Origin of the sequence: Roseateles terrae (assembly GCF_014192155.1) — a bacterium.
Taxonomy (GTDB): domain Bacteria; phylum Pseudomonadota; class Gammaproteobacteria; order Burkholderiales; family Burkholderiaceae_C; genus Roseateles; species Roseateles terrae.
This window is the reverse complement of sequence record NZ_JACHXO010000007.1, coordinates 287,307-343,958: the sequence shown is the minus strand read 5'-3', so window position 1 is coordinate 343,958 and position 56,652 is coordinate 287,307. Positions and strand designations below refer to the sequence as shown.

Annotated in this window: 49 protein-coding genes and 1 tRNA gene (1 of these 50 cut by a window edge); 37 read left to right on the top strand and 13 right to left on the bottom strand. The window is 65.9% G+C overall.

Annotation, left to right across the window (positions count from 1 at the left end; genetic code table 11):
• Positions 1-1,439: 1,439 nt before the first annotated feature.
• From FHS28_RS19355 to FHS28_RS19330, 6 genes are all read right to left on the bottom strand, one after another.
• Entirely contained in the window at positions 1,440-2,000 is a 561-nt protein-coding gene (locus FHS28_RS19355) for a DUF2062 domain-containing protein (protein ID WP_184295223.1), read from the bottom strand.
• Positions 2,001-2,104: 104 nt separating this feature from the next.
• Positions 2,105-2,899: a peptidylprolyl isomerase gene (locus tag FHS28_RS19350; protein ID WP_088454657.1), complete on the bottom strand. Its 795-nt coding sequence runs from the start codon at positions 2,897-2,899 to the stop codon at positions 2,105-2,107.
• Between the two features lie 62 nt (positions 2,900-2,961).
• A complete protein-coding gene (locus FHS28_RS19345) occupies positions 2,962-3,291 on the bottom strand; it encodes a BolA family protein (RefSeq protein WP_088454656.1) in 330 nt (109 codons plus the stop codon).
• Between the two features lie 35 nt (positions 3,292-3,326).
• Positions 3,327-3,989: a septation protein A gene (locus FHS28_RS19340; protein ID WP_088454655.1), complete on the bottom strand. Its 663-nt coding sequence runs from the start codon at positions 3,987-3,989 to the stop codon at positions 3,327-3,329.
• Between the two features lie 21 nt (positions 3,990-4,010).
• The gene (gene msrB, locus FHS28_RS19335; protein WP_088454654.1) at positions 4,011-4,448 is read right to left on the bottom strand and encodes a peptide-methionine (R)-S-oxide reductase MsrB; all 438 of its coding nucleotides are present in this window, start codon (positions 4,446-4,448) and stop codon (positions 4,011-4,013) included.
• Entirely contained in the window at positions 4,445-5,989 is a 1,545-nt protein-coding gene (locus FHS28_RS19330; protein ID WP_246410366.1) for a protein adenylyltransferase SelO, read from the bottom strand. Before FHS28_RS19330 ends, msrB begins: the two co-directional genes overlap by 4 nt.
• Before the next feature lie 270 nt (positions 5,990-6,259).
• Between FHS28_RS19330 and FHS28_RS19325 the strand changes: the two genes are divergently transcribed.
• The 6 genes from FHS28_RS19325 (at position 6,260) to FHS28_RS19300 (ending at position 13,482) form a co-directional block, all read left to right on the top strand.
• Positions 6,260-7,921 (top strand): 3-(methylthio)propionyl-CoA ligase, encoded by a 1,662-nt coding sequence (locus FHS28_RS19325; protein ID WP_088454652.1) that lies wholly within the window; start codon positions 6,260-6,262, stop codon positions 7,919-7,921.
• 113 nt (positions 7,922-8,034) lie between these two features.
• Positions 8,035-9,297 carry a branched-chain amino acid ABC transporter substrate-binding protein gene (locus tag FHS28_RS19320; protein WP_088454651.1) on the top strand — a complete coding sequence of 421 codons (1,263 nt, stop codon included), beginning with the start codon at positions 8,035-8,037 and terminating at the stop codon, positions 9,295-9,297.
• 202 nt (positions 9,298-9,499) lie between these two features.
• On the top strand, positions 9,500-10,444 hold the full coding sequence (locus tag FHS28_RS19315; protein WP_221194092.1) for a branched-chain amino acid ABC transporter permease: 945 nt from the start codon (positions 9,500-9,502) through the stop codon (positions 10,442-10,444).
• 2 nt (positions 10,445-10,446) lie between these two features.
• On the top strand, positions 10,447-11,907 hold the full coding sequence (locus tag FHS28_RS19310; RefSeq protein ID WP_088454650.1) for a branched-chain amino acid ABC transporter permease: 1,461 nt from the start codon (positions 10,447-10,449) through the stop codon (positions 11,905-11,907).
• A gap of 16 nt (positions 11,908-11,923) precedes the next feature.
• Positions 11,924-12,721: an ABC transporter ATP-binding protein gene (locus tag FHS28_RS19305; protein ID WP_088454649.1), complete on the top strand. Its 798-nt coding sequence runs from the start codon at positions 11,924-11,926 to the stop codon at positions 12,719-12,721.
• Between the two features lie 59 nt (positions 12,722-12,780).
• On the top strand, positions 12,781-13,482 hold the full coding sequence (locus FHS28_RS19300) for an ABC transporter ATP-binding protein (protein ID WP_088454665.1): 702 nt from the start codon (positions 12,781-12,783) through the stop codon (positions 13,480-13,482).
• Positions 13,483-13,505: 23 nt separating this feature from the next.
• Here the strand turns inward: FHS28_RS19300 and FHS28_RS19295 are convergent, their stop codons facing one another.
• Complete coding sequence (locus FHS28_RS19295; protein ID WP_088454648.1) at positions 13,506-13,910, bottom strand: DUF1801 domain-containing protein; 405 nt, start codon at positions 13,908-13,910, stop codon at positions 13,506-13,508.
• 473 nt (positions 13,911-14,383) lie between these two features.
• On the opposite strand from FHS28_RS19295, the gene FHS28_RS19290 reads away from it, so the two are divergent.
• Positions 14,384-14,827, top strand: a complete 444-nt coding sequence (locus FHS28_RS19290; protein ID WP_184295220.1) for a hypothetical protein — start codon at positions 14,384-14,386, stop codon at positions 14,825-14,827.
• A 59-nt stretch (positions 14,828-14,886) separates the two neighbouring features.
• Here FHS28_RS19290 and FHS28_RS19285 read toward each other — a convergent pair whose 3' ends face one another.
• On the bottom strand, positions 14,887-16,263 hold the full coding sequence (locus FHS28_RS19285; RefSeq protein ID WP_088454646.1) for a hypothetical protein: 1,377 nt from the start codon (positions 16,261-16,263) through the stop codon (positions 14,887-14,889).
• Positions 16,264-16,469: 206 nt separating this feature from the next.
• Here FHS28_RS19285 and FHS28_RS19280 point away from each other — a divergent pair, with 206 nt between their 5' ends.
• The 5 genes from FHS28_RS19280 (at position 16,470) to FHS28_RS19260 (ending at position 22,927) form a co-directional block, all read left to right on the top strand.
• Complete coding sequence (locus tag FHS28_RS19280) at positions 16,470-18,566, top strand: 3-hydroxyacyl-CoA dehydrogenase NAD-binding domain-containing protein (protein ID WP_088454645.1); 2,097 nt, start codon at positions 16,470-16,472, stop codon at positions 18,564-18,566.
• Positions 18,567-18,582: 16 nt separating this feature from the next.
• Positions 18,583-19,758 carry an acetyl-CoA C-acyltransferase gene (locus tag FHS28_RS19275; protein ID WP_088454644.1) on the top strand — a complete coding sequence of 392 codons (1,176 nt, stop codon included), beginning with the start codon at positions 18,583-18,585 and terminating at the stop codon, positions 19,756-19,758.
• A 77-nt stretch (positions 19,759-19,835) separates the two neighbouring features.
• Positions 19,836-21,653, top strand: coding sequence for an acyl-CoA dehydrogenase (locus FHS28_RS19270; RefSeq protein ID WP_088454664.1), 1,818 nt, complete (start codon positions 19,836-19,838; stop codon positions 21,651-21,653).
• A 12-nt stretch (positions 21,654-21,665) separates the two neighbouring features.
• Positions 21,666-22,457 (top strand): SDR family oxidoreductase, encoded by a 792-nt coding sequence (locus FHS28_RS19265; RefSeq protein WP_088454643.1) that lies wholly within the window; start codon positions 21,666-21,668, stop codon positions 22,455-22,457.
• Between the two features lie 17 nt (positions 22,458-22,474).
• Positions 22,475-22,927, top strand: a complete 453-nt coding sequence (locus FHS28_RS19260; protein ID WP_088454642.1) for a PaaI family thioesterase — start codon at positions 22,475-22,477, stop codon at positions 22,925-22,927.
• On the opposite strand, the gene FHS28_RS19255 is transcribed toward FHS28_RS19260, so the two are convergent.
• Positions 22,843-24,084 (bottom strand): hypothetical protein, encoded by a 1,242-nt coding sequence (locus FHS28_RS19255; RefSeq protein ID WP_088454641.1) that lies wholly within the window; start codon positions 24,082-24,084, stop codon positions 22,843-22,845. The genes FHS28_RS19260 and FHS28_RS19255 overlap by 85 nt on opposite strands.
• A 287-nt stretch (positions 24,085-24,371) precedes the next feature.
• Between FHS28_RS19255 and FHS28_RS19250 the strand changes: the two genes are divergently transcribed.
• From FHS28_RS19250 to FHS28_RS19145, 22 genes are all read left to right on the top strand, one after another.
• Positions 24,372-25,391, top strand: a complete 1,020-nt coding sequence (locus tag FHS28_RS19250; RefSeq protein WP_088454640.1) for an NADP-dependent oxidoreductase — start codon at positions 24,372-24,374, stop codon at positions 25,389-25,391.
• Positions 25,391-25,939, top strand: a complete 549-nt coding sequence (locus tag FHS28_RS19245) for a GNAT family N-acetyltransferase (protein WP_088454639.1) — start codon at positions 25,391-25,393, stop codon at positions 25,937-25,939. The genes FHS28_RS19250 and FHS28_RS19245 overlap by 1 nt, the downstream gene beginning before the upstream one ends.
• A gap of 90 nt (positions 25,940-26,029) precedes the next feature.
• Complete coding sequence (locus FHS28_RS19240) at positions 26,030-26,965, top strand: glutathione S-transferase family protein (protein ID WP_088454638.1); 936 nt, start codon at positions 26,030-26,032, stop codon at positions 26,963-26,965.
• A complete protein-coding gene (locus FHS28_RS19235) occupies positions 26,962-27,858 on the top strand; it encodes an SDR family oxidoreductase (protein ID WP_088454637.1) in 897 nt (298 codons plus the stop codon). The genes FHS28_RS19240 and FHS28_RS19235 overlap by 4 nt, the downstream gene beginning before the upstream one ends.
• Before the next feature lie 335 nt (positions 27,859-28,193).
• Positions 28,194-29,492, top strand: a complete 1,299-nt coding sequence (locus tag FHS28_RS19230) for a BaiN/RdsA family NAD(P)/FAD-dependent oxidoreductase (protein WP_259373082.1) — start codon at positions 28,194-28,196, stop codon at positions 29,490-29,492.
• A 63-nt stretch (positions 29,493-29,555) separates the two neighbouring features.
• Positions 29,556-29,831, top strand: coding sequence for a hypothetical protein (locus FHS28_RS19225; protein ID WP_184295217.1), 276 nt, complete (start codon positions 29,556-29,558; stop codon positions 29,829-29,831).
• Positions 29,832-30,039: 208 nt separating this feature from the next.
• Complete coding sequence (locus FHS28_RS19220) at positions 30,040-32,400, top strand: Tex family protein (protein WP_088454634.1); 2,361 nt, start codon at positions 30,040-30,042, stop codon at positions 32,398-32,400.
• 305 nt (positions 32,401-32,705) lie between these two features.
• Positions 32,706-35,021 (top strand): TonB-dependent receptor plug domain-containing protein, encoded by a 2,316-nt coding sequence (locus tag FHS28_RS19215; protein WP_088454633.1) that lies wholly within the window; start codon positions 32,706-32,708, stop codon positions 35,019-35,021.
• Between the two features lie 21 nt (positions 35,022-35,042).
• Positions 35,043-36,125: a patatin-like phospholipase family protein gene (locus tag FHS28_RS19210; RefSeq protein WP_088454632.1), complete on the top strand. Its 1,083-nt coding sequence runs from the start codon at positions 35,043-35,045 to the stop codon at positions 36,123-36,125.
• Between the two features lie 283 nt (positions 36,126-36,408).
• Positions 36,409-38,328 carry a threonine--tRNA ligase gene (gene thrS / locus FHS28_RS19205; RefSeq protein WP_088454663.1) on the top strand — a complete coding sequence of 640 codons (1,920 nt, stop codon included), beginning with the start codon at positions 36,409-36,411 and terminating at the stop codon, positions 38,326-38,328.
• A 66-nt stretch (positions 38,329-38,394) separates the two neighbouring features.
• Positions 38,395-38,943 (top strand): translation initiation factor IF-3, encoded by a 549-nt coding sequence (infC, locus tag FHS28_RS19200; protein WP_310736823.1) that lies wholly within the window; start codon positions 38,395-38,397, stop codon positions 38,941-38,943.
• A gap of 139 nt (positions 38,944-39,082) precedes the next feature.
• Positions 39,083-39,286 (top strand): 50S ribosomal protein L35, encoded by a 204-nt coding sequence (gene rpmI / locus FHS28_RS19195; protein WP_029001830.1) that lies wholly within the window; start codon positions 39,083-39,085, stop codon positions 39,284-39,286.
• A 26-nt stretch (positions 39,287-39,312) separates the two neighbouring features.
• Positions 39,313-39,669 carry a 50S ribosomal protein L20 gene (gene rplT / locus FHS28_RS19190; protein WP_058934277.1) on the top strand — a complete coding sequence of 119 codons (357 nt, stop codon included), beginning with the start codon at positions 39,313-39,315 and terminating at the stop codon, positions 39,667-39,669.
• 128 nt (positions 39,670-39,797) lie between these two features.
• On the top strand, positions 39,798-40,835 hold the full coding sequence (pheS, locus tag FHS28_RS19185) for a phenylalanine--tRNA ligase subunit alpha (RefSeq protein ID WP_088454630.1): 1,038 nt from the start codon (positions 39,798-39,800) through the stop codon (positions 40,833-40,835).
• Positions 40,836-40,856: 21 nt separating this feature from the next.
• Positions 40,857-43,274 (top strand): phenylalanine--tRNA ligase subunit beta, encoded by a 2,418-nt coding sequence (gene pheT, locus FHS28_RS19180; protein WP_088454629.1) that lies wholly within the window; start codon positions 40,857-40,859, stop codon positions 43,272-43,274.
• Positions 43,275-43,378: 104 nt separating this feature from the next.
• Complete coding sequence (locus tag FHS28_RS19175) at positions 43,379-43,744, top strand: integration host factor subunit alpha (RefSeq protein WP_088454628.1); 366 nt, start codon at positions 43,379-43,381, stop codon at positions 43,742-43,744.
• Between the two features lie 40 nt (positions 43,745-43,784).
• The gene (locus tag FHS28_RS19170) at positions 43,785-44,324 is read left to right on the top strand and encodes a MerR family transcriptional regulator (protein WP_088454627.1); all 540 of its coding nucleotides are present in this window, start codon (positions 43,785-43,787) and stop codon (positions 44,322-44,324) included.
• A 34-nt stretch (positions 44,325-44,358) separates the two neighbouring features.
• Positions 44,359-44,435 (top strand) — tRNA-Pro (locus FHS28_RS19165).
• A 123-nt stretch (positions 44,436-44,558) separates the two neighbouring features.
• The gene (locus FHS28_RS19160; RefSeq protein ID WP_088454626.1) at positions 44,559-45,797 is read left to right on the top strand and encodes an ABC transporter permease; all 1,239 of its coding nucleotides are present in this window, start codon (positions 44,559-44,561) and stop codon (positions 45,795-45,797) included.
• Entirely contained in the window at positions 45,794-46,666 is an 873-nt protein-coding gene (locus FHS28_RS19155; RefSeq protein WP_246410362.1) for an ABC transporter ATP-binding protein, read from the top strand. The genes FHS28_RS19160 and FHS28_RS19155 overlap by 4 nt, the downstream gene beginning before the upstream one ends.
• Before the next feature lie 67 nt (positions 46,667-46,733).
• Positions 46,734-47,699 (top strand): MlaD family protein, encoded by a 966-nt coding sequence (locus FHS28_RS19150; protein ID WP_088454625.1) that lies wholly within the window; start codon positions 46,734-46,736, stop codon positions 47,697-47,699.
• A 145-nt stretch (positions 47,700-47,844) separates the two neighbouring features.
• Positions 47,845-48,516 carry an ABC-type transport auxiliary lipoprotein family protein gene (locus tag FHS28_RS19145; protein ID WP_184295213.1) on the top strand — a complete coding sequence of 224 codons (672 nt, stop codon included), beginning with the start codon at positions 47,845-47,847 and terminating at the stop codon, positions 48,514-48,516.
• 90 nt (positions 48,517-48,606) lie between these two features.
• On the opposite strand, the gene FHS28_RS19140 is transcribed toward FHS28_RS19145, so the two are convergent.
• Both FHS28_RS19140 and FHS28_RS19135 read right to left on the bottom strand, forming a co-directional pair.
• On the bottom strand, positions 48,607-49,464 hold the full coding sequence (locus FHS28_RS19140; RefSeq protein ID WP_088454623.1) for a J domain-containing protein: 858 nt from the start codon (positions 49,462-49,464) through the stop codon (positions 48,607-48,609).
• Between the two features lie 211 nt (positions 49,465-49,675).
• Entirely contained in the window at positions 49,676-51,898 is a 2,223-nt protein-coding gene (locus FHS28_RS19135; RefSeq protein ID WP_088454622.1) for a sodium-translocating pyrophosphatase, read from the bottom strand.
• 535 nt (positions 51,899-52,433) lie between these two features.
• Here FHS28_RS19135 and ppa point away from each other — a divergent pair.
• The 3 genes from ppa to FHS28_RS19120 all read left to right on the top strand — a co-directional run bounded on the left by ppa (position 52,434) and on the right by FHS28_RS19120 (position 56,285).
• On the top strand, positions 52,434-52,973 hold the full coding sequence (gene ppa / locus FHS28_RS19130; protein WP_088454621.1) for an inorganic diphosphatase: 540 nt from the start codon (positions 52,434-52,436) through the stop codon (positions 52,971-52,973).
• 245 nt (positions 52,974-53,218) lie between these two features.
• Complete coding sequence (locus tag FHS28_RS19125; RefSeq protein WP_088454620.1) at positions 53,219-55,981, top strand: metallophosphoesterase family protein; 2,763 nt, start codon at positions 53,219-53,221, stop codon at positions 55,979-55,981.
• A gap of 31 nt (positions 55,982-56,012) precedes the next feature.
• Positions 56,013-56,285 (top strand): hypothetical protein, encoded by a 273-nt coding sequence (locus FHS28_RS19120; protein ID WP_184295210.1) that lies wholly within the window; start codon positions 56,013-56,015, stop codon positions 56,283-56,285.
• 140 nt (positions 56,286-56,425) lie between these two features.
• Here FHS28_RS19120 and FHS28_RS19115 read toward each other — a convergent pair whose 3' ends face one another.
• Positions 56,426-56,647 carry a hypothetical protein gene (locus FHS28_RS19115; protein WP_184295207.1) on the bottom strand — a complete coding sequence of 74 codons (222 nt, stop codon included), beginning with the start codon at positions 56,645-56,647 and terminating at the stop codon, positions 56,426-56,428.
• Positions 56,622-56,652 carry the 3' end of a hypothetical protein gene (locus FHS28_RS19110; protein ID WP_184295204.1) on the bottom strand. 1,169 nt of this gene lie beyond the right edge of the window, so 31 of the gene's 1,200 nt are visible here — the last part of the coding sequence; its start codon lies off the right edge, out of view; it ends in the stop codon at positions 56,622-56,624. The genes FHS28_RS19115 and FHS28_RS19110 overlap by 26 nt, the downstream gene beginning before the upstream one ends.

Here is a 56,652-nt window from a genome sequence, read left to right as displayed (position 1 = left end):
GGTTTAACCACCATCGCCTGCTTGCGCCCATCGGCCACATCCCGCCCGCTGAGGCCGAGGCAAACTACTATCGGCAACTCGCCAGTCAGAACTCCCCCGTAATGGCCTGACTTAAACCAAACAGCCTCCGCGGAAACCGGGTTGATTCACTGCTGCCCGAAAGCTGTCTGTGATTGAGATGACAGGTGAGTGGCAGCGCCCACTGCAAAGCCGTCGCCACACTTGTTGCTCAACCCCGTCTCAAATCATCGCCCTGGCATAGACCCTGGCTGGCCAACTCCTGGAGGTCAATTCAGTCGTTGATGCATTCGAGCATTCTAGGCAGCGCTTTGCGGAGCAACATGACTTCGATGGCCGCCTACGTTTGGCAGCCTAAACGAGATGAAGCAAATCATCGAAGGCTGCTTTCAGCTAACCCCTGCGGTTGGCACGGTAAAGATCTCCAAAGTTTGAAAACCCGCCAGGTGGGCAGCGGACAGCGAATGTGAGTTTTTGGGGCAACTAGCATCCGCAAGCACCCTCAACAGGGATCGCACGACTGCGGAGCTTGCCATCGCGCACGAGGAGCTTGCCGCGCAGGACAACGCCCTCCGACTCTGCATATGAGCTGGCGGGCGTCTGGACTTCTCTACAGGCGAGGATTGCCGTCAGGTCCCGCGTCCCGAAAGTCCAGGTGGTGCCATGCTTGGTGCCCGTTTGACGCAGGAGCGGCAGCTCGCGCGTGTCGCCGCCGATCTGGATGAAAGCATGTGGCTGCTGCTCTGAGCGACTTGGCCCCAAGGCCCAACCAATCAACGAAGAACCCGCGCTTGAGCCCACACGATGGAATGTGCACGAACAGCCTTCAATCCGGCGATAAACGTCGTCAGGGAGCGCCTCTAATGAGATGACGTTTGCCCCTGCGCTTTGGATGAGCAACAGGGTGCAGGCTGCGATAGAGCGACGGACATTCATGAATGATCTTGAGATCTAGGCTCCGACCCTTGCCTGGACCAAACGCACCATCACGAGATACCCCCAAGTCGGAAACACAGGCAAGCGAAGCTGCTCGTCCGAGGTAGCTGGCCTAACAACGTCATACCCCCGCATGAGCATGCAATTCCGGCCCGGCTGTTCCGACAGGAATTCCCCCACCTCAATGCCATCCGCTTCGAGCGGCCGGTTGCCGAGAATCTCCCCGCCCGTCTCCCAGATGGATCGCAGATGAATCTGCCCCTGCGCACGGGTCGCGCAGCCCGCAAGACTGTCTACGCTTGGGGGTGAGGTACCCACCCAGTCCATCACCCCGGCCAGCAGCATGCTTCGCTGGCCCGGTCCCGCATCCGCCTTGATGGCGATGACCCGGCCGCAACCAAACTTGCCGTCTGCCAGCGGCAGTGCCCAAAAGTCCCCGGGCTGGAGCTTCGTGGTGGACGTCGGCCTGAACGGATACACCCGCATCAAATCCTCAGCGCCCGCTCCCGCAACCGCCGCCGCCGCTCCATCCGGATGACCATCCACCACCCGATGTAGACGATGACATACAGGCTCGCCCCCAGCACGATGCCCGCCAGCGGCAACCCGACCAGCAGCGGCGTCCCCAGCTCCGCGAACCACTGCGCCACCGCCGGCCACCAGCTCGACGGCTGTGACCAATCCAGCGCCAGTTCCTTCGGCGCCGAAATCGGCCCGTGAATGCCCAGCACCTGACGGCCCAGGAAAATCGCCAGCCCCCAGATCGGCACCAGCGTCAGCGGATTCGTCAGCCAGGTGGCCGCGATTGCGGCCGCCACATTGGCGCGGAAGGCGATGGCCGCCAGCGCCGCCAGCAGCATCTGGGTGGGCAGCGGAATCACCCCCACCGCCAGCCCCACCGCCGCGCCCAGCGCCACCCGCCGCCGGTGCGCCACCCACAACCACGGCCGCTCCCGCAGATATTCACCCAACCAGCCCAGCCCCCGCGTGCGAGACAAGAATTCAGGCGAGGGCAGCAGACGCCGGGCCAAACGGGAAGCCGTCATGAAACTCATCCATCCAGAAAAAAAGCCCGCGGCTGACGTTCAGCAACACGGGCTTGCATCATGACGGCGACACAGTCAGCCGTCGAGTGCTTTCAGCGGGGACCTCAGTTCGAGAACTTGTAGTCCGTCTTGGCCTTGGTGCGCAGCTCTTCCTGGAAGGCGGCAACCTTCTGCTGGCTGATGCGCTGAACGATCTGGGCCTTCACGTCATCAAAGGCGGGGAACTGCGCGTCACGCACTTCTTCCAGCTTGATGATGTGGAAACCGAACTGGGTCTTGACCGGGGTCTGGGTCATTTCGCCGCCCTTGAGCTGGCTCAGTGCCTGACCGAATTCCGGCACGTAGGTGTCCGGGGTGGACCAGCCCAGGTCGCCACCGTTCTTGGCCGATTCGGTGTCGATCGAGCTCTTGCCTGCCAGGTCGTCAAACTTGGCGCCGCCGTTCAGCTGCTTGATCAGCGCCTTGGCTTCGTCTTCGGTCTTCACCAGGATGTGACGGGCGTGGTATTCCTTGCTCGGGGCCTGGGCCTTGAACTTGTCGTACTCGGCCTTGGCTTCGGCGTCGGTCACCGGGTTCTTCTTGGCGTAGTCGGCGAACAGCTCGCGGATCAGCAGCGACTGGCGGGCCAGTTCCAGCTGAGCCTTGTAGTCGTTCGAAGCAGCCAGACCGCGCTTCTCGGCTTCCTGCATGAAGATTTCACGCAGCACCACTTCGTCCTTGACCTTGCTTTCCATTTCCGGGCTGCGAGGCTGGCCACTCTTGGCGATCTGCGAGATCAGCAGGTCAGCACGGGCCTTCGGAACGGCCTTGCCGTTCACGATTGCGATGTTCTGCGCCATGGCCGGCAGGGACAGGGCGCCAAGGGCCGCCACAGTGGCGGCAAGCACAAACTTCTTCATGGATAAAGGGCCTTTCAGAGACTCCCGGTGAGCGTCAATCACGCTCCAAAACAAAGCGCCGATCAACGGCGCTGCTCATGGACCTTGTTCTGCTGTTCGTCGGGCGCGCGCGCATCAATGGCCAGCGCGTGAATGCCCTTCTTCATCAGATCGGCGAGGGCATCATATACGAGCCGATGCCGCGCCACCCTGGGTAAACCGGCAAAGCGCGGACTCACGATTTCAAGGTAATAGTGCCCCCCTTCGCGGGCCCCCGCATGGCCGGCATGCAAGGCGCTGTCATCGCGTAGTTGCATTGAGTCAGGGGCCAGCGCGGCCTGGACGCGCGCTTCAATCTCCGCCGCCAAGCCGCCCGCCGCTGCCGGGGCTGCGCTCGCGAAGCCCGTATCCATCGGGGTTCCCGGACCTTGCGGGTGCTGGGTGCCGCTCATCGACGCTGCTCCTGGGGATCTTTCGGGGTGTCCGCAGCCTCGGAGGGCTCCGGCAGGTAGCGGCTCATGTAGATCCCCTGGGCGAGGGTGAACAGCACAATCAGGCCAGTCGATCCGAAGGCCTTGAAGTTGGCCCAGGCGGCGCTGCTGAACTCGTAAGCGACGTAAAGATTGGCAAACCCCATGGCTCCGAAGAACAGGGCCCAGGCCCAATTCAGCCGATTCCACACCACGTCCGGCAGCTGCAGCTCACCGCCCAGCATCTTGCGCAGCAGGTTGCGGCCCAGCACCAGATGGCTGAACAGGAAGGTCAGCGCAAAGGCCCAGTACAGCAGCGAGGGCTTCCACTTGATGAAGACTTCGCTGTGGAAATAGATGGTGGCACTGCCCATCACCGTGACCAGCACCAGGCTGATCCACAGCATCAGATCGACCTTGCGGCGGGTGAGCTTGAGAAAGAGCACCTGCGCCACCGTGGCGGCCATGACCACCACCGTGGCCAGCAGCACCGGGGCCACTTCGGCCGGCACCTGGCCGCCGGAGACAAGAAAACCGAGATGTTCGGTGGCGAAACTGGCTGCCCACTCCGGCTGCGCGTCCGCGTACTTGAACGTCGCGAAAAACAGCAGGAGCGGCAGGAAATCGAGCAACAACTTCATTCGAAAAACCGGAAACGGCGCTCAGCGCTGAGGCTTGAAGTCTATCGCGGCCGAGTTGATGCAGAACCGCTCGCCGGTCGGTTCCGGTCCGTCGGGAAAGACGTGGCCGAGGTGGGTGCCACATTTGTTGCACCGCACTTCCACCCGCACCATGCCGTGGCTCTCGTCCACCACCCGTTCCACCACCTCCGAATTGATCGGCTCGTAGTAGCTGGGCCAGCCGCAGCCGGCGTCAAACTTGGTGTCCGCCTGGAACAGCGGTGTGCCGCAGCCCACGCAGTTGTACTGGCCGGATTCCCAGTGATCCCAGTACTTGCCGGTGAAGGCCCGCTCGGTCGCGGCGTGGCGGGCCACCTGATACTGGATCGGGTCGAGCTGCTCGCGCCATTCGGCGTCGGTCTTCTTGACTTCGTAGTCGCTGTCGCGGTCGCGTTCTTGATGGTTCACAGGCTTGCTCATGATGAACAGGACACCTCCAGATGTTGCGCCCAGTCGGGCGGAAGGCCGGCGTCTGCGGGGTTGAGGGGATCGTCGTACGGGCGGCTGAGCACCTGCTGCAGCCGCTGCACTTCGGAGAAATCGCCCGCTTCGGCTCGCTCGATGGCGGTCTGTGCCAGATGGTTGCGCAGCACCACCGCCGGATTGACCGCATTCATGCGCGCAGAACGCGCTTCAGACGACATAGATGGGTCGGCCGCCGACTTCTTCAAGCGCTCGGCATACCGCAGCGCCCAGGCATCGAAGGCCTCGCGGTCCAGGAAGAGGTCGCGCAGCGGCGCATGCACCGGGGCGTCGGCGGGCTGGTCCGGGTCGAAAGCGGACAGGCGGCGGTGCGCCAGGGTGTAGTCGCTCTGGTGCTTGGCCAGCAGGCGCAGCCAGTCGTCGATCAGCAGGCCGTCGTCGTCCAGTGCGTCCTGCAGGCCCAGCTTGGCCCGCATGGCACCCAGCAGGGCCTGGCCGAAGCGCTCGCGGTAGACCTCCAGTGCCTCCTGCAGTTCCTCGGCAGCGGCATCGGCGTCGCTGTCGGCCGTGGGCATCAGCGGGAACAGCGCTTGCGCCAGCGCATGCAGGTTCCACAGGCCGATCTGAGGCTGGCGGGCGAAGGCATACCGGCCCTGATGGTCGGAATGGTTGCAGATGTGGGCCGGGTTGAAGCCGTCCATAAAGCCGAACGGGCCGTAGTCGATGGTCAGGCCCAGCATCGACATGTTGTCGGTGTTCATCACGCCATGCATGAAACCCACCGCCTGCCACTGCGCGATCAGCTCCGCGGTCTGCGCGCAGACCCGGGCCAGCACCGCAGGCACCGGATTGGGCGCATCCGCGCAGTCTGGTGCATAGGCCTGCAGGAAATAGTCAAACAACTCGCGCAACTGATCATGCTGACCGTGATGCGCGAAATGCTCGAAGTGGCCAAAGCGCAGGAAGCTGGGCGCGACGCGGGTGACCACGGCGGCGGTTTCCACCGCTTCCCGCTGCACCTTCAGGACCTGGGAGCCAACCAGACACAGCGCTCGCGTCGTCGGAATGCCCAGACCGGCCATCGCTTCGGAACAGAGATATTCACGGATGGACGAGCGCAGCACCGCGCGCCCGTCGCCGCGGCGGGAGTAGGGCGTCTGTCCGGCCCCCTTGAGCTGCAGCTCCAGCGGGCCGCCGGGCGCTTCGACTTCCCCCAGCCACAAGGCGCGACCGTCGCCGAGTTGTCCGGCCCACACCCCAAACTGGTGCCCGCTGTAGACGCTGGCCAGCGGCTGCATGCCGGGCAGGGGGGCGTTGCCGCTGAAGGCGGCGAGGGCGTCGGGACGCTCCCACCAGTCGGCCGGCCAGCCCAGCAGCTCGCTGCAGGACGGGCTCACCGCGATCCAGTGCGGGTCCGGCAGGCTCGACGCCTTCAGCTCGGTGAAGAACGCCGGTCCCAGCTGATGGAAGCGATTGGAAAACCGTGGTGGGAACGGTGACGACGAGGACTCCACCGCCGCCCCCGAGGGCGCAAACATCTCTGGCGCATTCATCCGGGCAGTGTACCGAGGGGGCCGCACCGTCATCGCCGTAGGGACAAGCCCGCAGTGGGCCGCCGCGCCTACCGCAGCCACGTGCTCCGCCACCCACCCCCGGTTCAGGCACCGTAAGTAAATATCCTTATGCCGTACGGTCGGTGGCGTCACTAGGGTGACGTTACCCGCACCGGGGCGGACATAGACTGATCCAAACACAGGACTGCCTACCCCTGATGAGTCAGGACAGTCCCGCAGATCAAGGAGACATGGATGGCACTGTTGGGCCAGATGATGTCGATGCCGTTGCTGATCTCTTCATTGATCCAGCATGCGGCCCGGCACGCCGGAGACACCGAGATCGTGAGCAAGCGCTGTGAAGGCGACTTGCACCGGAGCACCTGGGCGGAGGTGGAGCTGCGATCGCGCCAGCTCGCACAGGCGCTGGGGCGGCTGGGACTGTCCGCCGGAGAGCGGGTGGGCACGCTGGCGTGGAACGGTCATCGCCACCTGGAGATCTACTACGGCACCTCCGGTTCCGGTCTGGTCTGCCACACGATCAACCCGCGCCTGTTCCCCGAGCAGATCGCCTGGATTGCCAACGATGCGCAGGACAGCGCCCTGTGCTTTGATCTGACCTTCCTGCCGCTGGTGGAGAAGATCGCGCCGCAGCTGGTCACCGTGCGGCACTTCATCCTGATGACCGACCGGGCGCACATGCCGGCCGAGACGTCGATCCCGAACCTGTTGTGCTTTGACGATCTGGTCGCCGCGGAAGACGGCCACTACACCTGGCCGCTGCTGGATGAGGACACCGCCTCCACCATCTGCTACACCAGCGGCACGACCGGCCATCCCAAGGGTGCCGTCTACAGCCACCGCAGCACCGTGCTGCATGCCTTCGGCGCCGCCCTGCCGGACGCCATGGCCTGCACACGGCGCGACGTCATCCTGCCGGTGGTGCCGATGTTCCACGTCAATGCCTGGGGCCTGCCCTACAGCACCGCGCTGGTGGGCGCCAAGGTGGTGTTCCCCGGACCGCATCTGGACGGCAAGTCGCTCTACGAGCTCTTCGAAAAGGAGCAGGTCACCTTCAGCGCGGGGGTGCCCACCGTCTGGCTGGGCCTGATCAACTACGTGAGCAGCCAGGGGCTGAAGTTCAGCACCTTCAAGCGCACGGTGATCGGCGGTTCCGCCTGCCCGCCCGCCATGCTCGCCACGCTGATGGACGACTACGGGGTGGAGGTGGTGCACGCCTGGGGCATGACCGAGCTGTCGCCGCTGGGCACGCTCAGCCGCCTGAGCAGCAAGCATCTGGCCCTGCCGCCGGCCGAGCAGCGCCGCCTGCTGGAGAAGCAGGGCAAGGCGATCTACGGCATCGACATGACCATCATCGACGACGCCCGTCGCGAACTGCCGTGGGACGGCCGCAGTGCCGGCAACCTGGTGGTGCGCGGGTCCTGGGTGATCTCCAGCTACTACGGCCATGAAGACACCCCGCTGATCCCGGTGGCCGGCCGCGACGGACGCGAGGCCGGGCTGTGGTTCCCCACCGGCGATGTCGCCACCATCGATGAAGACGGCTTCATGCAGATCACCGACCGCAGCAAGGACGTGATCAAGTCCGGTGGGGAATGGATCAGCTCGATCGACCTGGAAAACATCGCCATGGCGCATCCGGCGGTGCATGAAGCGGCGGTGATCGCCGTGGCCCATCCGAAGTGGGATGAACGCCCGCTGCTGGTGGTGGTGACCAAGCCCGGGGCCAGCCTCACCCGGGACGACATGCTCAAGTTCTACGAGGGCAAGATTGCCAAATGGCAAGTCCCGGATGACGTCGTGTTCGTGAATGAAATTCCGCACACCGCCACCGGCAAGATGCTCAAGCTGAAGCTGCGCGAGCAGTTCCGCACTCACACGCTGCCCAGCGCGTGACGCTCAGGAGTTCCGTGCGTTCCCCCCACCCGATGGGCTTGGCCCCACCGGAGTAGGGAACCGCGTTTCGCTGTTCCCCGCCGTGCCTACAACCATATCAGGAGACAAATCCCATGAGCCAGCACAGCCACCAGCGTTCCCTCCGACTGATTGTCCAGCCCCTGGCTGCCGCCGCCCTTCTGGCCGTGGCCATGGGCAGCGCCTACGCGCAAAAGGGCGAGACGGTGAAGATCGCCTGGATCGACCCTTTGTCCGGCCTCATGGCCCCGGTGGGCCAGAACCAGGTCAAGAGCTTCCAGTTCTTCGCCGAGAAGTTCAACGCCACCAATCCGGCGGGCGTGAAGTTCGAGATCATCGCCATCGACAACAAGCTGAGCCCGGCGGAATCGCTCAATGCGCTGAAGTCCGCGATTGACCAGGGCGTGCGCTACGTCACCCAGGGCAACGGCTCCGGCGCGGCGCTGGCCATCATCGATGCGGTCAACAAGCACAACGAGCGCAATCCCGGCAAGGAAGTGGTCTACCTCAACCACTCGGCGGTGGACCCGGATCTGACCAACAGCAAGTGCAGCTACTGGCACTTCCGCTTTGATGCCGACACCTCGATGAAGATGGAGGCCATCACCACCTTCCTGAAGGAACAGCCGGAGGTGAAGAAGGTCTACCTGCTCAATCAGAACTATGCGCACGGTCAGCAGGTGGCCAAATATGCCAAGGAGATGCTGGCCAAGAAGCGCCCGGATGTGCAGGTGGTGGGCGAAGACCTGCATCCGCTGGCCCAGGTGCGGGACTTCGCGCCGTATGTGGCCAAGATCAAGGCCTCCGGTGCGGACACGGTGATCACCGGCAACTGGGGCTCGGACCTGGCGCTGCTGATCAAGGCCGCCAACGAAGCCGGCTACAACGGCAAGTTCTTCACCTACTACGCCGGCGTCAGCGGCACGCCGACGGCGATGGGCGCGAGCGGTGCCGGCCGGGTCTATCAGGTGGCCTACAACTACAACAACATGGGCGGCCAGATGGACCAGTGGGCCAATGAATACAAGGCCAAGTTCGGCGACGACTTCTACACCGGCTCCATCATTCACATCTACAACGCGCTGGGCAACGCCATGGCCAAGGCCAAGAGCACCGATCCGGTGAAGGTGGCCGCCGCGCTGGAAGGCCTGCGCTACAAGACCTTTAATGGCGATGTGGAGATCCGCAAGACCGACCACCAGCTGCAGCAGCCGCTCTACATCTCGGTGTGGCAGAAGGTCGATGCCAAGCATCCCTACAACGTGGAAAACACCGGCTTCAACTTCGCGCCAGTGAAGACGTATGACGCCTATGTCTCTTCCACGCCGACCTCCTGCCAGATGAAGCGGCCGAGCTGACGCCGGCCCCGCCGATGACGGGGTCACGGCGGTGACTCTGCTCGCACGGTCGGGCGGTCATCCGCCGCCGTCATGGGCGGTTTCTCGATAGGCTGCGGCCTGCGCATCGGGGCGGCCTGTCGTCCCGAAGGGATGGGTGTTTGCTGTGGAACAACTCTTGATCAATCTGCTGAACGGGCTGTCCTCCGGACTGCTGCTGTTCATGCTGAGCTCCGGCCTCACGCTGATTTTCAGCATGATGGGTGTGCTGAATTTCGCCCATGCCAGCTTCTACATGCTCGGCGCTTATGTGGCCTACAGCATGGCGGGCTGGCTCGGCTTCTGGCCGGCGCTGTTCCTGGCGCCGCTGGCGGTGGGGGCGATGGGCGCGCTGTTCGAGCGCGGGGCCCTGCGGCGTGTCCACAAGTTCGGCCATGTGGCGGAGTTGCTCATCACCTTCGGTCTGTCGTATGTGGTGCTGGAACTGGTGCAGCTGGTGTGGGGCCGCACGGCAGTGCCGTTTTCTCCGCCTGCCTCCTTGCAAGGCGCCGCCTTCACCCTGGTGCACGCGCCGGGGCAGGGGTTGCAGTGGGTCTGGGGGGAAGCCGCTCCGGCACTGTGTGCGGCAGCCTCTTGCTCCAAGTTTCCGCTTACCCGCGCCTTCATGATGCTGGTCGCGCTGGGCATGCTTGTCGCGTTGTGGCTGCTGCTGACCCGCACCCGCATCGGGCTGGTCATCCAGGCGGCGCTCACCCATCCGGAAATGGTGGAGTCCCTCGGGCACAACGTGCCGCGGGTATTCATGCTGGTGTTCGGCAGCGGCTGCGCCCTGGCGGCGCTGGCTGGCGTCATTGGCGGCATCACCTTCGTGACCGAGCCGGCCATGGCAGTGATCGTCGGCTCCATCATCTTTGTGGTGGTGGTCGTGGGCGGGGTCGGGTCGCTGGCGGGGGCGTTTGTGGCTTCCATCCTGATCGGGCTGTTGCAGACCCTGCCGCTGACGGTGGATGCCTCGCTGGCCAGCCTCTTCAAGGCCACGCCGGACACCTTCGGTTATCCGCTGCTCAAGCTCACGCTCGCCCAGGTGGCGCCCATCCTGCCGTATCTGCTGATGGTGCTGATCCTGATCTTCCGGCCCAAGGGCCTGCTCGGCAACCGGGAGGACTGACCATGTCAGCCGTGATGCCCTCCGCGCCCGCCACTTCGGCGGCTGCCGCTGCCTCGGTGGCCACCGGTGCCGCTGGCGCGCCCGTTGCGTCCGCGACGAACGCACCCAATAGCGCCAACAGCGCCAACAACGCGAACGACCCCAACGCGCGGCGGTCGGCCCGTGTGCCACGCGGCCAGAGCTACCACTTCAAGCCCTACAACGTCGGCCGCTGGCTGGTGTGGGGCGCGTATGCGCTGGCTCTGCTGGTGGCGCCGATGCTGTGGACCAGCAGCCTGGCGCAGACGATGCTCTCCCAGATCGGCATCGCCATCATTGCCTGCCTGTCCTATAACCTGCTGCTGGGGCAGGGCGGCATGCTCAGCTTCGGCCATGCGGTCTACAGCGGCCTGGGCGCTTACCTAGCCATTCACACGCTCAATGCGGTGTCCGGCGGTCAGATGGCCTGGCTGCCGGTAAGCCTGATCCCCATCGTGGGCGGCCTGGCCGGCCTGGCCTTCGCCGCGCTGTTCGGCTATGTCTCCACTAAGAAGTCCGGCACGCCGTTCGCGATGATCACGCTGGGGCTGGCCGAGCTGATCTGGTCGATGTCCCTGATGCTGCCGGAGTTCTTCGGGGGCGAGGGCGGCATCTCCGGCAACCGGGTTGTCGGGGCGCCGGTTCTGGGCATCAGCTTCGGGCCGCAGGTGCAGGTGTACTACCTCATCGCGCTGTACTGCTTCATCTGCACTGGGCTGATGTTTGCCTTCACCCGCACACCGCTGGGGCGCATGCTCAATGCGGTCCGGGACAATCCGGAGCGGGTTCAGTTCATCGGCTACGACACCCAGTGGGTGCGCTTCCTGGCCTTCATGATTGCCGGCTTCTTCGCCGGCGTGTCTGGCGGGCTGTCGGCGCTGAACTTCGAGATCGTCACGGCGGAGGTGGTGGGTGCGGCGCGCTCCGGTGCCTACCTGCTGTTCACCTTCCTCGGCGGCGCCACGTTCTTCTTCGGACCGATCATCGGCGCGGTGCTGATGGTGGTCGCGCTGGTGCTGCTGTCGGAGCTGACCAAGGCCTGGCTGCTCTATCTGGGCCTGATCTTCCTCTTCATGGTGATGTATGCGCCGGGCGGTTTTGCCTCGCTCATCATGATGAACCTGCGTCTGGCCGCCTTCGGCAAGCTGCGTTCGATCTGGACCGCCTACCTCGCCCTGGGGGCCACGGCCCTGATGGCGCTGCTGGGGGGCTCGGTGATGGTGGAGATGCTCTACCACCTGCAGCTCAACGAGGCGCTGGGCCCGGAGGTGCATGTGCTGGGCATGCAGCTCAATGCCAAGGGCCTGGATGCGTGGTTCGGCGCCGGCTTTGTGCTGGTGACGGGGCTCGCGCTGTTCGAGCTGACGCGCCGGGCGTTCCTGCAGGACTGGAATGCCGCGCAGGAAGAGATCGAAAAAGAGATCAAGCGCAGGGAAAGCCTGTGAACCCGGGGAGCATTGCATGAGCACATCCGTGAACAACCCGCCCTGGGCCCTGGAGCTGCGCAGCCTGCGCAAGAGCTTCGGACGCAGCGAGATCATCCGCGGCGCGGAACTGGCGGTGAAGCCGGGCGAGCGCGTGGCCATCATCGGTCCCAACGGCGCTGGCAAATCCACGTTGTTCAACCTGATCAGCGGCCGGTTTGCGCCGAGCAGCGGAGAGATCAAGCTGTTTGGTGAGCGCATCGACCAACTGGCGCCGCACCAGATCAACCGGCGCGGCCTGTCGCGGAGCTTCCAGGTGTCCAACCTGTTCACCCGGCTGTCGGTGTTCGAGAACATCCGCTGCGCGCTGCTGTGGTCGATGGGGCATCGCTACGCCTTCTGGAAGTTCCTGGCGGGCCTGGACGACCTCAACGACCGTGCCGACGAACTGCTGGAGATGCTGCATCTGGACAAGAAACGCGACGTGCCGGCGATGAACCTCACCTATGCCGAGGCCCGGGCGCTGGAGATCGGCATCACCATCGCCGGCGGCGCCAAGGTGATTCTTCTGGATGAGCCCACCGCCGGCATGAGCAAGAGCGAAACCAAGCGCTTCATTCAGCTCATCCGCCAGGTCACCGAAGGCCGCACGCTGCTGACGGTGGAACACGACATGGGGGTGGTGTTCGGCCTGGCCGACAAGATTGCGGTGCTGGTCTATGGGGAGGTCATCGCCTTCGACACACCGGACGCGGTGCGGGCCAACCCGCGGGTGCAGGAAGCGTATCTGGGCTCGGTGCTGGCGGAGTCCCAGGCACAGGGTGCGCACGCGTGAATCGGAGGGACAGCACGATGACCACAGCATTGAAGGACCCAGACATCCAGGTCGGCCGGCTGTTGAAGCTGGAGAACGTCCACGCGTTTTACGGCAAGAGCCACGTCCTGCACGGCGTGACGATGGAGGTGCGGCCCGGCGAGATCGTCAGCCTGCTGGGGCGCAACGGCTCCGGACGCTCCACCACCGTCAAGACCATCATGGGTCAGGTGGACGGCACCGGCTCGGTGTCATGGGGCGGGCGGGCGTTGCTGGGGCGCAAGGCCTATGAGATTGCCCATGAAGGCATCGGCTATGTGCCGGAGAACCGCGACATCTTCCCCAAGCTCACCGTCCACCAGAACCTGATGCTGGGGCAGAAGGGGGGGCGCGGCTCACGCCAGGCCCGCTGGGGCTTCAATGACATGTACCAGATGTTCCCGCGGCTCAAGGAGCGGCAGCACACCGAGGCCGGGGTGCTGTCCGGCGGCGAGCAGCAGATGCTGACACTGTGCCGCACCCTGATGGGCGACCCGGACCTGATCATGATCGACGAGCCCACCGAAGGCCTCGCGCCCAAGATCGTGGAGCTGGTGGCGGAGTACCTGAAAGAGCTGAAGCGGCGCGGCGTGTCGGTGCTGCTGGTGGAGCAGAAGCTGGCGATTGCGCTGGAAATCTCCGAACGCTGCTATGTGATGGGCCATGGCCGCATCGTGTTTGAAGGCACACCGGACGAGCTCAAGGCGAATGCGTATGTGCGCAAGGAGTGGCTGGAGGTCTGAGGCGGACCACACCCGGCATCAGGTCAGCTTCGATCACGATTGCGCGCCACGGCTGCACGCACGAGGGCCTGGAACGCGTCCTCGTCCAGCGGGTCGGATTCCTTCAGATCGATCGCGCGCCGCGTGCCGCCGTCCAGACTGGCATTGAACAGCTGATGCGGGTCGGGCAGGCTGGCACCGTAGGCGAAGGTGAGCTTGATCTTGTCCTTGTAGGTCTCACCGGTACAGATCAAGCCGTGGTCCGACCAGGTCGGCACACCCGCCGGGTTGGTGGGTTTCTTCCACTTGGCTTCCTCCGTCGCATCGGGTGCGGCCGCCTGGATCAGCGAGCGCAGATGATCCAACCGCTGGGCACGCCAGTCCGCCTTGGCAGCGGACGGCCCCGCTGCCTTGGCATGAGTGGAAGCAGCGCTTTTGGATACGGCCATGGACTCTCTCCTCAACAAGGCGGATGGAAGGAAGGCGCCCCCGGCAATGCGGATTCGCGCCCGGGCGGATCCAGAGGCTCGGGAATCAGACGATTCACCGGGGTGAGGGCACGTTAGCACGCAGCGCCTGCGCGGGCGCTGTTCCCGACCTCGTTCCGGCTTCGCTGTTCCCCTTCCGCCTCCCCTGCGCTCCTCCCTGCGCTACCCCCTTCCGCTTCGTATCTCTCTTCGCCTCCCCCTTCGGTGGGTGGGCCAGCGCACGCTCACTCGGTCAGCAAGGTGAAAACTTGTGTCGCGCGTCGCGAAACCCCGACCCGGGTCCCCTGTTCCGGGTGGGTCCGGCGCGTTACAGGCCCATGACACGGCACTACATTGGCTTGTCAAGGCACCCATCGAGGGCGCCGGACCCCGACTGGAGGCCCCTCGGCTGTCAGGCGCGGGTGATTCAGAAGTTCCAGAAGGAGCCAGACAACATGGAAATCGGGCAAGCGTGGAGCATCGTGGCGGGTGCAGTGGGTGGTGCGGCGGTCGTCGGCCTTGGCGCGAGCCTGTGGTGGCAGCGTCGGCTGGGCAAGGCCCGGAATCTGATCGAACAGCTGAAGGCCTCGCGGGACCTGCTGAACCAGCAGAACAGTCAGGCGCGGCGCCAGATTGAGCAGCTTCAGCTCGAAATGGGTGAACTTCGCCTGATCGCCGAGCGGGTGCGCCGCCGCGCGGCCAACACCGTCAGCCCACCGGATACCCTGGGTCCCCCGCTGGAGCCCCGTGTGGCCTCGCCGCTGGCCCCCCAGGCGATGGCGATGACGGCCCGTGTGGCGCAGGGCGGCGGCGCGGCTTTCCTGCCCACCCAGCATGAAGAGCTGGACGACAACAGCGGTTTTGCGCCGACGCAGATCGACCGCTCACGCGGGCGCTGACACCCGAGCCGGCACCGGCGCTGTCATCCCGGCGCTCGGACGCCGACCCAGGCGCATCCTCAGCGCCAGCCCCTTCCCGACCCGGCCGTCCCGGGCGGCCCAAGCGAGGCCACCAGTTCGGGGCCGCCCGATGACGTCATCGGCATGAACTGCGGCGGCGTCATGGGCGCATCCACCGGCGAAGTGACCGGTGAGCTCACCGGCGACACGACCGGCGACGTCACCTCGGACACCGGCGGAGACGCCAGGGTCTCGTCATCCCGCTCCGGGGAACTCCGGTTCAGCAGATGCGCGATCGCTTGCGGATCCCGCAGGCCGGCCAAGATGGCGGCCTGCACCACTCGCTCCCTCGTGCCGACGCTCTCCTCTGGCGTTTCATGGAGGCGCCAGACCCGAAGCGCTGCCAACTTATGAAGCTCCTCCGGGGGCCGCAGCTCAAAGCCCCTGGGCTCCCGCGGACGCACCACCGTGTCCCAACAGGCCTGAAGCGTTGGCCGCACGAAATTCTGGAACTCCTGGTAGTGGATGGTGTGCTGGCGGCGCACGAAGTCGAGCACGGCGGCATGGTTGCGCGCGGCGGCTCCCCACATCAGCTCCGGCGGTGAGGCTTCCATGAGCGACTCCATCGTCCGGCGCAGTCCCGGTCCGGGTTGCAGTCCTGAGCGCACTGCGCTCGCCGAGTCGAACAGCAGACTCCGAAGCAGCCGCTCCACCCGGGCAAACGCCTCCGGGGACAAGCGCGGAAGGGTGTCCGGATTCGCGATCCAGCCGCGAAGCCGGGACCGATCCGGCGGCACGGCCCACTCATCGGACACCACCAGCCGAGCGTCCAGACCGAGGCAGAGCCGGGACGGACCCGGCGGCGTCGTCTTGAATTCGCGCAGATCCAACGCCCTGGTGGCGGAGATCAGGGCACCGTCTTCATGGATGGCCAGGGCCGTGATCGCTCGCAGTTTGGGACAGGCACGCAGCCATTGGCGCACGGTGTCGGCGCTGCTGCCGGATGGCAGCGTCAGGCGCAGGCAATGGCGACCCAGGGCGGACCGCTGCTGGGGCGAAAGTTCGGCGACGCGGGCGACGGACCAGCCGGACAGATCCACCTCGGTCCGGGGCGCTTCGGTGGCCGATGAGGCGACGGACGGCGCGGCACTCGAGGTGGGTGTGGAACTGGACCGCACGCTGCGTCGCGCCAGTTCCTGGACCGTGGCAGCGGTGCGCGTGGCCGACGTCTGGCTTTCGCCCGAGGTGCTGCGGGACGACCGCTGCGAAGAACCCAGGCGGTGCAGAGGCGGCGGCGGTGGGTGGTGCGAACCTCCTGCGGGAGACGCGGGGGGCGCCAGATCGGCCTTCGACGGCGGCAGGCCCGCCGGAAGACGCAACCCGGCCAGCGGGGGCGTGCAGGCGTCGGGTTCGAAGTCGGCCGCTTCGATGTCCATCCTGGCGCGAGGGAAACAGCAACGCCACATGAAGAGGCCCTACGTCTGTGGTGATGCGGCGTGTGTCAACGAACGCCGCTCCCCGGTTCCCGCCCGGGACCCGATTGCGGGTTATCACTGGGGGCTGACGCTTTGTCGCCGCAGGGACATCACAGCGGCGAGCGCTCTGCCTAGAATCGAACGATCGTTCTTTTCAAGGAACACGCATGAGTGCCAACTACGAAGTCCGCGGCTCGGTCGCCGTGATCACGCTGAACAATCCGCCGGTGAACGGGCTGGGCCATGCCACGCGCAAGGCGACCGCCGAGGGCATCGAGCGGGCGGAGAACGACCCGGCCATCAAGGCGGTCGTGATCACCGGGGCCGGCAAGGCGTTTTCCGGGGGCGCGGACATCCGCGAATTCGGCTCGCCCAAGGCGCTGGCCGAACCCAATCTGCTGTCCCTGATTGCACGGGTCGAGTCCTGCAGCAAGCCGGTGGTGGCAGCCATTCACAGCGTCTGCATGGGCGGCGGCCTGGAGCTGGCGCTCGGGTGCCATTACCGGGTGGCGGCACCCGGCACCAAGGTGGCCCTGCCGGAAGTGAAGCTGGGCCTGCTGCCCGGCGCCGGTGGCACCCAGCGGCTGCCCCGCGCCCTGGGGGTGGAGCCGGCGCTCAACATGATCGTCAGCGGCGAGCCGGTGAACAGCGAGCTGCTGGCCCAGGTGCCCGGTCAGGTGCTGTTCCAGAAGATTCTGGACGGTGACCTGCTGGACGGTGCCGTCGCCTTCGCCATGGAAGTGGCCGACAAGCGCCCGCTGCCGCGGGTACGCGACCTGAAGGCCCAGCATCCGGAAGCCCAGGGCTTCTTCCAGTTCGCCCGCAACACGGTGCAGGCGATGAGCAAGCATTTCCCCGCGCCGCTGCAGTGCGTGGAGGCGGTGTCCGCCGCCGTCAGCCAGCGCTTCGAGGACGGCATGAAGGCCGAGCGCGAAGCCTTTGCCCAGCTGATGCTCACGCCGGAGTCCAAGGCGCTGCGCCACGCGTTCTTCGCCGAGCGCGCCGCCGCCAAAATTCCGGACGTGCCGGAAGACACGCCGCTGCGCGCCATCCAGAAGGTGGCCATCATCGGCGCCGGCACGATGGGCGGCGGCATTGCCATGAACTTCCTGAATGCCGGCATTCCGGTGACCTTGCTGGAAATGAAGATCGAAGCCCTGGACCGGGGCATCGAGACCATCCGCAAGAACTACGAAGCCCAGATCCGCAAGGGCAAGCTCAAGGAAGACAAATACGCGCAGCGCATGGCGCTGCTGCAGGGCACGCTGAGTTATGCCGAGATCGGGGACGCCGACCTCGTCATCGAGGCGGTGTTCGAGGACATCGGCGTCAAGGAACAGGTCTTCCGCCGTCTGGACGAAGTGATGAAGCCCGGCGCGATCCTGGCCTCCAACACCTCGACGCTGGACGTCAACAAGATTGCCTCCTTCACCAAGCGCCCGCAGGACGTGATCGGCACCCACTTCTTCAGCCCGGCCAACGTGATGAAGCTGCTGGAAGTGGTGCGCGGCGCCGCCACTGCCAAGGACGTGCTGGCCACGGTGATGGCGCTGGGCAAGAAGATCCGCAAGACCTGCGTCGTCTCCGGCGTGTGCGACGGCTTCATCGGCAACCGCATGATCGAGCAGTACAGCCGCCAGGCCGGTTTCCTGCTGGAAGAAGGCTGCACGCCGCAGCAGGTGGACAAGGCGATGGAGCGCTTCGGCTTCGCCATGGGTCCGTTCCGCATGGGTGACCTGGCCGGCAACGACGTGGGCTGGTACATCCGCAAGCGCCGCTACATCGAGAAACCGGACCTGCGTTATTCCAAGACCGCCGACCTGCTCTGCGAAATGGGCCGCTATGGCCAGAAGACCGGCGCGGGCTGGTACGACTACCAGCCGGGCAAGCGCGATGCGATTCCCTCCCGCACCGTGCTGGAGATGATCGACATGCACCGCTCGGCCCTGGGCATCACGCCGCGCAAGATCAGCGACGAAGAGATCGTGCAGCGCCTGGTGTTTGCACTGGTCAATGAAGGCGCGCGCATCCTGGAAGAAGGCATCGCGATGCGCGCCTCGGACATCGACATGGTCTACCTGACCGGCTACGGCTTCCCGCTGTGGCGCGGCGGCCCGATGTGCTATGCGGACACCGTGGGCCTGTACAACGTGGTTCAGACGATGAAGCGTTTTGCCCGCAACCCGCTGGACGACGGCAAGTTCTGGGAGCCGGCACCGCTGCTGGCGCGCCTGGCCGAGCAGGGCAAGGGCTTCACCGAATAAGACGAAGGAGCTGAGAATGAGCAATGCACTGATCGTGTCCACGGCCCGCACCCCGCTGGCCAAGAGCTGGAAAGGCTCCTTCAACATGACCCATGGCGCCACCCTGGGCGGCCATGTGGTGCGCGCCGCCGTGGAACGCGCCGGCCTGGAAGGCGGTGAGGTGGAAGACGTGCTGATGGGCTGTGCGACGCCGGAAGGCGCCACCGGCAGCAACATCGCGCGGCAGATCGCGCTGCGGGCGGGGCTGCCGGTGTCGGTGTCCGGCATGACCATCAACCGCTTCTGCTCCAGCGGCCTGCAGACCATCGCCACCGCCGCCCAGCGCATCATCGCGGGTGAGGGCGACGTGTATGTGGCCGGCGGCGTGGAGAGCATCTCCTGCGTCCAGAACGAAGCCAACCGGCACATGATCCATGAGAGCTGGCTGTCGCAGCACAAGCCGGAGATCTACTGGTCGATGCTGCAGACGGCGGAGAACGTGGCTCAGCGCTACAAGATCCCCAAGGAGCGGATGGACCAGTACGGCGCGGGCAGCCAGCAGAAAGCCTGCGCAGCGCAGGCGGAAGGGCTGTTCAATGCGGAGATCGTGCCCATCACCGTCACCCGCGGCGTGGCCGACAAGGTGCGCGGCATGATGACGCAGGAAGCCACCGTCAGCGTGGATGAAGGCCTGCGGGTGGGCACCACCTACGAGAGCATCAAGGACATCCGCACGGCGGTGCCCGGCGGCGTGGTGACGGCCGGCAATGCCAGCCAGTTCAGCGACGGGGCTGGTGCCTGCGCGGTGGTCAGCGAAGCCTATGCGCAGCGCAAGGGCCTGAAGCCGCTGGGCCGGTTCCTGGGCTTTGCGGTGGCCGGTTGTGAGCCCGATGAAATGGGCATCGGCCCGGTGTTCGCGGTGCCCAAGGTGCTCAAGCGCCTGGGCCTGACGGTGGCCGACATCGACCTGTGGGAGCTCAACGAAGCTTTTGCGGTGCAGGTGCTGTATTGCGCCGACCGGCTGGGCATTCCGATGGACCGCCTCAATGTGAACGGTGGCGCGATTGCGCTGGGTCACCCGTATGGCGTGTCCGGCCAGCGGCTCACCGGCCATGCGCTGATCGAGGGCAAGCGTCGCGGCGCCAAGCGGGTGTGCGTGACGATGTGCATCGGCGGCGGCATGGGCGCTGCGGGTGTGTTTGAAGTGCTCTGACCGCCGTGCTGCGATGGCAGCAGGTGGATGGCACTGAGACCGTGTGGCCGGGCCCGTCCCGGCGCGGAGAAGTTTTGATGCGCGACACCCTCGACTTCCTGCTGTATGACTGGCTCCAGGTCCAGTCGCTGCAGGACCGGCCCCGTTTTGCCGATCATTCCCGCGAAACCTTCGACGCGGTGCTCGACACCTGCGAACGCATTGCCCGCGAAAAGTTCGCCCCCTTCAACCGCGTGGCAGATCTCGAGGAGCCGCGCTTTGACGGCGAGCGGGTGCATCTGCCGGCGTCCACCCATGCAGCGCTGGCCGCCTATGTGGAGTCCGGCATGCTGGCCGCCGCGCAGGACCATGAGCAGGGCGGCATGCAGTTGCCGCTCACCGTGGAGATGGCAGCCAACGCCTTCTTCAGCAAGGCCAGCGTTGCCATGGGCGGCTATGCGATGCTCACCCAGGGCAACGCCAATCTGCTGATGGCGCACGGCACGCCGACGCAGCAGGCCGTCTTCGCGGCGAACGAATTCAGCGGGCGGTGGTTCGGCACCATGTGCCTGTCCGAGCCGCAGGCCGGTTCATCGCTCAGCGATGTGGCAACGCGTGCCGAGCCCGATGGGGAGACCTTCGACGCCGATCCCCTTGGCCCGCGGTACCGCCTGACCGGCCACAAGATGTGGATCTCCGGCGGCGAGCATGAGATCACCGAGAACATCGTGCATCTGGTGCTGGCGAAGATCCCGGGATCGGACGGCAAGGTCGTGCCCGGCGTGAAGGGCCTGTCGCTGTTCATCGTGCCCAAGCATCTGGTGGACCCGCAGGGCCAGCTGACCGGCGAGCGCAATGACGTGTCGCTGGCGGGGCTCAATCACAAGCTCGGGTATCGCGGCACCACCAACTGCCTGCTCAATTTCGGTGAAGGGCGGCATCGTCCGCTCGGCAAGGCAGGGGCGGTCGGTTACCGTGTCGGTCGGCCGGGGGACGGGCTGCGCTGCATGTTCCACATGATGAATGAGGCCCGCATCGGCGTGGGCCTGGGCGCGGTGATGCTCGGCTATGCCGGCTACGAAGCCAGCCTGGCCTATGCGCGCCAGCGGCCTCAGGGCCGTCCGCTCACGGCCGCCGGCAAGGACGCGGCCGCGCCGCAGCGGCTGATCATCGAGCATGCGGACATCAAGCGCATGCTCCTGGCGCAGAAGAGCTATGTGGAAGGCGGCCTCGCACTTGCGCTGTACTGCGCCCGCCTGGTGGACGAGCAGCACACCGGCAGCCCGGAGGCCGCAGTAGAGGCCCAGCTGATGCTGGAGGTGCTCACCCCGATCGCCAAGAGCTGGCCCAGCGAATGGTGTCTGGAGGCCAATTCGCTGGCCATTCAGGTGCTGGGCGGCTACGGCTACACCCGCGACTTCCCGGTGGAGCAGTACTGGCGGGACAACCGGCTGAACATGATCCATGAGGGCACGCATGGCATCCAGGCCCTGGACCTGCTGGGCCGCAAGGTGGTGATGGACGGCGGCAAGGCGCTGATGGCGCTGGCCGGCCGCATCAACCAGACGGTGCAGCGGGCGGGCCAGGTGGCCGGACTCGCCACCGCCGCCACCGCCCTGGCAGGCGCACTGGGTGCAGTGGGCGCGGCCACCAAAAAGGCGTGGGCCACGGGCGAACCGGAAGAGGCGCTGGCCAATGCCACGCCGTATCTCCAGGCCTTCGGGCACACGGTGATGGCCTGGATCTGGCTGGAACTGGCCCTGGCGGTGGAAGGCCGCAGCGACGACGCCGCGCAGGGCAAACGCGCGGCGCAGCGATATTTCTATGCGTACGAGCTGCCCCGGATTGCCGCCTGGCTGTCGGTGGTGGAGCGCCGCGAGCCGCTGGTCCGCGAGATGCAGGACGGCTGGTTTTAACGAGGAGACCCCATGAGCAGCAAAGTACAGGATTTGTTCGATCTGACCGGCCAGGTGGCCCTGGTGACCGGCGGCTCGCGCGGGCTGGGCCTGCAGATCGCCGAAGCGCTGGGTGAAGCCGGCGCCCGCATCGTGATCAGCTCCCGCAAGGCGGCCGATCTGGAAGAGGCGGTGGCCCACCTCCAGTCGCGCGGCATCGATGCCCAATACATCGCTGCCGACGCCGCCGATGAAGCCCAGGCCCGCGGCATCGTCAGCCAGACGATGGAGCGGCTCGGCCAGATCGACATCCTGGTGAACAACGCCGGCGCGACCTGGGGCGCTCCCGCCGAAGAGCATCCGGTGGAAGCGTGGGACAAGGTGATGGACCTGAACATCCGCAGCCTCTTCGTGATGAGCCAGGAAGCCGCGCGCCAGAGCATGATTCCGCGTCGCCAGGGACGCATCATCAACGTGGCCTCCATCGCCGGCCTGAGCGGCAACAGCGGCCTGATGAAGACCATCGCCTACAACACCAGCAAGGGCGCAGCGGTGAATTTCACCCGCGCGCTGGCGGGGGAGTGGGGCGCTTACGGCATCACCGTCAATGCTTTGGCGCCGGGCTTTTTCCCCAGCAAGATGACCAAGGGCCTGATGGCCAGCATCGGCGAGGAGAAGCTGGCGGCGCATGCGCCGCTGCGCCGCATCGGCGATGACGAAGACCTCAAGGGCGCCGCTTTGCTGTTTGCCAGCCGTGCCGGCAAGCACATCACCGGTCAGGTGCTGGCGGTGGATGGCGGCGTATCTGCCGTGCATGGCGGCTGAGCGGTATCCTCGCGGCCATGAGTACCCCCCTTGCATTTCCGGTCCACATTCCGTTTGTCCAGCAGCTGGGTTTTGAACTGACCCGCCTGGAGGACGGCGAGGCCGAACTGAGCCTCTCCGTGCGTGAACTGCACCTGAATTCCTGGGAAGTGGCCCATGGCGGCGTGCTGATGACGCTGCTGGATGTGGCCATGGCTCACGCGGCCCGCAGCATCCATCGGGACCAGCCGGACTTCGGGCCCGGCGTGGTGACGGTGGAGATGAAGACCAGCTTCATGCGGCCCGGCGAGGGCCAGCTCCGGGCCGTGGGCCGGCTGCTGCATCGCTCCACCACCATGGCCTTCTGTGAAGGGTCGGTGCTGGGGGAAGACGGCAAGCTGTGCGCTCACGCCACCGGGACATTCAAGTATCTGAAGGCCTTGCCGGGACGCGGCCGCAGCCTGAAGGCGCTGCAGCGGACGGTGGCCTGACTGGGCGGACCAGACCGGCGCGGCTGCCGGGTGCTGCCGCTGGAGGACACGGTGATCAGCGCCGAAGGCTGCGCGGTGATGAGCGCGCAGGCCTGGACCGTGAGGGTCGATGGCGACTGAGCCGGCAGTGACGGCGCCGAGGCCGCTGGGCGTGCTGCTGCGGGCGGGAAGGTCGGTGATGCCGGCTTCACTGCGTCCAGCGTATAGGACAGCAGTTGCTGATGGCGCAGCATCAGATCCCGCTCGACCCCCGCTTCGCGCTCGCGGCGCTCCGGCGCAGCCGCGGCACCAGTGATCCAGGCGTGCAGCAGCTGGAGCCACCGCAGGTCCGTGGGATCCGCAACGGACAGGCCCGCGGGCGAGGGCACGATGGCCGCGAGGCGCGCCTGGGTGATGGCGATGTGCAGCTGCCGGGCCTGGGACACGGTCAGCAAGGCGCCGGCCCCCTCGGTCAAGCGAGCCAGGGCCCGCTCGCATGCCAGCCGTCCGCGCACCGGCAGCAGGACGGTGGGAAACGAACGCAGCACACGGACGATGTGGGTGACTTCGTCGGCGGTCAGTGTGTGCGGCTCCAAGGCTTGCGCCGCGGCGGTTGGCGCGCCCATGAAGTGGGCCAGACTCCGGTCTACGATCGCTTGCGCCTGCATCCAGTCCTGGATCGTCACCGGCGCGGTGGCGGACAGCGGCGCCTGTCTGGACGTGTGAAGCGGCTGCCGGGCTCCCGGCTCACGCAGTTCCAGCAGTCGCGTGGAGCGCAGCATGTCATCGGCGGGCAGCAGGCCTTCATCGCCGTGAATGAGCACGAGGGAGGACGGCAGGTCCTGATCCCTCAGCGCGCGGTCCGGCACCACGCCATGCGCGGTCAGTGTCTGCAGGGCCAGCGAGCGCGTCCATCGGAGCACGGTGCTGACGGTGCAGCCGGGAGGCAGGATCAGATGATCGACATGGGCCTGAAGGGGGACGATGCTGGACTGCGGGAACTCTGCCAGCGTGGTCGCGTCGTGGCCGGATAGATCCACGCAGCGCAAGGCCTGTCCACAGGCGACATCGAGGTGCTGTTGCAGGCGTCGCAGGGCCGACGAGGCGCCCCACGGCGTACCGCCGATCCAGCGCTGAGGGCGAAACAGGGAAGGCAGGCGGCGGAGCAGGATGGACATGGCGGACCTCGATCAGGACGGGAGAGGAGGAAGAAGGGCCAGCGCATGAGCCAGCACAGATGGGTAGTCACCTGACAAATCCGAGGGTTCCTGGCCGCCGTGATCGCCGATCCAAACTTTGACCAAACCGTACTGCTCGCCGAGCGAACGGCCCCTTGTTTTTGTCACGCGAGCGACGTTGACCCTCGGCGCCAACGTGGTTCAATGATTCGGTTTTGCCGTTGCCCGAGGCTGGCTGCTTGCAGGCCGAACGCGGGTGAGGGCGTCTTCACACGAGGAGAATCCGCATGTCCCAGACCAATCGCCAGATCCAGCTCGCATCCCGTCCGACGGGTGAGCCCACCGCCGACAACTTCAAGCTGGTCGAGACGCCGGTGCCCGAGGTGGCGGACGGCCAAGTGCTGGTGCGCAACCACTACCTGAGCCTGGACCCGTACATGCGCGGCCGCATGAGCGAAAGCAAGAGCTATGCGGACCCGCAGCCGCTCAATCAGGTGATGATCGGCGGCACCGTTGGAGAAGTGGTGGCGTCGAAGAACAGCCACTTCAGCGTCGGCGACAAGGTGGTCGGCATGGGCGGCTGGCAGGAATACCAGCTGGTGGACGGCCAGCAGCGCGGCGTGCTGCAGAAGGTGGACACCACCCATGTGCCGCTGTCCGCCTACCTGGGCGCGGTGGGCATGCCCGGCGTGACCGGCTGGTATGGCCTGGTCAAGATCATCAATCCGAAGGCCGGTGAGACGGTGGTGGTGAGCGCCGCCAGCGGTGCGGTGGGCGGTGCCGTCGGCCAGCTGGCCAAGGTGCGCGGTGCGCGGGCCGTGGGCCTGGCCGGCGGCGCGGAGAAGTGCCGCTATGTGGTGGAAGAGCTGGGCTTTGATGCCTGCATCGACTACAAGCAGCACAAGGACGTGAGGTCGCTCGCGGCCGCGCTGAAGGCCGAATGCCCGAATGGCATCGACGGCTACTTCGAAAACGTCGGCGGCATGATCCTGGACGCGGTGATGCTGCGGGCCAATCCCTTCAGCCGCATTGCCATGTGCGGCATGATTGCCGGCTACAACGGCGAGCCGATTCCGATGACCGCGCCGCAGCTGATCCTGGTCAACCGCATGAAGATCGAAGGCTTCATCGTCTCCGAACACATGGACGTGTGGCCGGAAGCGCTGAAGGAGCTGGGCACGCTGGTGGCCACCGGCAAGCTGAAGTATCGCGAGACGGTGGCTGAAGGCCTGCAGAGCGCGCCGGAAGCGTTCCTGGGGCTGCTCAAGGGCCGCAACTTCGGCAAGCAGCTGGTCAAGCTGATCTGATGACGCCGCGTGAGTGGCGCTGCGAGGCGCTCGATGCCATGGGCCCTCGGGCGCTTTACCGCGTGCTGAAGCTGCGCTCGGAGGTGTTTGTGGTGGAGCAGCAGTGCATCTACCTGGACCCCGACGGACTCGATGAAGACGCGTGGCACCTGCAGGGGCTGGGTGAGGACGCGTCTGGGGGCGAGATCGTGCTGGCCTATGCGCGGCTGCTGGCGCCTGCGTTCTCGTCCCCGGGCCATGGGGTTCCCGGGACGCCTGGGGCGCACGCGTCACCGGCAACGGCACCGCCGCCGGCTTCGCAGCCCGCAGCGCGCATCGGGCGGGTGATCACCGCTCCGTCCGCGCGCGGCACCGGCCTGGGTCGCACGCTGATGCAGGAGGCGCTTGCCGCCTGCGCACGCCTGTGGCCGGACGTGCCGATCGAGCTCGGCGCTCAGGCCCATTTGCGTGACTTCTACGGCAGCTTCGGCTTCGTCGCCGTGTCGGACGTCTACGACGAAGACGGCATTCCTCACATCGACATGCGCCGCGAGAGCGCAGCGCGCTGATCGACGGACCGACGGACATCGCAGGGCCCACGGCGGCACCAGACCGCCGGCCCGTTCGAGCTGGTTCAAGCAAGCGTTCTGGAGACAACGATGAGCGACCTGATTCTTCACCACTACGGCAGCTCCCCCTTTGCCGAGAAAACCCGCCTCATCCTGGGCATGAAGGGCCTGAGCTGGCAGTCGGTGACCGTGCCGATGATGCTGCCCAAGCCGGATGTGGTGGCGCTGACCGGCGGCTACCGGCGCACGCCCTTCCTGCAGATCGGGGCCGACATCTACTGCGACACCGCCCTGATCGCAGACGTGCTGGAACAGCGCCAGCCCAGCCCCAGCCTCTATCCGGCGGGCGTCGGCGGACAGGCCCGGCTGCTGGCGCAATGGGCGGACACCGACCTGTTCTGGACCGCGCTGCCGCACGCGATGCAGCCGGAAGGCATCAAAGCCATCTTTGCTGGCGCACCGCCGGAGGTGTTCAAGGCCTTTGTGGCGGATCGGCGGGCGATGTCCGAGGGCACGCCGCGGGTCAGCGGCCCGGATGCCAGCGCCGCACTGACCTCGTATCTGACCTGGCTGTCCGACCTGCTCGCGGACGGGCGGGAATGGCTGATGGGGTCCGCGCCCAGCATCGCGGACCTGAGCGTCTATCACCCGCTGTGGTTCGTGGCGCGTGCGGGTGCCATGGCGGACATCCTGACGCCCCATGAGGCGCTCAAAGGCTGGATGTCGCGGGTGGCGGCCATCGGGCATGGCACGCGAGCCGGCAAGCTCGAAGGCGAAGAAGCCATCGCCCTGGCCCGCAGCGCCACGCCGGCCGCGGCCACTGTGGCGCCGGGCCTGGGCTTTGAAGCGGGCGAGCGCGTCAGTGTCACCCCGGGCGATTACGCCCGCGATGCGGTGAGGGGCGAGCTGGTCGGTCTGGACACGCGCAGCGTCACGCTGGCGCGGGAGGACGAACGAGCGGGCCGGGTGCATGTGCACTTCCCGCGCATCGGCTACATGCTCAAGAAAGAGGAGACACGCGCATGAAGGACTATCAAGGCAAGACGGCGGTCATCACCGGCGCGGGCTCGGGCTTCGGCCTGGAGGTGGCCCGCATTGCGGCATCCCGCGGCATGAAGCTGGTGCTGTGTGATGTTCAGCAGGACGCGCTGGACCGCGCCGCGCAGGAGTTCGCGGCTCATCCGGTGCTGGCGCGCCGGGTGGATGTGGCCAAGGCTGATCAGATGGAGGCGCTGGCCGCGGCGGTGAAGGAGCGCTTTGGAGCGCCGCATTTTGTTTTCAACAATGCTGGCGTGGGCTCCGGGGGCCTGATCTGGGAGAACAGCCTCAACGACTGGGACTGGGTGCTGGGCGTCAACCTGATGGGCGTGGTGCACGGCGTGCGGCTGTTCACGCCGATGATGCTGGAAGCGGCCCAGGCGGACCCGTCCTGGCAGGGGCACATCGTCAACACCTCGTCGATGGCCGGCATGCTGAACCCGCCCAACATGGGCGTCTACAACGTGTCCAAGCATGCGGTGGTGTCGCTGAGCGAGACGCTCTATCAGGATCTGTCGCTGGTGACGGATCAGGTGAAGTGCTCGGTGCTATGCCCGTTCTTCGTGCCGACCGGCATCACCCAGAGCCACCGCAACCGGCCGGACGATCTGCGCGGCAGCAAGCCCACGCGCAGCCAGCTGATTTCCCAGGCGCAGACCGACAAGGCGGTGTCCTCCGGCAAGCTCAGCGCGGCGAATGTGGCGCGCATGGTCTTTGACGCGATGGATGAAGACCGCTTCTACATCTTCAGCCACCCGCAGGCCTTGCAGGGCGTGCAGACGCGGCTGGAAGATGTGATGCAGGGGCGCAATCCGACGGACCCGTTCAAGGACCGGCCGGACATTGGCGCCGGACTGCGCAAGGCGTTGCGGGAGGCGTAAAGGCGCGTCCGACACCGGCGCTAGCGGGGCAGGCCGGGCTGGCAAGGCCGGCCGGGCTGGCATGACCCGTCGAGCAGGCAGCGTGACTGCTAGGTGGAGGGGGCGGGCGCAGGTGGGCGCGGTCTCGGTTGTCGCGGCGTCGGTTGCCGAGGCTCGTCGCCTGCAGCTTCGCGCTCTGGGACAATACGGGCCCGGCGCTCCGAAGTTGATGGAGTTTGACGCCGGGTCCCAACATGCCCGATCAAAACGCTTTCACTTCCCCGTCCTCCACTTCCGCCGCTCCCGGCCCCTCAGCCGCACCCGGCGCTCCAGCGTCCGGGGCGTCTGCTGAGTCCTTGCCAACCTCGGCAGGCGGTGGGGCAGGCGCTTCCGCCAACCGCCGAGTGCTGGTCATCGGCGGGGGCCCGGCTGGTCTCATGGCTGCCGAGCGCCTGGCGCTGGCCGGCGTTTCGGTGGACCTGTTCGACGCCATGGCCTCGGTGGGCCGCAAGTTCCTGCTGGCCGGCAAGGGCGGCCTCAACCTGACCCATTCCGAAGACCGCCCGCGATTTGATGAGCGCTACTTCGAGCGCCAGGCTGGCGTCGCCCCCTGGCTGGACCGGTTCGATGGCGAAGCGCTGCGGCGCTGGGCGGCCGACCTGGGTGTCGAGACCTTTGTCGGCACTTCCGGCCGTGTGTTCCCCAAGGACCTGAAAGCCGCGCCGCTGCTGCGCGCATGGCTGCACCGCCTGCGCGGGCAGGGCGTGCGGCTGCACATGCGTCATCGCTGGCTGGGCTGGACGGAGGAGGGCGGCTGCCGCTTCCAGGGTCCCGAAGGCGAAACGGTCTGGACGGGGCAGGCGGTGGTGCTGGCGCTGGGCGGCGCTTCCTGGCCGCAGCTCGGGTCGGATGGACGTTGGGTGCCGATGTTGGAAGCGGCCGGCGCCGAGGTTCGCGCGCTGCGCCCATCGAATTGCGGTTTTGATCTGGGCGTGCGGCGGGAGGGCGAGTCCGCCCCGGGCTGGACGCCGTTCTTTGTCGAGAAGTTTGCGGGCCAGCCGCTCAAGTCGGTGGCGCTGAGCGTGAAGGCGCCGGATGGTCGGCAGTTTTCGCGTCAAGGCGAGTTCGTGGTGACCGCCTCGGGCATTGAAGGTTCCCTGGTGTATGCCGCCTCGGCACTGATTCGTGAGGTGATCGAGGCGCAGGGTGAAGCGCTGGTACACCTGGACCTCTTCCCGGGCCGTGAGGCGAACTGGGTGGCGGAACAGGTGGCGTATCCGCGTGGATCGCGATCGATGTCTTCCCACCTGAAGAGCCGTTTGAACTTGGACGGCGTGAAGGCGGCGCTGCTGCACGAGGTGCTGGACAAGGCGCAGTACAGCGACGCGGCCACGCTCGCACGCACGCTCAAGGCCCTGCCGCTGCGCCTGGCGGCGCCGCGCCCGGTGGCCGAGGTCATCAGCACCGCGGGCGGTGTCCGCCTGGAATCGCTGGATGAGCACCTGATGCTCAAGAACCGACCAGGTGTCTTCGTCGCGGGCGAGATGCTCGACTGGGAAGCGCCGACGGGCGGCTACCTGCTGACAGCGTCGATGGCCAGCGGCCTGGTGGCGGGCGAGGGCGCAGCCGCCTGGAGCGCGAAGCGCGCCACCTGATAGCGGCCACTTGAACCCCTTCCGCAAAGACGCCACCAAGAGGTGGCGTTCAAGGGAGGGGCGATGGACTTTCAGATCTTTGTCAATTCGTGCGTGCTGGTGTACGTGATGGTCCGTTTTGCGGATGGGATGTACGGCTGGGCACGCGCTTGGAAGCTGGGGCTGTTTGCTGCTCTCGTATGGGCCATCAATGCCGCCCTGATGTGGGAACGATTCGGCGGCACATCGGCGGCTCTGAAAGCCACCTACATCGCTGTCGGCTTCGTAGTCGGAACTCTGGTCATGGGAGCCCTGAGGAATCAACAGGGCACCAGGAATGACACTCCCCCCCCACGTTGACCTAACCCTCGTCGCCAGAAGGCGCGCCGGACGCGCGTAGCGCCGTCCCAGCGGGGCTGCGGGTTCGCTGAGAGGGGCCACCGCCGGGCCGCCCCAAGGTGGCCGCAGCCCCCTCGGGGGGCAGTCTTGATCAACCTTAGGCTGATCAAGCGGGGGCCCCATCCTATACTTGGCCGTTTTGGTGCATTGGCCTCAGGCCGTAGTTGTCTTGGACAAGATCCTCCTTCAGATTGCCGCCGAGCTGAACGTCCGCCCGGCACAGGTCAACGCCGCTGTGGAACTGCTGGATGGTGGCGCCACCGTCCCGTTCATCGCCCGCTACCGCAAGGAAGCCACCGACGGCCTCGACGACACCCAGCTGCGCGAACTCGAAGTGCGCCTGGCCTACCTGCGTGAACTTGAGGACCGCCGCGAAGCCGTGCTCAAGAGCATCGAGGAGCAGGGCAAGCTCACTCCCGAACTTACCGCCGCGATCGCCGCCGCGCCCACCAAGCAGGAGCTGGAAGACCTCTACCTGCCCTACAAGCAAAAGCGTCGCACCAAGGGCATGATCGCCCGCGAAGCCGGCCTGGAACCCCTGGCCGACAAGCTGTTCGCCGATCCGTCCCTGGACCCGATGGCCGAGGCCGCCAGCTTCCTCAACCCCGATGCCGGTTTCGCCGACGCCTATGCCGTGCTGGATGGCGTCCGAGACCTGCTCTCCGAGCGCTGGGCCGAAGATGCCGCCCTGATCGGCAAGCTGCGCGAATGGCTGTGGGAAGAGGGCCTGTTCAAGTCCAAGCTGATGGACGGCAAGGACGAGAACAACCCCGACATCTCCAAGTTCCGCGACTACTTCGACTATGCGGAGCCGATCCGCACCGTCCCGTCCCACCGCGCGCTGGCCGTCTTCCGCGGCCGCACCCAGGAGTTCCTGGACGCCAAGCTGGTGCTGGATGAAGAAGTGGTGCCCGGCCAGCCCAGCATGGCCGAAGGCCGCATCGCCCGCCACCTCGGCTGGACCCACACCAAGCGCGCCGGTGACGAACTCATCCGCAAGACGATTGCCTGGACCTGGAAGGTCAAGCTGTCGCTGAGCCTGGAGCGCGACCTGTTCTCCCGCCTGCGGGAAGAAGCAGAAAAGGTCGCCACCAAGGTCTTCGCCGAGAACCTGCGCGACCTGCTGCTGGCCGCGCCCGCCGGCAAGCGGGTGGTGATGGGCCTGGACCCTGGCATCCGCACCGGCGTGAAGGTCGCGGTGGTGAGCGACACCGGCCGCGTGCTGGACACCGCCACCGTCTACCCGCATGAACCCAAGCGCGACTGGGAAGGCTCCATCCACACCCTGGGGCGCCTGTGTGCGGCCCACGGCGTGAACCTGATTGCGATTGGCAACGGTACCGCCTCTCGCGAGACCGACAAGCTGGCCGCCGACCTGATCAAGCGCATCCAGCAGATGCTGTCGCAGTCGTCGGATGCGCCGGTGACCGAGATCCAGAAGGTGGTCGTCAGCGAAGCTGGCGCTTCGGTCTACTCCGCCTCCGAATTCGCCTCCAAGGAACTGCCGGAGCTGGATGTGTCCCTGCGCGGCGCGGTGTCCATCGCCCGCCGCCTGCAGGACCCGCTGGCCGAGCTGGTCAAGATTGATCCGAAGTCCATTGGCGTCGGCCAGTACCAGCATGACGTCAACCAGAGCGAGCTGGCTCGCACCCTGGATGCGGTGGTGGAAGACTGCGTGAACTCGGTCGGCGTGGACCTGAACACCGCCTCCGCGCCGCTGCTGTCCCGCGTGTCGGGACTGTCCACCAGCGTCGCCAATGCCATCGTGCGGTGGCGCGATGCGAACGGTGCCTTCCGTAGCCGCCAGCAACTGCTGGATGTCAGCGGCCTTGGCCCCAAGACCTTCGAGCAGGCAGCCGGTTTCCTGCGTATCCGCGACGGCGACAACCCGCTCGACATGAGCGGCGTGCACCCGGAAACCTATCCGGTGGTGCAGCGCATCCTCGGCCAGGTGCAGCGTCCCATCCAGGACCTGATGGGCAAGAGCGACGTCATCCGCACGCTCAAGCCGGACGCCTTCGCCGATGAGCGCTTTGGCGCCATCACCGTCAAGGACATCCTGGCCGAGCTGGAAAAACCCGGCCGAGATCCGCGCCCCGACTTCAAGGTGGCCCGCTTCAATGACGGGGTGGAAGACCTGAAGGACCTGAAGGAAGGCATGGTGCTGGAAGGCACCGTCTCCAACGTGGCCCAGTTCGGCGCCTTCGTGGATCTGGGAGTGCATCAGGACGGCCTCGTGCATGTGAGCCAGCTCTCCAACAAGTTCGTCACCGATGCCCGCGAGGTGGTGAAGACCGGCGACATCGTCAAGGTGAAGGTGCTGGAGGTCGATATGGCCCGCAAGCGCATCTCCCTGACGATGAAGCTAGATGCGCAGGCGCCGCGCGGTGGCAGCAAGCCGGACAACAGCTTCCGTCCCGCAGGCCGGAATGAGCGTCAGGGCGGTGGTGCGCGCCAGGGCGGTCATGACCGTCAGGCGGCGCCGGCCGGCAATGCGATGGCGGCGGCGTTCGCCAAGCTCAAGCGCTGATCCTTCGGCGGGCGCTGCACGCCAGTCGCCCCTCCGGGGGGCATCGCGCGGCGGTCGCCCCTCCGGCGCGCGCAGCGTCCACAACCTCACACTTGTGGACGCTGCGGGCGCCGGATGTCGGAAGCCCGCCACTGACCTTCAGCACGGTCACACATTCCTGCCATGATGACCGCATCGTGGCAGTCGTCCGGACTCGGACCCCCAGATCGAGCAGCCATCCGCCTTCAGAGCGGAGTCTGAGCAGGGGAGGGGTGGGTCGGAGGTCGCCACGCGATCTCCATTGACTGCCCATTGCGGAGTTCCGCTTGAACGACTGCCTCTCCGACCGCGGCTTCGCCCCGGTCCACCGCTTCCTGTCCGCTTCCGCGCCGGCGCTGCATCGGCCCGTGCGAAGCTCGGTTCTGCCTGCGCGGGCATCCTCGCTGCGTCCCACCTGCGCACCGGCCCTGGTGGTCGCGATGGGCGTGCTGGTGCTGGCGTCCGCCGCCGCGCCGCGTGTCCAGGCCCAGGACATTCCCGGCGCACCGGGGGCCGATGCCCCTTCGCGTCGCCTGGATCGGGTGGAAATCGCGGGCCGTCCGCAGACCGACACCGATCTGCGACGCCGCGCGGCCGTGGCCAAGCAGATCTACGGTCGCGATGAACTGGACAAGTTCGGCGACACCAACGTGGCCGATGTGCTCAAGCGCCTGCCCGGCGTGAGCGTGAACGACGGCTCGCCGCGCATGCGCGGGCTGGGGTCCGGCTATACGCTGATCCTGCTCAACGGCGATCCGGCTCCGCCCGGCTTCAAGCTGGACCAGCTCGATCCGGCGCAGGTCGAGCGCATCGAAGTCACCAAGGGACCGACCGCCGACCAGAGCGCCCAGGCGGTCGCCGGCGCCATCAACATCATCCTCAAGGAAGCGCCGCGGGTCAGCCAGCGCGACCTGCGGATCGGGTCCAGCTACAACATCGAGCATCCGGTCTTCAACGGCACCTTCACCTTCGGCGAGAAGATCGGTCCGGTGTCGGTCTCGGTGCCGCTGTCGGGCTTCCAGTGGTTGGCGCGCACCGAGCTGAATGCCTCGCGCCCCGGAACGGATCAGAACGATGAGCCGGTACTGGCCTCCCAGCACGGCTACCAGTACAACCACGGTCACGGCTTCAACAGCGCGCCGCGGCTGAACTGGCGCATCAGCGAGGACCAGAGCCTGAGCTTCCAGGGCTTCGCCCAGAAGGGCTGGTGGACCACCGACATCCGCACCACGCCGGATGCGGTCTACAACAGCCCGCGCCTGGACCAGAACTCGGACAACGACGGCACCTGGCAGATGCTGCGCGGCAACCTGCAGTGGAACAACCGCTTCACCGACACCCAGAAACTGGAGCTGAAGGCCGGCATTCAGGATGCGCGGTCCAGCTTCAACAACCATACCTACGATCCCACCCTGCCCATTGATGCGCTCGGCGGCAATCAGGACCGCAGCTACACCCAGGCCGGCAAATACAGCCACCTGATGGGCGACGACCACACCGTGACCGTGGGCTGGGATCTGGAGTGGCGCCGTCGCAGCGAAGACCGCACGACCTTGGTCAATGGCCAGCCGCAATTGGCAGTGCTCAATGGCGAAGCCTTCAACGCGCGCATCCAGCGCCAGGCTTTCTTCATCCAGGATGATTGGGAAATCAATGCCCAGTGGTCGACCTACGTCGGCCTGCGGCAGGAGCGCATTGTCAGCACCAGCCGGGGCATCGGCGTGGATGCGCGCAACGTCAGCAGCGTGCTGACGCCGCTGTGGCACCTCAACTACAAGATCGATCCCAAGGGCAGGGACATGATCCGCGGCAGCCTCACCCGCAGCTACAAGGCGCCGGAGCTGACCCAGCTGATGGGGCGCTACACCCTCAACAGCAAATACCAGGTGGAGACGCAGACCAACGACGAGCTGTCGCCGGACCGGGTGGGTAATCCGTCGCTCAAGCCGGAGCTGGCCACCGGCCTGGACGTGGCCTACGAGCATTACTTCACCGGCGGCGGCCTCTTCAGCCTGGGCTTCTTCCACCGCAACATCAGCAACCTCATCCGCAATGTGACGACGCTGGATCCGGCCACGCCGCTGGTGCCGGTGCCCCGTTACGTGCTGCGCCCGACCAACTTCTCCCGCGCGCAGACCTCCGGCGTGGAGCTGGAGCTCAAGGGGCGGGCGGGCGAACTGCTGCCGTCGCTGTTCAGCCCGAAGACGCCGCTGAACCTGCGCAGTTCGCTGAGTGTCTATCGCTCCCGGGTGAAGGCGGTGGAGGGGCCGGACAACCGCCTGGACCAGCAGCAGCCCTGGATGGGCAGCCTGGGCCTGGACTACCGCCTGAGCAGTGTGCCGATGACCACCGGCGCCAGCCTCAGCTTCACGCCGGGATACGTCACCCGCCAGACCGACCGCCAGACGCTGGAGACCTCCCGCCAGCGCCAGCTGGACGTCTTCGCACAATGGACTTTCTCCCCCAGGACATCGATGCGCGTCTCGGCCAATAATCTGGCCCCGCTCCGCTCCGAGATGCTCACCACCGTGGGCAATGATTTCGGCAATGTGGAGCGACGCACGCGCAGCTGGCTGGGCGTGTCCCTGGACATGAAGCTCTGACCGAGAAAGGACCCTCCGCCGATGCAGGCATTGCAGATCCTGGCGGGCCCCAAGGCCCGCGCCCGCCTGCGTGAGCAGGGCTTGAAGGCGACGGACGTCCATGTGGTGCCTGGCGCTGCGGGTGGGCCCAAGGGGCTGATCCTCAATCCGCTGGACCGCTTCCTGTTCGGCGAATTCCTGCCTTCGGGCGGCCAGCCGGTGCATCTGCTGGGGGCCTCCATCGGTGCCTGGCGCATGGCCACTGCCTGCGTGGCGCGCGGTGAGGCGGAGAATCGGGCGGAGTTCGAGCGGCTGGCGCACGACTACGCCCACCAGACCTACGACTCGCTGCCGGGCCGCCCGCCGCTGCCCAGCACCGTGTCGCGCCAGTTCCTCTCCAAGCTGGAAGAGGTGTTTGGTGGACGGCAGGCCCGGGTGCTGAGTCATCCGCAGTACCGGCTGCATGTGTTCACCTCGCGCGGTCGGCATTTGCTGGGCCGTGAAAGTCGCTGGCGCACGCCCCTGGGCTACCTCGGCGCGTTTGCGACCAATGCCGTGTCACGACGCGCGATGGGCGGGTGGCTGGAGCGGGTGGTGTTCTCCGACCCCCGGGCGCCGCTGCCGATGCCGCTGCACGACTACCGCAGCCGCCAGGTGGCGCTGGATGAGCAGAACCTGATGCCCAGCGTGCTGGCGAGCTGCTCGATTCCGTTCTGGCTGCTGGCGGTGCACGACATCGCCGGCGCCCCGGCTGGCGCTTACTGGGACGGCGGCATCACCGACTACCACCTGCACCTCAACTATTCGGCGATGGTGGGAGACGGCCTGGTGCTCTATCCGCATTTCCAGCGCCAGGTGATTCCCGGCTGGCTGGACAAGGCGCTGCGCCACCGTCATCGTCCCAGCGCGTTCCTGGACAACGTGGTGCTGCTGGCGCCGAACCCGGACTGGATCGCCACTCTGCCCAACGGCAAGCTGCCGGATCGCAACGACTTCAAGCACTACGGCGATGACGTGGCCGCCCGGGCGCGCGACTGGCTGCGAGCCGTGGCCGAGGCCGAGCGGATGCGGGACGAGTTCGAGGCCGCCTGCGGGCAGTCCAGCCTGGAGGTCGGCGCGCTGTAGGGCGCGTCGCCTGTTCGCTGCACCCGACGGTTTTGCTGGGGCAGGGCTGCGGCCTTTCCGGCGGCTCGGGTATCATGGCGGGAATGGGGCTCCACTGTCTGGAGCCCACCTCCTCACAAGGACCGGGAAAGGCGATTTGGTTATGACACCGCGAACTACGACCACCCCCACGAAGGTTTAGTCGGCCGCGGCTCGTTCACGTCTTTCTTTGCTGCTCCCCCCGGGCAGCCCCCAGAAAAAGCGCGGCAAGTGGCCGCGCTTTTTTGTTTTCTGGAGCAATTTCATGATTTCCATCCAACTGCCTGACGGTTCCAAGCGCGAGTTCCCCCAACCGGTCACCGTCGCGGACGTGGCAGCTTCCATCGGCACGGGTCTGGCCAAGGCCGCTCTGGCCGGCCGCATCGGCAGCGGCGATGACGCCAGGCTGGTCGACACCAGCTACCTGATCGACCGTGACATGCCGCTGGCCATCGTCACCGAAAAAGATCCCGACGGCCTGGAAGTGATCCGCCACTCGACGGCTCACCTGCTGGCCTATGCGGTCAAGGAACTGTTCCCCGAAGCCCAGGTCACCATCGGCCCGGTCATCGAGAACGGCTTCTACTACGACTTCTCCTACAAGCGCCCCTTCACGCCCGAAGATCTGGCCGCCATCGAAGCCAAGATGAGCGAGCTGGCGAAGAAGGACGAGAAGGTGACGCGCTCGGTGCTGCCGCGCGACGAAGCCGTCAGCTACTTCAAGGGCATCGGCGAGGCTTACAAGGCCGAGATCATCGCCAGCATCCCGGCCAATGAAGATGTGTCGCTGTATGCCGAAGGCGGTTTCACCGACCTGTGCCGCGGCCCGCACGTGCCTTCCACCGGCAAGCTCAAGCACTTCAAGCTGATGAAGGTGGCCGGCGCCTACTGGCGTGGTGACCATCGCAATGAACAGCTGCAGCGCATCTACGGCACCGCCTGGGCCACCAAGGACGACCTGGCCGCCTATCTGCGCATGCTGGAAGAGGCCGAGAAGCGCGATCACCGCAAGCTTGGCAAGGACCTGGACCTGTTCCATATCGACGAGCACGCACCCGGCGTGGTGTTCTGGCATCCCAAGGGCTGGACGGTCTGGCAAGAGGTGGAGCAGTACATGCGCCGCGTCTACCGCGACAACGGCTACCAGGAGGTCAAAGGCCCGCAGCTGCTGGACAAGTCGCTTTGGGAAGCCACCGGCCACTGGGACAAGTACCGCGACAACATGTTCACGACCGAATCGGAAAAGCGCGACTACGCGCTCAAGCCGATGAACTGCCCCGGCCACATCCTGATCTTCAAGCACGGCATCAAGAGCTACCGCGATCTGCCGCTGCGCTTCGGCGAGTTTGGCCAGTGCCACCGCAATGAGCCCACCGGCGGCCTGCACGGCATCATGCGGGTGCGCGGCTTCACGCAGGACGATGGCCACATCTTCTGCACCGAAGACCAGATCCTGGCCGAATGCGTGGCCTACACCGCGCTGCTGCAAAAGGTCTACAAGGACTTCGGCTTCACCGACATCATCTACAAGGTCGCGACCCGGCCGGAAGCCCGTATTGGTTCCGATGAGGTGTGGGACAAGGCCGAATTCGCCCTGATGGAGTCGCTGCGCGCGTCGGGCGTGGAATTCATCATCGCCCCGGGCGACGGCGCCTTCTACGGCCCGAAGATCGAATACACGCTCAAGGACGCCATCGGCCGCCAGTGGCAGTGCGGCACGATGCAGGTGGACTTCTCCATGCCGGGTCGCCTGGGCGCCGAGTACGTGGCGGAAGACGGCGAGCGTCACACCCCGGTGATGCTGCACCGCGCCATCGTCGGTTCGCTGGAGCGCTTTATCGGTATTCTGATCGAACAGCATGCCGGCGCGCTGCCCGTTTGGCTGGCGCCAACCCAGGTCGTTGTGGCCAATATCACTGATGCGCAAGCGGATTACGTCAGTGAAATTGTGAAAACGCTGCAAAAACAAGGGGTTAGGGTCCAGGCCGATTTGCGGAACGAAAAGATCACGTATAAAATCCGCGAGCATTCCCTGCAAAAGACTCCGTTCATCCTCGTCGTTGGCGACAAAGAGAAGGCGAACGGCGCTGTTGCGGTGCGCGCCCGTGGCAACCAGGACCTGGGGGTGATGTCGCTGGAAGACTTCGCTGCAAAGCTGTCTTCCACCATCGCTGAGAAGGCCTGAGTCGGGCGCGCTTTGCTATTTGTTGATCATCCGGGCCCCGCCAAGGCTCGCTGAAAGGTAACCACCATCGCTACTTTTGCTGACCGTCGTGCGATTCCCGAGCGTAAGCATCGGCTGAACCGTGAAATCCTCGCCCCCGAAGTTCGTCTGAATGGTCCTGAAAACGAGCCCATCGGCATCGTGAGCATTCAGGAAGCGCTTCGTATGGCCGGAGAACTGGACGTCGACCTGGTCGAAATCGCCGCCACTGCCAATCCGCCGGTCTGCCGGCTGATGGATTACGGCAAGTTCAAGTACCAGGAGCAGAAGCGCGCCGCGGAAGCCAAGTCGAAGCAGAAGGTCATCGAGGTCAAGGAAGTCAAATTCCGTCCGGGTACGGACGAAGGCGACTACCAGATCAAGATGCGCAATCTGCGTCGCTTCATTGCTGAAGACGGCGACAAGGGCAAGGTCACGCTGCGCTACCGCGGCCGCGAGATCACCCACCAGGACATCGGCATGCGCATGCTGGAGCGCATCCGCGATGAACTGGCGGATGTGGCGGTGGTGGAGCACATGCCCAAGCTCGAAGGTCGCCAGATGATCATGGTGCTGGCACCGAAGAAGCGCTCCTGATTGAGCGCTTGATCGGCACCGATCACCCAGGTTCAGCCCGTCGATCTGGTCGTCGGCGGGTTTATTAGTCTCCTTCAGGCCATCAAGTGCAGCGGTTTCCCCGAGGCCGCCTGGAGGGACGCATTTCTAAGGAGCAGTCATGCCCAAAATGAAGACCAAGAGCAGCGCGAAAAAGCGTTTTCGCGTTCGTCCGGGTGGTACCGTCAAGCGCGGTCAGGCGTTCAAGCGCCACATCCTGACCAAGAAGACCACGAAGAACAAGCGTCAGCTCCGCGGCGCCGCGAACGTGCATGAGACCAACATGGGCCACATCGCTGCGATGTTGCCTTTCGCTGGTCTGTAATCCAGCTGTAGAGAAGGAGATACAACATGCCTCGCGTCAAACGTGGTGTTACCGCACGTGCTCGTCACAAGAAGGTCCTGGCTCTGGCCAAGGGCTTCCGTGGTCGTCGTAAGAACGTCTTCCGCATCGCCAAACAGGCGGTGATGAAGGCGGGCCAATACGCCTACCGTGACCGCCGTGCCAAGAAGCGCGTGTTCCGCCAGCTGTGGATTGCCCGTATCAACGCGGCAAGCCGTGGCCTGGGTCTGAGCTACAGCAAGTTCGTGGCTGGCCTGAAGAAGGCCCAGATCGACATCGACCGCAAGGTCCTGGCTGATCTCGCCGTCAACGATCCTGCTGGTTTTGCCAGCATCTTCGCCAAGGTGAAGGCCGCTCTCGCTTAATTGCCGCCGGCCGTCCGCGCAAGCGGGGGGCTGTGGCAGCCTCGGTTCGCCGAGGCGCCCTTTTCAAAGGCCGACACCTCGGTGTTCGGCCTTTTCTTATTGTCTGTTCCGAATTGAGTCGCCCCGCGATGAACGATCTCGATCAATTGCTGCAACAGGCCCGCGGTGAATTCGCCGCCGCCGCCACCCCCGCCGACCTGGAAAACGCCAAAGCCCGATTTCTGGGCAAGACCGGCCAGGTGACCGAGCTGATGAAGGGGCTGGTCAAGCTGCCGGTCGAAGAAAAGAAGACGCGCGGCGCCGAGATCAACCAGCTCAAGCAAGGCATCGAAGCGGCCCTGACCGCTCGTCGCCAGGCGCTGGCCGATGCCGAACTCGAGCAGCAGCTCAAGGCCGAAGCCCTGGACGTCACCCTGCCGGGTCGCCAGCGCGGCACCGGCGGCCTGCATCCCATCACCCGCGCCATGGAGCGCATCGAAGCGATCTTCGGTTCGATGGGATTTGACGTGGCCGACGGCCCGGAGATCGAGAACGACTGGTTCAACTTCACCGCGCTCAACACGCCGGCCGACCATCCGGCGCGGTCGATGCACGACACGTTCTATGTCGAGAACGGCTATGTGCTGCGCACCCACACCAGCCCGATGCAGATCCGCTATGCGGTGCAGCATGTGAAGAAGCATCGGCATCTGATCGATGCGGGTCAGGCCATGCCCGAGATCCGGGTGATCGCGCCGGGCCGCACCTATCGCGTGGACAGCGACGCCACCCACTCCCCCATGTTCCACCAGGTCGAAGGCCTGTGGGTGGGCGAGAACATCAGCTTCAAGGATCTGAAGTCGGTTTACGTCAACTTCATGCAGCAGTTCTTCGAGACGACTGACATGGAGATCCGCTTCCGCCCGAGCTACTTCCCCTTCACCGAGCCCAGCGCCGAAATCGACATGATGTTCGGGTCCGGTCCGCTCAAGGGCCGATGGCTGGAAGTGTCCGGCTCCGGTCAGGTGCATCCGCAGGTCATCCGCAACATGGGCCTGGATCCGGAGCGCTACATCGGTTTTGCCTTCGGCTCCGGCATCGACCGTCTGGCGATGCTGCGTTACGGGGTCAACGACCTGCGCCTGTTCTTTGATGGCGATCTGCGTTTCCTGTCGCAATTCAAGTAAAAAAGCCCGAAAGACATCGACATGCAATTCCCTGAGTCCTGGCTGCGGGCCTTTTGCAATCCTGCGCTGAACACCCAAGAGCTGGCCGAACTGCTGACCATGTCCGGCCTGGAAGTGGAAGAACTCCGTCCGGTCGCGCCGCCGTTCCACGGCATCGTGGTGGCCGAGATCGTTGAAGCCGTCCAGCATCCGGATGCGGACCGCCTGCGTGTGTGCAAGGTCAATGCCGGTGGGCCGGAGCTGCTGCAGATCGTCTGCGGCGCTCCCAATGCGCGCGTCGGCATCCGCGTGCCGCTGGCCACCGTGGGCGCCGAACTGCCCCCGGGCGAAGACGGCAAGCCGTTCAAGATCAAGGTCGGCAAGCTGCGCGGTGTGGAGAGCTTCGGCATGCTGTGCTCGGCCCGGGAGCTCAAGCTCTCCGAGGACCACGGCGGCCTGCTGGAACTGGCCGCGGATGCGCCGCTGGGCCAGAACATCCGCGAGCACCTGAAGCTCGACGACACGCTGTTCACCCTCAAGCTCACGCCCAACCTGGCCCATGCGCTGAGCGTCTACGGCATCGCCCGCGAAGTGTCGGCGCTCACCGGTGCGCCGCTGATGGCGCCGCAGATCACGCCCGCAGCCGTGGCCCACCCGGACAAGCTGCCGGTGCGTGTGGAAGCGGCCGACCTGTGCGGACGTTTCTCCGGCCGCATCGTGCGCGGCGTCAACACCAAAGCGCAAACGCCTGCCTGGATGGTGGACCGCCTGGCCCGTTGCGGTCAGCGTTCGGTGTCGCCGCTGGTGGACATCTCCAACTACGTGATGTTCGAGCTGGGCCGCCCCTCCCACATCTTCGATCTGGACAAGATCCACAACGAGCTGGTGGTGCGCTGGGGCCGCAAGGGCGAACAGCTCAAGCTGCTCAATGGCAACACCATCGAGCTGGATGACACGGTGGGCGTCATCGCCGACAGCCAGCAGGTCGAGTCCCTGGCCGGCATCATGGGCGGCGACGCCACCGCCGTCTCGGACGACACCACCAATGTCTATGTGGAAGCCGCATTCTGGTGGCCGAAGGCGGTCATGGGCCGCTCGCGGCGCTTCAACTTCTCGACCGATGCGGGTCACCGCTTCGAGCGGGGCGTGGATCCGTCCGGCACGACCGACCACATCGAGCGCATCACCCAGTTGATCCTCGAGATCTGCGGCGGCCAGGCCGGTCCGATGGACGATCACGTCGTGGCCCTGCCCGAGCGCAAGCCGGTGGCGCTGCGTGTTGAGCGCGCCGCGAAGGTCATCGGCATGCCGGTGACGCAGGCCGATTGCGAAACCGTCTTCACCCGTCTGGGCCTGGAATTCAGCGTCACCGCCCCCGGCGTGTTGACGGTGGTGCCGCCGACCTTCCGTTTCGATATTCAGATCGAAGAAGATCTGATCGAGGAAGTGGTGCGGGTGCTGGGGTACACCCGCCTGCCGGCGACGCCGCCGCTCGCGCCGGTGGTCGGCAAGGTGCCGAGCGAGACGCGCCGCAGCGTGCATGCGCTGCGCCACGCAATGGCCGCACGCGACTACTTCGAAACGATCAACTTCAGCTTCGTTGAAGCGCGCTGGGAACGCGAGCTGGCCGGCAATGAGCAGCCGATCCAGCTGCTGAATCCGATTGCCGCGCCGCTGGCGGTGATGCGCAGCAGCCTGATGGGCAGCCTGATCCAGGTCTTGCGCAACAACCTGTCGCGCAAGGCGCCGCGGGTGCGTGTGTTCGAGATCGGCCGTGTCTTCCTGCGGGATGCCTCGGTGCAGGAGAGCGACACCACCATCGCCGGCGTGCGCCAGCCGCTGCGCCTGGCCGGTCTGGCCTGGGGCCCGGCCGAGCAGCAGCAGTGGGCCGAGCGGGACCGCCCGGTGGACTTCTTCGATGTGAAGGGCGACCTGGAAGCGCTGTTTGCGCCGCGCCAGCTGCAGTTTGAGGCTGCGGAACACCCGGCGCTGCATCCGGGCCGCAGCGCCCGTGTGCTGCTGGACGGCGTCGAGATCGGCGTGGTGGGCGAGCTGCATCCCAAGTGGCGTCAGAGCTACGAGCTGAGCTCGGCACCCGTGCTGTTCGAGCTGGCGCTGGATGCGGTGCTGTCGCGCCTGGTGCCGCAAGGCAAGGGGGTGGCCCGTCTGCAGGCGGTGCAGCGTGACCTGGCCGTCATCGTCAGCGAACAGGTGACGCATGCCGCGCTGATGGATGCCATCCACGGCAGCGGCGAGACCCTGGTACGCTCCGCCCGGTTGTTTGACGTCTTCAAGCCGGCGGAGCCGACGGCCGAGCTCAAAGCCGGCGAGCGGAGCCTGGCGGTACGCCTGGAACTGCTGGACGACGACAACACCCTGACCGATGAACGTATCGAGCAGGCCGTCAGCAAGGTGGTGAACCAGCTGTCGGCGCGGCTCGGCGCTCGTCTGCGGGGCTGACGCCGGGCCAGGAGCGGCAGCCCTCCGGTCAGGACCCCCCGCAAGCAGGGGGCTTCGACCGAGGGGCATGCGGAACGAGGACGCGGGAGAGGAGAGGGAAGCCGATGAGCGACGATGACATCAAGGAACAGGCGCGGGTGCTGCTGGGCAGCCTCGAAACGCCGACGCTGACCAAGGCGGAGCTCGCCGAACTGCTGTTCGACAAGCTCGGACTGAACAAGCGTGAATCCAAGGACATGGTCGAAGCCTTCTTCGACATCATTCACGACAGCCTCTCCAGCGGTCGTGAGGTGAAGCTGTCCGGATTCGGCAACTTCAACATCCGTCGCAAGGCACCGCGCCCCGGACGCAACCCGCGCACCGGCGAAGCGATCCCCATCAAGGCGCGCAACGTCGTCACATTTCACGCCAGTCACAAATTGAAAGAAGCTGTGCAAGGGAACGCGCCCGCTGCCGGAGACTTCGAGTAGAGTCTGACCTCCGTCCCAGCTGCCGGAGCACCTGATTCCAATGGACATCACGCTTCCCGCCATTCCCGCCAAGCGCTACTTCACCATCGGTGAGGTGAGTGAGTTGTGCGGCGTGAAGCCGTATGTGCTGCGCTATTGGGAACAGGAATTCACCCAGCTCAAGCCGATGAAGCGGCGCGGCAACCGCCGCTACTACCAGCATCACGAAGTGCTGCTGATCCGCCGCATTCGTGACCTGCTGTATGACCAGGGCTTCACCATCAGCGGGGCCCGGAATCAGCTGACTGAAGCGGCGCACGGCATCCATGCCGGTCAGAGTCCGGCCACGCAAGCCCAGGAATTTCGTGCGGAAGCGATGGCGGCGGCAGAGCAGTCCACCCACTTGCATCTGCAGGATTCGCAGCTGGTGGATTCGCATCTGCGCGATCCTCTGTTGCGCGATGGGTTCCGTGAGCCGTATCGGGCCCGCGCGGCTGGTGTGTCGGACGGCGCGGCGCACACGACGGTGCCGCTGGACAAACTCTCTCTCGAACAGGTGAGAGAAGAATTGTTGGCCATTCGCGAGAGTTTGCTTGCGTGAGCGTTCAAAACGCGTATAGAATCTAAGTCTTCGTCGGGGTGTAGCGCAGCCTGGTAGCGCACTTGCATGGGGTGCAAGGGGTCGCGAGTTCGAATCCCGCCACCCCGACCATTTATAAGAAGACTGAACGCCTGGTACTGCAAAGTATCAGGCGTTTTGCTTTGTGCGCCGCGCTTTCGGCTTTGACCCCGCAACGGTCTGACCGCAACGCGGGGCCGTTATGCTGTGCGGGTCATGGAGCCCACGCCCCCAACTCCCGCACCGTCACCCGCACCCGCCTCCAGGACGGCCGGCACCGACACGTCCGCGTCCGACGCTTCTGCGGCTGGCGCCGCCTCGGCCACCTCGACCGACAGCACCCCTCGGCTGTTGCGAAGCGATGCCGGCAATGAGGTCCAGGCCCGCCTCGAAGGCGACTGGACACTGCTCGCCCTGCGTGATCGGGTGGAGGCGCTCCGGACGGAGCTGGGCACGCTGCCCAGGTCGGGCGTACGCTGGGACCTCAGCGCCGTCGCCCGCATGGACCCCACCGGTGCCTTGCTGCTCTGGCAGGCCTGGGGTCGCCAGCAGCCAGCCGATCTGCAGTGGCCCACCACCGCGGCCGCCGCCATGTTCCAGGCCCAGTTCGCGCGCCTCAGTGCCAAGTCCGGCAAGGCCACCCGGCCGCATCGCAAGGAAAGCCCCTGGAAGCTGGGCCAGACCCTGTTTCACCTGGCCGAGCATCTGATCGACGCCATCGCGTTGTTCGGACAGGTCGTCCGCGACTGTGGCCGCATGGCCCGCCATCCCGGTCTGGTCGCCTGGTCCGACATTTCCGCCCACATTTACCGCAGCGGCGCGCAGGCGCTCGGCATTACCGCGCTGGTGGGCGTGCTGGTCGGCATCACGCTGTCTTATCTGATCGCGCGGCAGCTGCAGAACTTCGGCGCCGACATCTACGTCATCAACATCCTGGGCATCAGCGTCTGGCGGGAGCTCGGGCCTTTGCTGGCGGCCATCCTGGTGGCCGGTCGCAGCGGCTCGGCCATGACGGCGCAGATCGGCGTCATGCGGGTGACGCAGGAACTGGATGCCTTGTCGGTGATGGGCATCTCCCACACCGTGCGGCTTGTCTTCCCCAAAATGGTGGCCCTGGCCATCTCGCTGCCGCTGGTCACCGTGTGGACCAGCAGCATGGTGCTGCTGGGTGGCATGCTGGCTGCCCGTGCCACGCTGGGACTGGACTATGTGCAGTTTCTCCAGGGCCTGCCGGCATCGGTGCCGATTGCCAATTTGTGGCTGGGGGTGTCGAAGTCAGCGGTGTTCGGCGTGCTGATTGCCTTTGTGGCCTGCCACTTCGGTCTGCGCATCCGGCCCAACAGTGAAAGCCTGGCGGCCGGGACGACCCAGTCGGTGGTGGCCTCCATCACCATGGTGATCGTGGTGGATGCGATCTTTGCCGTGATGTTCTCCAACGTGGGGCTCAAAGTATGAGTGGCGTCATCGATTCGATGTCCGGCAGCAGTTGCCAAGAACCGCGCGACGCGGTGAGCGAGGACGTGGTGATTTCGGTGCGTCATGTCGGCACCGTGCTGGGCGGCGTGCGCATCCACAAGGACATCAGCCTGGATGTGAAGGCTGGCGAGGTGCTGGGCATCATCGGCGGCTCGGGCAGCGGCAAGACGACGCTGCTGCGCCTGATGCTCGGACTGGAGCGGCCCAGTGAAGGTGAGGTGCTGGTGCTTGGCCACCGCCTGGGCAACTGCGAAGCGACCGATCTGGCGCAGGTGCGCCACCGCTGGGGGGTGCTGTTCCAGCAGGGGGCGCTGTTCTCGGCGCTCACCGTCTTCGACAACATCGCACTGCCGCTGCGTGAGCTCAAGTCGCTGCCCAAGGACCTGATCGCCGAGCTGGTGATGCAGAAGCTGGTGCAGGTGGGGCTCAAGCCGGAGGACGGCGTGAAGATGCCGTCCGAGCTGTCGGGCGGCATGATCAAGCGGGTGTCCCTGGCGCGTGCGCTGATCATGGATCCGCAACTGCTGTTCCTTGACGAGCCCACCGCCGGGCTGGATCCGGCCAGTTCCAAACGCTTTGTGCAGCTGATCGAAAGCCTCAAGCGCGAGATGGCGCTGACGGTGGTGATGGTCACCCACGATGTAGACACGCTGTTTGCGCTGGTGGACCGCATTGCGGTGCTGGCGGACCAGCAGCTGGTGGCGCATGGAGGGCTGGAGCAGGTGGTGCAGATGCAGCATCCGTTCATCCGCAATTTCTTCCTCGGCCATGTGCAGCGCTGCGCGGAGGAAAGCCTGCGCAGCTATCGCGATGCGCTGCATCACCAGGACGACCCGCAACCTGCTTGAGCGTTGGCCGCCACGCGTATTGCGCCTTCATTGACTCTCACCGAACGCCCAGAACCCGACCGAACTCATGGAAAACAAAGCTCACGCCCTGGCCACCGGCCTGTTCGTGCTCCTGCTGAGCGCTGCGCTGGTGGCCGTGGTGCTGTGGTTCCGCGGGGACCGTGGCGCCACCCAGTCCTTTACCGTGGTCTCCCGCTCCGGCGTGCCGGGGTTGAATGTGAAAGCACCAGTGAAGCTGCGCGGCGTCGTCATCGGCAAGGTGGACAGCATCCGCTTTGATCCGGCCGAGGCGCGCCAGATTCTGGTGGACATCGATGTCGATGCCGCCGCCCCCATCGCACCGGGCACCGTGGCCAAGCTGGGCTACCAGGGCATCACCGGACTGTCCTTCATCGACCTCAGCGACGGCGAGCCGACCGTGGCCCCGGAGCAGAGCGTGGTGCAGACGCGGCGCATCCCGCTGGCGCCTTCCATTCTCGATCAGCTGACCGACATCGGCCCGAAGCTCGCCGCCAATGCGCTGGAAACGATGAAGCGCATCAACCTGGTGCTCAGCGACAACAACCAGCAGCAGTTCAGCCAGACGCTGGCGCAGCTGAAGGAAGCCTCGGCGGGTTTGAATCAGCTGGTCAGTGAGATGCATCCCACGGCGCAGGCGCTGCCGTCGCTGGTGAAGAATGCGGATGGCCTGGTGGTCGCGGGGCAGAAGACCCTGGGGAGCGTGGACCAGCTGACCGTCAAGGGCGGCGAGATGGTCGATGCCTACAAGGCGCGCGCCACGGAAATCGAGAAGATCGGTGATGCGGCCGCACAGCTGCAGGCGTCGATCAAGCGGATCGAGCTATCCCTGGTGGGCAGCGAGGAGCGTCCGCGTGAGCATGCGCTGCTGGAAGACCTGTCCCGCGCCGCGCGGGCACTGGAGAAGGCGGCACAGGGGCTGGCGGATCAGCCGCAGAGTCTGTTGCTCGGGCCGCAGCCAGGACCGGCCGGCCCCGGAGAAGCGGGTTTCGAGCCCGCGCGCAAGGAGAAATGAGCTGATGTCTCTCTCGCACATGGAACAAGCGTTGCCAGCGGGCGCGGTGGCTACACCTATCGCAACGGCAACGGCAACGGCAACGGCGGCAGCATCGCCAACGATGGCAGCTGCGGCAACGGTGGAAGCGGCGGAAGTAGCGGTTATGGCACAACCCGCGGAAAGGGCGGTCACTGCGCGGGTGGCCGCAATGGTGGCCGTAGCGCCAGCGGCGGCTCCTGGCGTGCCGGGTCGCCGTCGCTTGTTGATGACCGGTCTGGCGCTGGGCGCCGCCGCCCCGCTACTGGCCGCCTGCGGCAGCAAGCCGGCGCCGGCTCGCGCGTTGGATCTGGGCCCCGCGCCCGTCTGGCCCGCCGGTGCCAGCCTGCCCCGCCGGGTGGACATCCAGGTGGTGTCCACCTCCGAGCTGACGCAGGGGCGGGACGTCGCCTACCGCCTGGATGACACCGATCCGTTCACCCGCCGTGTCTATCGCGACAGTCGCTGGGCGGCGCCGCTTTCCACGCTGATGAGCGACCGGCTCAAGCAGCTCAATGCCCGGGCCGTGCTGGCGCCGGGTGCGGATCCGGCGGCGCCCGTGGTGGTCCGGCTCGACCTGGAAGACTGCGTGCAGCGCTTCTCCAGCCCGACGCAGAGTGAGGTGTCGATGCGGCTGGGCGTGACGACGGGTGCGCAGCGAAGGGTGTTTGAGGCCAGCGCTCCAGCCGGCGGCAATGCCGAGGGCGGTGCACGGGCCATTGCGCAGGTGCTGGACCGGCTGGGCGTCGAGATGCTCGTCTGGGCCGCTGGGAACGGCGTGCCGGCGCAGAAGCGCTGATCCCGCCTGCGCTGAGTTCAGGCCCCAGCGTTCGGCCACTTTCTCCGCTCAGGGACTGCTTCAGCGACCGCTGCCTCAGAACGAGGCCGCTCAGTACGACGCCGCGATTCCGCCGCCCATGCGTTGCTGACGCTGGCGCAGGAAGGCCTCGGCCATGCCGGACTCCGGCTGCAGACGCTGGCCGATGTAGAGCTCCTGACGGCGCTCGGTGATCTGCGCACGCAGCCGATTGGCCATGATGGTCAGCGGTTGCAGGCCTTTGCGTTCGGCGCGCTCGATCGCCTGGCCGAGCTGATGCATCGGATGGTTCACCAACAGCGCCGTGTGGGCCTGCACCACGCGCAGCCGCCCCTGCACGCTGCGCTCGGCATGCCGGAGCCAGTTGAGCACTGCATCGGCATCGCCGCCCTTGACCTTGAAGGTGCTCTCGCCGGAGGCAAGCAGCAGCTGTTCGAGTCGATGCCGGTCCGACGCCGCGTAGGCATCGTTGACTTCCACCATCTTCTGCTCGCGAATGCGGCGTTCCGAATCATCCGGCGCCAGGTCCGGATGCAGGCGCATCGCGGCCCGGCGGTAGAGCGTCTTGAGGGTGGGCGGGCCCACCTGCACCAGGCCGCCCTCCGGCTGCGGCGGCAGCGGGGCCCCCGGCGGCAGGTGCGGCAGCAGCGGTGTGGCGGTGGCGCGCGGCGGTTCCGGCGCGCGAGCGTCCACGCCATTGCGGCTCAGGGCGTCGTGCAGGTAGCGCATGGCGCAGTACAACTGGGATTCGAGGGCGTCCAGCTCCATGTAGAGCGGACCCAGGCTGGCCACATACCGGTCGATGAAGGCCTGCAGCCAGGTGCGGGTCGTGGCGTAGGCCTGCTCTTCGTCCGCCAGCTGGCGCTGGAGGTCGGCCAGCGCTTCACGACGGGCGTCGAGTTCGCGAGGCGTGATGGCCTGGCTGGTCATGGTGGCAAGCGTCCCTGAAATTTCTTTGGTGGAGTTTGCCTGATTCTGCCGTGGCTGGCGCCCCGGACAAAGCCCGAAGTGGCCGTCCGGAGGCGGTATTTCTTCGCGTTCTGTCGCCGTGAGCGGGGCAGGGCTACAGCCCATCGGATGGCTCCTGCCGACGCCCGGCAGACCCCGCAGGAGTCTGCCGGACCCCGCCACACTCCGCCACTCAGGGCTGAGCGGCTGCCGATGCGGCTGGTGCGCTGCCGCTGGCCATCTCCATCGGCCCGCTGGCCACCGCGTCCGGTACCGTGGCCGGGGTGGAGGCCTCCGGCGCCGGGGCGCTGATCGGCGCGGGTGTCATCGCCGGGCTGCCGCTGGCCGGCCCGGTGGTGCCGACGGCAGGCAGCAGCGGCACGATCAGCAGCGCCACGATGTTGATGATCTTGATCAGCGGATTGACTGCCGGCCCCGCCGTGTCCTTGTAGGGATCCCCCACGGTATCTCCCGTCACCGCGGCCTTGTGGGCTTCACTGCCCTTGCCGCCGTGGTGGCCGTCCTCAATGTACTTCTTGGCGTTGTCCCAGGCACCGCCGCCGGTGCACATCGAGATCGCCACAAAGAGGCCGGTGACGATGGTGCCCATCAGGAGGCCGCCGAGTGCCGCCGGGCCGAGAACCAGCCCGACCACAATGGGCACGACGACCGGCAGCAGGGACGGCACGATCATTTCCTTGATCGCGGCCGCCGTGAGCATGTCCACCGCCTTGCCATATTCCGGCTTGCCGGTGCCTTCCATGATGCCCTTGATGTCCCGGAACTGGCGGCGCACTTCCTCCACTACCGAGCCGGCCGCGCGGCCGACCGCCTCCATGGCCATGGCCCCGAAGAGGTAGGGAATCAGGCCGCCGATGAAGAGGCCCACGATCACCATGTGGTTGCTGAGGTCGAAGCTGACCGAGAGGCCCCGGCTTTCGAGCGCATGGGTGTAGTCGGCAAAGAGCACCAGCGCCGCCAGGCCGGCGGAGCCGATGGCATACCCCTTGGTGACGGCCTTGGTGGTGTTGCCCACCGCGTCCAGTGGGTCGGTGATGTCCCGCACGCTGGCCGGCAGGTCGGCCATTTCGGCGATGCCGCCGGCGTTGTCGGTGATCGGACCGTAGGCGTCCAGGGCGACGACGATGCCGGCCATGCTCAGCATGGCGGTGGCCGCGATGGCGATGCCGTACAGGCCGGCCAGCTTGAAGGCGGCCAGGATGGCGACGCAGACAAAGAGCACCGGCCAGGCGGTGGAGCGCATGGAGACGCCCAGCCCCGCAATGATGTTGGTGCCGTGGCCGGTGGTGGACGCCTGCGCGACATGCTGGACCGGCTTGTAGTCCGTGCCCGTGTAGTACTCGGTGATCCAGACCATGGCGGCGGTCAGGAGCAGGCCGACGAGGCAGGAGAAGAAGAGGGCGTTGGCACCGATGGTCTGGCCGCCGGGCAGGGTGAGGTCCTGCGGGAAGAGGGCGCGGGTGATGAAATAGAACGCGACGGCGGAGAGGACGCCGGCGACGATCAGGCCCTTGTAGAGGGCCGGCATCACGTTTTTCATGCCTGGCGTCGCCTTGACGAAGCTGCAGCCGATGATCGAGGCAATGATCGACACGCCACCCAGCACCAGCGGGTAGACCAGCGCCGCAGTGGACATGCCGCCGAAGGTGAGGGCGCCCAGCGCGATGGTGGCGATGAGGGTGACGGCGTAGGTTTCGAAGAGGTCGGCCGCCATGCCGGCACAGTCGCCGACGTTGTCACCGACGTTGTCGGCAATGACGGCGGGATTGCGCGGATCATCCTCGGGGATGCCCGCTTCCACCTTGCCGACAAGGTCGGCGCCCACGTCCGCCCCCTTGGTGAAGATGCCGCCGCCCAGGCGGGCAAAGATCGAGATGAGGGAGGAGCCGAAGGCCAGGCCCAGCAACGGCTTGAGGGACTGGCTGTCGATCTGCTGGAGGTTGTGGCTGATCCAGAGGAAGAACAGGCCGACGCCGAGCAGCCCGAGGCCGACCACCAGCATGCCGGTGATGGCGCCCCCTTTGAAGGCGACATTGAGCGCCGGGGCCATGCCTTGCGTCGCCGCCTGGGCAGTGCGGACGTTGGCCCGGACCGAGACGTTCATGCCAATGAAGCCGCAGGCACCGGAGAGCACGGCGCCGACGACAAAGCCAATGGCAGTGGTGAGGTCCAGCGCCACACCAATGAGAATCGCCAGGACAACGCCCGCGATCGCAATGGTCCGGTATTGGCGCGCCAGATACGCCGCCGCCCCCTGCTGGATCGCCAGTGCAATCTCCTGCATGCGGGCATTGCCCGCACTCTGCGAGAGGATCCAGCTCCGCTGGATAAAGCCGTAAAGCACTGCAGCCAAGCCGCAGGCCAGCGCAAAGTACAGCGCCATACTGATCGACATGTGTTGTCTCCTTGGTTTGAGACGCCCTGATGCCCACAGCGCCGGTCCTGCGCGCAAGCACACATACAGGCCGTGAATCGATGCTAAAGCGGGTGGGGGGTGGGGGGGTAGGCGTTTACCTGGGGGTGAGGGGGGGAGGTGTCAGGTGTTTCAGGGTGGGCAAGGGGTGGCACCGGGTTTGCTCGGGTTCGAGCGTGGTGGGAGGAACCTTGACTGCCTTCTTTTGAGCAGCAACGACTTCGCTCCAGCCTGCCCTGACCCCTTTTCCCTTCATGCCAGCGCCAGCGGCGCTGGCCTTCGCTAGGCACAGACAGTCCCCCGGACTGTCTGTGTCCGAGCTCAGTCCCTTCTGTCCGGCTCCGCCGGCCATTCATTCCTAATACTTCCGGAAAAAGGGGCCAGTCCAGGCCTGCGCAAAGCCGTTGACGTTGCACCGTGGCGGGCGTGGCGGGCGTGCGTACGTGAAGGGCGCGAAGGGCCGTGATGGGCGTCCTCTAGAATGCCGACTGTCGATTTCTCAGCTGCGGTAAACATCATGAGCCTGCATAAAGTCACCCCCGGTCCGAAGGCCCCCGAACAGTTCAACGTCGTCATCGAGATTCCGATGAACGCCGATCCGATCAAGTACGAAGTGGATAAGGAAAGCGGCGCCCTGTTCGTCGACCGCTTCATGACCACCGCCATGCACTACCCGTGCAACTACGGCTACGTGCCCCAGACCCTCGCCGACGACGGCGATCCGGTCGACGTGCTGGTGATCACGCCGTTCCCGCTGACCCCCGGCGTCGTGGTGACCTGCCGCGCCATCGGCATGCTGGACATGGACGACGAAGCCGGCGGCGACGCCAAGCTGCTCGCCGTGCCCACCACCAAGATCCTCCCGATCTACGAGCACTGGACCAAGCCCGAAGACATCAACCAGATGCGCCTGAAGGCCATCCAGCATTTCTTCGAACACTACAAGGACCTCGAAGCCGGCAAGTGGGTCAAGGTCAAGGGCTGGAAGGGCCCCGAAGAAGCCAAGGCCGAAATCACCAACGGCATCGCCAACTACGCCAAGGCCCAACAAGCCTAAGCCCCCCTCTGCCCACGGGCAGACACTTCAAAGGCGCCTGCGGGCGCCTTTGTCGTTTCCGCCGTACCGCGCCGCCTGGGGCGCCTGTTCAGCGACTGGATCACGGAGTGAGCTACCAGTCGAGCACAATGACTCAACCCCCGGCAGTTTGAGCACTGCCATCAGAACCGCTCCCCATAGATCCGGACTACCGGACCGGAGCCGTTCAGGAGTTGGAACGGTCTAATACATCAGGGAAGAGACAGATGGCCCACGATCATGGCGTGACAGAGCGGCGCGACGGCTTCCAGCGCCCGCCGTCGTCGCCCCACCCGCATTCCCAGGACCCCCGGCCTGCCAGCGCCCGGCCGTTCCGGATCTTTCACCTGTCCGATGTGCATTTCGGCAACCATTTCGACGAGTCGGTGTGGAACTACGTCGGTGAACTGGCGCGGCGCGAACGGCCGGACCTGGTGGTCTGCACCGGTGACCTGGTGGACCACGGCGGTCTGTTCATGCTGGCCGCCGCCCGCCAGGAATTCAAGGCGTTCACCGATCAGCTGAGCGCGATGAACGCCAGCGAAGGCTCGCCCCGCCAGGTGCAGTTGCGCTGCGTGCCGGGCAACCACGATTGCGGCCCCTTCGGCAACCTGAAGTTCCGGCCGTTCTCGACCAACTTCGGTGCCGTGTTCGGCCCCGGCGCGTTTGCGCTGCCGGCCAGCATGCCGTCTTATCTGACCTACCGACGCAGTTCGTTTCCCGTGCGCTGCTTCATGCGGCTGCGCATGACCCCCGCGCTCTACGCCCGCAAGTGGTGGACGGCCGCCAAGCGCTTCCTTGCCCGCGAGGAGAGCGGCTATCAGCTGGAACTGCTGCGCAGCGACGACCCGCAGGAAGTCGTGCTGGTCTATCTGGACAGCAACGACTCGATGCGCCTGGCCACCGGCAATGTGAATGCGCGCGAAGTGACCAAGCTCAAAGCGCTGATGCTGAACCTGCGCGAAGCCCAGGGCGCGCGGCCCTTCGTGCCCCGCATCGCGCTGCTGCATCACCATCCATTGCCGATTCCGGAGGCGTCCATCGCGGAAGGCCTGACCTCGTTCGAGCCCTTCCTCGTGCTGCGCAACGCCGGGCTGGTGCTGAAGGAACTCAACAAGTGCGATGTGGACCTGATCCTGCACGGCCACAAGCACTACGCCGCTTTTGGCCGGCTGGGTTATTCCATCGACCATCACACCGAGGGCGAGATCGCCGTACTGGCTGCTGGCAGCGGCGGTGTGACGCATTCGGAATCCGGCCGCAATTCGGTCAATTTGATCGACATCCTCGAGACGGGACGGATGTCGTTCCGCTCCATCCATTTCGGCGCGGGAGGCGGCGCGCCGGTGCATGAGATCGCGCGCGGGAAGAAGGAGATTCACGGCATCGAGATGCACAAGGCCCGTGTCCATCGGCGCGCGGCCGAGCGCCAGGGGCAGTGGATCGAGACAATCCGGCATGCCGTCGGGGTGGACGCGACCGGCGTGGCCGTGGTGCAGCAGGACATCACCCAGCACTGGTTCGAGCGGCCGCTGCCGATGCAGGTGGTGCCGGTGGTGTGCTCGGTGTCGCTGGGCCGCATCTCCCACAACACCATCGAATTGAGCGAGGGCTCCAAGAGCGCCGGCTACCAATGGGTGAACCGTCCGCAAGGGCCGGTGCAACGCGTGCGCGCCGGCATCCATGTGGGACGGCGCCTGACCGGTCCCGCGCTGGACTACGGCTATCGCTACAAGTGCTTCAATACCTACGCCATCACCCGCTGGGAAACCATCGCCGCCTGTGAGCGGGAGTCGATGCAGCGGGCGCGGGTGCCGCTCGGTCAGCCCCGCCGTCCGCGCGTGCGGCTGGCCGAGCTGGAGGTGACCTCCTATGTGGTGCGGGCGCCGCTGCGGCAGCTGGTCTTCCGCGTGCAACTGCCGGGCGGGCAGTATCCGATCAAGCCCTTCGTGCAGGTGATGCGATGGAGCACCTATCCGGCCACGCCGCTGGACGAGCATCTGCAGTTCCATGAACACGGCACCGAAGGCGAATGGGTCAACGACGCCGAGCTGACCGCCCATGAGGCGGGCCACCTCTCGCAGATCGGCGAGGACGTGTGGGAACTGCGGGTGAGCTACCCGATGGTGGGCCACCGCTATGACGTGCGCTGGCGCGTCGAGCCGTTCCGTCCGCAAGTGACGTTGCAGGACACGACACGCATCCGCGGCCGCACGCTGGCGATGCGCGCCACCCTGCTCAGCCGCGAGACGATGGCTGCGTATGAAGGACCGCTGCGTGCCTGGGAAATCGAATTCCGGGATGTGCTCAACAGCATCGGTTCCGGCGACCGGGTGCTGGACGATGTCGAGATCGCCATGTTCACGTATGACGAGTCCCGCCACGACCTCGTGCAGACGCTGGTGCTCGCGCCCGGCAAGGACGAAGTGGTGCCGGATCATCCCCTGGTGGTGCCGCTGGGCGAAGGCGTGATCGGCGCGGCGTTCAAGCGCTCCCTGCCGGTGATGTACGTGGATCCGCAGCTCAGTGGCAGCCAGCATGAGGCGGCTTATCTGTACTCGGAAGAGAACGCCGGAGCGGCCATGGCCGCCACGCGCTGGAAGTACGTGCTGGCCTTTCCGCTGTCGTCCTACTCCGCCGGTGTCACGCCCGACTGGGGGCCACACACCACGGTGGGGGTGCTGACCCTGTCGTCCGAGCGGCTGGACAGCGGGCTGGTGGAGTTGGTGGGACCGATGTCTTCGTTGGCCGATGGATTCCCCGCCATCGATCCTTGGGGTACGGGCGCCGCGGGTGAAGGCCTTTCGCTCGACGATTCGTCGCTGGCGCCCAGCGTGGATGACGATGCAGCCGGGGAGAGCGAGGCCCCGCTGCGACGCGACCTGGGCAAGGTGCTGTGGGTCTGCGCCCATCTGTTGGTGGATTACCTGCCCGAAAGTCCGGAATCCTCAAGTTCCGCGACCCCTCGAGACTTGCCGAATGCGCCCTGACTGCTAAACTTTGAACACTTTCGGAGCGCATATGGCATTTGTTCGAACTACGGGCGGGTTACTGCAATTGCAGTCGCACAAGCTGACGAATGCAGACCTTCGTCAAGCGGCAGACTTCGCACGTCAGGTGCTGAAAAAGCCGGAGCTGAGCGACCGCATCCTGGCCGCCCAGCGCAAGCAGGGCGCGGCGCAGGCCAAGCCCGCTGCCGCCACCGTTTATCCTCTATCCCGCCGTACCGATCGCCAAGCCCCTGTGCTGGACGACCTCGACGCGTTTTCTCCGGAACTGTTCCGCGCGGCTTGAGCGAGCCTTCGTTCGTCCGCGGTCCGCAGCGCTGACAGCCGCATGGGCCGCACGGCCTAAGGTGAAAAAAAAGCCGACGAAGATGTCGGCTTTTTTGTTCCGGATTGGCTGCTTGATGTCCGGCTTGAGATCGGATCCGACTACTTCCGCTTGGCGTTCGACCCGCTCACGGCGACGCGCGTCGCTTCGGACGATGGCCGTTTAGCCGGATGCAGCTCGGTCTGGCTGAAGCCGCGATCGTGCACCGTCGAGAGTACATAGCTTGAGCTTCTCTGCCCGATCTCGGTGATGTTGCGGACGCGAGCGGCGATCGCCTCATCAAGGCTCATATTGCCCTTAAGCTTGGAAAGAAGTCTGCTCATGATGC

What these genes read in the sequence shown, in the direction of transcription:
- FHS28_RS19295 (WP_088454648.1), bottom strand. Translation starts at nt 13,910, where the DNA reads ATGGCCGTATCCAAAAGCGCTGCTTCCACTCATGCCAAGGCAGCGGGG.
- FHS28_RS19250 (WP_088454640.1), top strand. Translation starts at nt 24,372, where the DNA reads ATGTCCCAGACCAATCGCCAGATCCAGCTCGCATCCCGTCCGACGGGT.
- FHS28_RS19235 (WP_088454637.1), top strand. Translation starts at nt 26,962, where the DNA reads ATGAAGGACTATCAAGGCAAGACGGCGGTCATCACCGGCGCGGGCTCG.
- rplT (WP_058934277.1), top strand. Translation starts at nt 39,313, where the DNA reads ATGCCTCGCGTCAAACGTGGTGTTACCGCACGTGCTCGTCACAAGAAG.
- rpmI (WP_029001830.1), top strand. Translation starts at nt 39,083, where the DNA reads ATGCCCAAAATGAAGACCAAGAGCAGCGCGAAAAAGCGTTTTCGCGTT.
- FHS28_RS19275 (WP_088454644.1), top strand. Translation starts at nt 18,583, where the DNA reads ATGAGCAATGCACTGATCGTGTCCACGGCCCGCACCCCGCTGGCCAAG.
- FHS28_RS19340 (WP_088454655.1), bottom strand. Translation starts at nt 3,989, where the DNA reads ATGAAGTTGTTGCTCGATTTCCTGCCGCTCCTGCTGTTTTTCGCGACG.
- FHS28_RS19255 (WP_088454641.1), bottom strand. Translation starts at nt 24,084, where the DNA reads ATGTCCATCCTGCTCCGCCGCCTGCCTTCCCTGTTTCGCCCTCAGCGC.
- FHS28_RS19305 (WP_088454649.1), top strand. Translation starts at nt 11,924, where the DNA reads ATGAGCACATCCGTGAACAACCCGCCCTGGGCCCTGGAGCTGCGCAGC.
- FHS28_RS19115 (WP_184295207.1), bottom strand. Translation starts at nt 56,647, where the DNA reads ATGAGCAGACTTCTTTCCAAGCTTAAGGGCAATATGAGCCTTGATGAG.
- FHS28_RS19160 (WP_088454626.1), top strand. Translation starts at nt 44,559, where the DNA reads ATGGAGCCCACGCCCCCAACTCCCGCACCGTCACCCGCACCCGCCTCC.
- FHS28_RS19140 (WP_088454623.1), bottom strand. Translation starts at nt 49,464, where the DNA reads ATGACCAGCCAGGCCATCACGCCTCGCGAACTCGACGCCCGTCGTGAA.
- FHS28_RS19175 (WP_088454628.1), top strand. Translation starts at nt 43,379, where the DNA reads ATGAGCGACGATGACATCAAGGAACAGGCGCGGGTGCTGCTGGGCAGC.
- FHS28_RS19225 (WP_184295217.1), top strand. Translation starts at nt 29,556, where the DNA reads ATGGACTTTCAGATCTTTGTCAATTCGTGCGTGCTGGTGTACGTGATG.
- FHS28_RS19265 (WP_088454643.1), top strand. Translation starts at nt 21,666, where the DNA reads ATGAGCAGCAAAGTACAGGATTTGTTCGATCTGACCGGCCAGGTGGCC.
- FHS28_RS19170 (WP_088454627.1), top strand. Translation starts at nt 43,785, where the DNA reads ATGGACATCACGCTTCCCGCCATTCCCGCCAAGCGCTACTTCACCATC.
- FHS28_RS19315 (WP_221194092.1), top strand. Translation starts at nt 9,500, where the DNA reads ATGCTGAGCTCCGGCCTCACGCTGATTTTCAGCATGATGGGTGTGCTG.
- FHS28_RS19355 (WP_184295223.1), bottom strand. Translation starts at nt 2,000, where the DNA reads ATGACGGCTTCCCGTTTGGCCCGGCGTCTGCTGCCCTCGCCTGAATTC.
- FHS28_RS19345 (WP_088454656.1), bottom strand. Translation starts at nt 3,291, where the DNA reads ATGGATACGGGCTTCGCGAGCGCAGCCCCGGCAGCGGCGGGCGGCTTG.
- FHS28_RS19310 (WP_088454650.1), top strand. Translation starts at nt 10,447, where the DNA reads ATGTCAGCCGTGATGCCCTCCGCGCCCGCCACTTCGGCGGCTGCCGCT.
- FHS28_RS19325 (WP_088454652.1), top strand. Translation starts at nt 6,260, where the DNA reads ATGGCACTGTTGGGCCAGATGATGTCGATGCCGTTGCTGATCTCTTCA.
- FHS28_RS19330 (WP_246410366.1), bottom strand. Translation starts at nt 5,989, where the DNA reads ATGTTTGCGCCCTCGGGGGCGGCGGTGGAGTCCTCGTCGTCACCGTTC.
- ppa (WP_088454621.1), top strand. Translation starts at nt 52,434, where the DNA reads ATGAGCCTGCATAAAGTCACCCCCGGTCCGAAGGCCCCCGAACAGTTC.
- FHS28_RS19285 (WP_088454646.1), bottom strand. Translation starts at nt 16,263, where the DNA reads ATGGACATCGAAGCGGCCGACTTCGAACCCGACGCCTGCACGCCCCCG.
- FHS28_RS19210 (WP_088454632.1), top strand. Translation starts at nt 35,043, where the DNA reads ATGCAGGCATTGCAGATCCTGGCGGGCCCCAAGGCCCGCGCCCGCCTG.
- msrB (WP_088454654.1), bottom strand. Translation starts at nt 4,448, where the DNA reads ATGAGCAAGCCTGTGAACCATCAAGAACGCGACCGCGACAGCGACTAC.
- FHS28_RS19145 (WP_184295213.1), top strand. Translation starts at nt 47,845, where the DNA reads ATGGCACAACCCGCGGAAAGGGCGGTCACTGCGCGGGTGGCCGCAATG.
- thrS (WP_088454663.1), top strand. Translation starts at nt 36,409, where the DNA reads ATGATTTCCATCCAACTGCCTGACGGTTCCAAGCGCGAGTTCCCCCAA.
- FHS28_RS19245 (WP_088454639.1), top strand. Translation starts at nt 25,391, where the DNA reads ATGACGCCGCGTGAGTGGCGCTGCGAGGCGCTCGATGCCATGGGCCCT.
- FHS28_RS19280 (WP_088454645.1), top strand. Translation starts at nt 16,470, where the DNA reads ATGAGTGCCAACTACGAAGTCCGCGGCTCGGTCGCCGTGATCACGCTG.
- FHS28_RS19120 (WP_184295210.1), top strand. Translation starts at nt 56,013, where the DNA reads ATGGCATTTGTTCGAACTACGGGCGGGTTACTGCAATTGCAGTCGCAC.
- FHS28_RS19290 (WP_184295220.1), top strand. Translation starts at nt 14,384, where the DNA reads ATGGAAATCGGGCAAGCGTGGAGCATCGTGGCGGGTGCAGTGGGTGGT.
- FHS28_RS19320 (WP_088454651.1), top strand. Translation starts at nt 8,035, where the DNA reads ATGAGCCAGCACAGCCACCAGCGTTCCCTCCGACTGATTGTCCAGCCC.
- FHS28_RS19155 (WP_246410362.1), top strand. Translation starts at nt 45,794, where the DNA reads ATGAGTGGCGTCATCGATTCGATGTCCGGCAGCAGTTGCCAAGAACCG.
- FHS28_RS19270 (WP_088454664.1), top strand. Translation starts at nt 19,836, where the DNA reads ATGCGCGACACCCTCGACTTCCTGCTGTATGACTGGCTCCAGGTCCAG.
- FHS28_RS19260 (WP_088454642.1), top strand. Translation starts at nt 22,475, where the DNA reads ATGAGTACCCCCCTTGCATTTCCGGTCCACATTCCGTTTGTCCAGCAG.
- FHS28_RS19125 (WP_088454620.1), top strand. Translation starts at nt 53,219, where the DNA reads ATGGCCCACGATCATGGCGTGACAGAGCGGCGCGACGGCTTCCAGCGC.
- FHS28_RS19150 (WP_088454625.1), top strand. Translation starts at nt 46,734, where the DNA reads ATGGAAAACAAAGCTCACGCCCTGGCCACCGGCCTGTTCGTGCTCCTG.
- pheT (WP_088454629.1), top strand. Translation starts at nt 40,857, where the DNA reads ATGCAATTCCCTGAGTCCTGGCTGCGGGCCTTTTGCAATCCTGCGCTG.
- pheS (WP_088454630.1), top strand. Translation starts at nt 39,798, where the DNA reads ATGAACGATCTCGATCAATTGCTGCAACAGGCCCGCGGTGAATTCGCC.
- FHS28_RS19240 (WP_088454638.1), top strand. Translation starts at nt 26,030, where the DNA reads ATGAGCGACCTGATTCTTCACCACTACGGCAGCTCCCCCTTTGCCGAG.
- FHS28_RS19135 (WP_088454622.1), bottom strand. Translation starts at nt 51,898, where the DNA reads ATGTCGATCAGTATGGCGCTGTACTTTGCGCTGGCCTGCGGCTTGGCT.
- FHS28_RS19350 (WP_088454657.1), bottom strand. Translation starts at nt 2,899, where the DNA reads ATGAAGAAGTTTGTGCTTGCCGCCACTGTGGCGGCCCTTGGCGCCCTG.